The sequence below is a fragment of the Okeania sp. KiyG1 genome (genome assembly GCF_014132355.1).
Classification (GTDB): Bacteria; Cyanobacteriota; Cyanobacteriia; order Cyanobacteriales; family Microcoleaceae; genus Okeania.
In genome coordinates, this window is the sequence record NZ_BLZO01000107.1 from 1 (window position 1) to 49404 (window position 49404).

Sequence of the window (49404 nt, forward strand, 5' to 3'; positions counted from 1 at the left end):
GGGTTCTATATTTAATATCATGTCCGTTGGTATCGTTTGTGTATAAAGTTAGCGAAATATCTACCGTCATATAGAACCCCTAACCGTATCTTCATAAATATGCGCTTTAGCTAGAGACAGGAGACAGGGAGGTAACCCACCCTAACCCTCCCAGGAGGGGGAGACAGGAGACAGGAGGGAAGATGTGGGGAGAAATAATACAAAAAATTCAACACTCCTTGCTGATGATTTTTCCTCACTCATTGATGCGCGAAAAGGCTTAATTACCATAATTATATAGACCTCAAATGGGTTCTATAAGGTTTTTCCTTGCCTTGTAGGGGCAAACGGCCGAAAGCTTGCGCATAACTATCGTTAACGCCCCTACTTCTTCCTTGCCTTCTCTATACAATACCGATGCTACCGGACATGATATAAATTCAGGCTAAGAAGTGTGCTGGTACAGCTACAAGATATGTAAGCATTTCCTGCGGAATTCTGCTCAAACAAAAGCTGAGAGCTGACAGCTAATAGCTGAATGCTTATGTATTTTTTCCTATCTTTATTATTGCTTTACATAACTAAACCGTAGACTAACCGATGGCTCTAATATTTGTCAGATGATTTAATTAAAATAGTGAGATAATCTCACAACTCATTCAAATTCTACCTTGAGAATTGGAATGAAAGAAAATGATAAAAACTATTTTAATGAACTGGCCATGAACTTCACTATAACACCATTGAGCAATTATGAAATTGGCGACTTAATACATGAGAGCAAGCGTACTGTCGTCTATCGCGGAGTAGCTAAAGCAGATGCTCAACCAGTGGCGATTAAACTAATGCGCAATCAGTTTCCGGCCTTTAATGAATTAGTCCAGTTTCGCAACCAATACACCATTGCTAGTAATCTGTCCATTGAAGGTATTGTCAAGCCATTAGCTCTGTTAAGTTATCAGAATGGCTATGCTCTAATCATGCCAGATATTGGTGGCATTTCTTTGGGTGAATATTATCAAAATTTGTCACCTCATACAAAATATATATCCCAATTTTTAGATATAGCCATTGAGATAGCAGAAATTATCTATCAATTACACCAAAACAGAATTATTCATAAAGATATTAAACCCGCAAATATACTAATTAATCCTGAAACTAAACAAATAAAAATTATTGACTTTAGTATTTCTACTCTACTGCCAAAGGAAACTCAAACCATTCAAACACCCAATGTGTTAGAAGGAACTTTAGCTTATATTTCCCCAGAGCAAACAGGCAGGATGAACCGAGGAATAGACTATCGCAGCGACTTTTATTCGTTGGGGGTAACATTTTATGAGATATTAAATGGAACATTACCATTTGAGACGACTGACCTCATGGAATTGGTACATTGTCATTTGGCGAAAATGCCAGTATTAGGGAATAGGGAACAGCGGTGCGACCCCGCGTCGGCGACAGACGCAAGCGGTCAGACCCCGCGACGACGCCAGTCGCAAGCGGTCGGACCCCGCGACGACGCCAGTCGCAAGCGGTCGGACCCCGCGACGACGCCAGTCGCAAGCGGTCGGACCCCGCGACGACGCCAGTCGCAAGGGAACGCCGACCAAGAGAGGGAACGCCGACCAAGAGAGGGAACGCCGACCAAGAGAGGGAATGCTGACCAAGAGAGGGAATGCGCACCAAGAGAGGGAGTAGGGAGTAGGGAAGGAAGAACAGGGAATAGTGAAGAAAGCAAGGGGGTTTGTGAAACACAAATACCTCAAATGCTAATCGACATTGTTATGAAGTTGATGGCGAAAAATGCGGAAGATAGGTATCAGAGTGCTTTGGGTTTAAAATATGATTTGGAAAAATGCCGACAGGAATGGGAAGAGAAGGGAGAAATAGAGTCTTTTGAGTTAGGAAGTAGGGATATTAGCGATCGCTTCCTCATCCCGGAAAAACTCTATGGACGAGAAGCAGAAGTACAAACTTTACTAGATGCTTTCGAGCGGGTAGCTCATCCCCCTGTTAGTAAGGAGGGGGGAGGTAGAGCAGAAATGATGCTAGTGGCAGGATTTTCTGGTATTGGTAAAACTGTTGTTGTCAATGAAGTGCATAAACCCATTGTCCGGCAGCGCGGGTATTTTATTAAAGGTAAATTTGACCAGTTTAATCGGAATATTCCTTTCTCTGCTTTTGTGCAAGGGTTTCGAGACTTGATGGGGCAACTGTTGAGTGAGAGTGATGCTCAACTGGAGGAGTGGAAAAACAAAATACTTGATGCTGTAGGGGAGAATGGGCAAGTTATTATTGAGGTGATTCCGGAGTTAGAAAAAATTATTGGCAAGCAACCTTCTGTGGCAGATTTATCAGGAAGTGCGGCTCAAAATCGTTTTAACTTACTATTTGGCAAGTTTATTCAAGTTTTCACCACCAAGGAACATCCTTTAGTCATTTTCCTGGATGATTTGCAGTGGGCAGACTCCGCTTCTCTAAATTTGATGAAACTGTTGATGAGTGAGGCTTCTAACTCCTATTTGTTGACGATTGGGGCATATCGGGATAATGAAGTATTTCCTACCCATCCGTTGATGTTAACCCTGGATGAGATGGTGCAAGCAGAGGCAACAATTAACACCATTACCTTAGCACCTTTGTCTCAGGATAATATTAATCATTTGGTGGCAGATACCTTGAGTTGCGATCTAGAGGTAGCTAAACCTTTAACAGATTTGGTGTATCAGAAGACGAAAGGAAATCCGTTTTTTACGACTCAGTTTCTGTTGGGTTTGTATGGGGATGAATTAATTAGTTTTAATTTTGAACTTAGGCATTGGGAATGTGACATTGCTCGGGTAAAACAAAGGGCGCTTACTGATGATGTGGTGGAGTTTATGGCCGAGCGGTTACAGAAACTGCCATCAGAAACAATTGAAGTGTTGAAGTTAGCTGCTTGCATTGGAAATCAGTTTGATTTGGCTACTTTGGCTATTGTTTGCGAACAATCGGAAATGGAAACTTCTACAGCTTTGTGGAGAGCATTGCAAGAGGGATTTATATTACCTCAAAGTGAAGTTTATAAGTTTTATTTTGGTCAGGAGCAACAGCAAAAGTTTAGTCCAGCAGGAATTTCGGAGCTGGTTAACTATAAGTTTTTGCATGACCGAGTTCAACAAGCTGCTTACTCGCTAATTCCTCAAGAGCGTCAACATTATACTCATCTGCAAATTGGTCGCTTGTTGGCCAGTCATACAAAGCCTACAGAAATTGAAGGGAATATCTTCAATATTGTTTCTCAATTCAATGCTGGAATAGAATTTGTGACCCAGCAAAAAGAGAAAAATGAAATCGCTCGCTACAACCTTATTGCCAGTTGTAGAGCAAAAAATTCTGCTGCTTATCAACCTGCTTGGAATTATGCAAAAATTGGGATCGGTTTGCTCGGTCCGCAATGTTGGCAAAATTGCTATCAACTGACTCTACAACTTTACGAAGAATCAGTTGAATTAGCCTACCTCAATGGCGATTTTGAGACGATGGAAAAGCTCTCAGAGATTTTCTTTAACAAGGCTAACACATTTCTCGAAAGAATCAAAATTTATCAAGTCAAAATACAAGCTTGCGTCGCCCAAGACAGATTGTTAGACGGGGTAGCAATTGGTTTGAATGCCCTCAAATCTTTGGGAGTAAACTTGCCGGAAGAACCCACTGAAGAAGATTTGCAACAAGGTAGGTCTGAAATTGCTTTCCTCACTAAAGATCGAGAAATTCCAGATTTAGCTAATCTGCCACAAATGACTAACCCTAAGATCCTAGCAAAAGTGCAAATTTTATCGAGTCTATTTGCTCTAACTTTTTTCACGAATCCAAATCTTTGTTGGCTCACAGTAATTAAACAAATTATTCTCTCTCTCAAACATGGTAACGCCCCAGTATCTGCTTTTGCCTATGCTAATTACGGTATGATGAAATGTGGCATTTTACAAGACATCGAAATTGGCTATCAATTTGGACAGCTTGCTCTTTCAGTTTTATCTCAACTGAATGTTAGAAGTCTGGAAGCAAAAACACTCTATATTATTAATACTGGTATCTCCCATTGGAAAGAAAGCCTGCACGACACCGTACCTAATTTTAAAGAAGTTTATCTCAAAGGATTAGAGACAGGCGATTTCGAGTTTTCAGGTTATGGCGGTATCAGCTACTGCTACTTTTCCTATATCCCTGGTAAAGAACTGAAAGAACTCAGTCGAGACATGGAAATTTATGGTTTAAAGATGCAAGAAATTCAGCAACAATCTTCTTTAAACCTTTTGAATATCTTTTGGCAAGCTGTGATGAATTTGCAACAAGAATCTCAAGCACCTTGGAATTTAGATGGAGAAATATATAACGAACACCAATTTCTGCCAATTTATCTTCAAAGTAACAACTATCTAGCTTTAGGATATTTGTATTTTAATAAGCTGATTTTAGCTTACTTATTTAGCAATTACCCTGAAGCAGGAATCATTTGCGCGGAATCTGAAAAGTATTTATCGGTTTTAACTGGAACCCCGGTATTGCCTCCCTACTTTCTCTATAATTCCCTAACTAAACTAGCGTTGTACTCAGAGTCTACCGAGGAAGCACGAGAGCAAATATGGCTACAATTAGCAAAAAATCAAGAAAAGTTGAAAGACTGGGCACATCATGCACCAATGAATTGCCAGCATAAATACGATTTAGTAGAAGCAGAAAAAGCACGAGTGTTAGGAGAAAAATGGCAGGCGGGCGAACTATATGACAAAGCTATTTCTGGAGCAAAAGAAAACGAATACATCCAAGAAGAAGCCCTCGCTAACGAACTAGCTGCAAAATTTTATCTGGAATTGGGGAAAGACAAAATAGCTGCAGGCTATATGCAAGATGCCTATTACTGCTATGCTCGTTGGGGAGCAAAAGCCAAGGTGGAAGATTTAGAAAAACGCTATCCTTTCCTCCTGAAACCAATTATCGAAAGACAACTCTATAGCTCGACCTCTAGTGCTACTTCGATCGATTTAACTCAAGGCACAATTTCCAAAACAACCACAGGGTCGGGAGAAATGTTAGACTTAGCCACCCTAATGAAAGCATCGCGTACTCTCTCAGAAGATATCTCCTTAGAAGGAGCAATAACTAATTTAATGCAAGTAGTCAGAGAAAATGCTGGTGCTGAAACCGTGGCATTGATGCTGTTTACTGACCAAGTATTAATGCTGACAGCTCTGGTTACTGGCCCAGAAAATTCCACCCTGACCCCTCTTCCTGTGGTAATCACTCATGCAGTACCTTTGAGTATTGTCAACCAAGTCAAGCACAGCCAAAAGCCTTTAGTTCTGGATAACGCTAGTAACAACAATGCTTATGCTGGCGATGCTTATATTCAAAAATATCAACCTCAATCAATTTTCTGCCTACCCTTAATAGCTCGGGGTAAACTCATTGGCATTCTCTACCTAGAAAATAATCAAGTAGCTGGAGCATTTACCCAAAAACGGGTGGAAGTGCTAAATTTGCTTTGTTCTCAGGCAGCAATTTCTCTGGAAAATGCCCAATTGTACCAACAAGCACAACAAGCACTGACCGACTTGCAAAAAGCACAGTTGCAACTGGTACAAACAGAAAAAATGGCAACATTAGGAAATCTGATGGCGGGAGTCGCTCATGAAATTAATAACCCCCTGGGTTTTATGGGTGGCAATATCAATATTATCCAAGAGTATCTTGCCGATCTGTTTACCATTATTGAGCGATATCAGGAAGAGCTACCGAACCCTAGTCCTGGACTGACTGATGAAATAGAGGAACTGGAACTTGATTTTCTGATGGAAGACTTACCCAAAACCATTGCATCTATGGAAACAGGAATTAGGCGCATTGGTGAAATTAGCGTCTCCTTGCGTACTTTTTCTCGCACCGATACGGAGAATAAAAGCGAGTTTAACTTGCATGATGGTCTTGATAGCACCCTGTTAATCTTGAAATATCGCCTCAAAGCTAACGATCGTCGTCCGGGGGTTAAAGTAATTAAAGATTATGGAGATTTACCGAATATCCAGTGTTATCCAGGACAATTAAATCAAGTATTTATGAATATTATTGCCAATGCCATTGATGCATTAGATGAAGCAAATGAAGGCCAAACTTTCCGTGAAATTGAAGCCAATAATAATTGCGTTACTATTAGTACGAAATTAAGTACGGACAAAAACATGGCGGTAGTAGAAATTGCTGATAATGGTCCAGGAATGAGCGAACAAGTGCGCTCCAGAATATTTGAGCAGGGATTTACAACTAAGGGGGTGGGCAAAGGAACGGGGTTAGGGATGGCAATATCCCAGCAAATTATTCAAGCAAAACATGGAGGAACAATTGATTGTATCTCAGCATTAGGTAAAGGCACAAAATTCATCATTACTTTACCTTTAAGTTAAAGCGAGGTACTGATAACTGATAACTGATAACTGATACAGCGGATTCCACTTTGGTGAGGTACACTCCGAAGCGGGCAAGATGCCCGCACTGAGAACGTTTAATTGTTACAGGACTTACGCAAATTGACTTTTCAACCACCATTTGTAGGGGCGTTAGCGGAGCTTTGCGCTAGCAAATGGCATTCGCCCTCCCTATATGTAGAGTCTCTGCGTAAGTCCTGTGTTAATATCTGTACTTCATATACTTGGAATATGCCGTAATATCATGTCCGGATAATTAGTTATAAAAAAACTTTCTCCTTCAACTCCAGTTCTTCTTCTTTCTTCCCTCTTTCCTCCTGACTTCTGACTTCCCCTCCACCGGAGGGGTTAGGGGTGGGTTGACTCCTGACTCCTCCGTAGTTATTTATTTATCACTGTTCAAGCGGACATGATATAACTGATAACTGATAACTGATAACTGATAACTGAAATGATCTGGCCATGAACTTAACTATAACAAACTTAACTGATTACGACATCGGCGACTTAATACATGAGAGCGAGCGTACTGTCGTCTATCGCGCAGTGGCTAAAGCAAATGCTCAACCAGTGGCGATCAAACTGATGGGCAATCAGTTTCCTTCCTTTTATGAATTAGTCCAGTTTCGCAACCAATACACCATTGCTAGCAATCTGTCTTTTGAGGGTATTGTCAAACCATTAGCTCTCTTTAGTTATCAGAATGGCTATGCCTTAATTATGCCAGATTTTGGTGGCATTTCTTTAGGTGAATATTATCAAAATTTACCACCCCGCGAAGCCAAAGACATATCTCTATTTTTAAACATCGCTATTGAGATAGCAGAAATTATCTATCAATTGCACCAAAATCGCATTATTCATAAAGATATTAAACCCGCAAATATACTCATTAATCCCGAAACTAAACAAGTTAAAATTATTGACTTTAGTATTTCTACCTTACTGCCAAAAGAAACTCAAACCATTCAAACACCCAATGTGTTAGAAGGAACTTTAGCCTACATCTCACCAGAGCAAACCGGAAGGATGAATCGAGGAATAGACTATCGTAGCGACTTCTATTGTCTAGGGGTAAGTTTATATCAGTTATTAAGTGGAGAATTACCATTTACCAGTGGCGACGCAATGGAATTAGTACATTGTCATATATCCAAACAACCTCCACCATTAAAGGCAGAAATACCGGAAGTGTTGTCAGATATAGTGATGAAATTAATGGCCAAAAATGCCGAAGACCGCTATCAGAGTGCTTTGGGGTTAAAGTTTGACTTGGAAAAATGTCTGTCTCAATGGGAGGAGGCAGGGAAAATTGAGACTTTTGAGTTGGGAGAGCGGGATGTGAGCGATCGCTTCCTCATTCCCGAAAAGCTCTATGGAAGGGAAACAGAAGTTCAGGCTTTGCTTGATGCCTTTGAACGAGTGGCCAATCCCCCCCTAACCCCCCTTAGTAAGGGGGAGAAGAATCCCCTAACCCCCTTAGTAAGGGGGAGAAGAGTCCCCCCTAACCCCCTTTAGTAAGGGGGGAGAAGAATCCCCCCTAACCCCCCTTAGTAAGGGGGGGACAGAAATGATGCTCGTAGCTGGCTTTTCCGGCATCGGGAAAACCGCCGTCGTCAACGAGATACACAAACCCATTACCCGGCAGCACGGCTACTTCATCAAAGGCAAATTCGACCAATTCAACCGTAATGTTCCCTTCTCCGCATTCGCCCAAGCCTTTCGTCAACTGATAGGACAACTACTCGGTGAATCTGACAACAAATTAGAAATATGGAAAGAGAAGCTATTAGAAGCTCTAGGAGAAAATGGACAAGTCATCATTAGTCTAATCCCAGAAGTTGCCAACATTATTGGTAAACAACCTCCAGTCGCCGAACTATCAGGCAGCGAGAATCAGAATCGTTTTAACCTACTATTTAAAAAATTCGTCCAAGTCTTTACCAGCGCGCAACACCCCCTAACGATTTTTCTAGACGACTTGCAGTGGGCTGATTCTGCCTCATTAAACCTGTTAAAGCACCTGATGGAACCATCAGAAGTCGAAACAGAGTCTGGATACCTACTGATTTTAGGAGCTTATCGCGACAACGAAGTCTCCCCTGCTCACTTGCTCATCCAGACATTAAACGACATTGCCAAACAAAGCACCCCCATCAACACCTTAACCCTCCAGCCCCTCGGTGAAGGGGACATCACGCGCTTGACCGCCGAGACTCTGTTGTGTTCCGAGGATATTGCTGCGCCACTAGCCAAGCTAGTGTATCAAAAAACTCAGGGAAATCCATTCTTCACCACACAGTTTTTGCTGGGACTGCACCAGGACCACCACATCACCCTGAACGCAGAAGCCGGTTATTGGCAATGCGACCTAACCCAAGTGAAAAAACTGTCACTGACTGATGATGTGGTAACATTTATGGTCAGTCGTTTGCAGAAATTGCCAGGCAGCACCCAAGACCTTTTGAAGCTGGCGGCCTTCATTGGCAACCGCTTTGACTTGGAAACGTTATGCATTGCCTGTCAACAAGGGAGGGAAGATGTCGCGACGAACTTGTGGTCAGCCCTGCAAGAGGGGTTAATTGTTCCAGAAAGCGAAACCTACAAGTTTTTCCAGGGCGAATCTGAATCGGCTAAATCAGCCAAAAATATTACGGTTGAGTATCGTTTTCTCCATGATCGTGTTCAACAGGCTGCTTACTCATTAATTCCTGACGAGGAAAAACCGGCTGTTCACTATCGAATTGGATTATATTTCCTCGAGAACTTCTCGGAGGAAGAACAAGAGGAGGCACTGTTTGCCATTGTTAATCATTTAAACTTTGGTCAAAGCTTACTCACGGAGAAAAGCGAGCAGAAGAGACTGGCAGAACTTAACCTCAGAGTCGGCAAAAAGGCTCTGTCTTCAGTGGCCTACAAAGCGGCGATCGAGTACCTGGAAACTGGTATTAAATTGCTGGAGTCAGAGACTTGGAGCAGTGAATACAATCTGTTTTTCGAGCTGTACAAAGGTTTGTGCGAAGCTTATTTGGCAGATGCTGAGTATGGCAAGCTGGAAGATGCTATTGCCATAGCTCTGAATAATATTAGCGACTCCGTAGACCGCATCGAATTTTACATCCTTGAAATCGTCAAGTTTGTACTAGAAGGTAATTGTGAAAAGTCTATAGAAGTAGGATTAACTGGGCTGAATGAGCTGGGAATTGATGTTGACACGGAAAACTTGCCCGAGTTAATCAATTCTGAGTTTTCTATGATTGAGCAACAGATGGAGAATCGTTCTATATCGTCGCTTTTAGAGTTGCCCACTCAAGTGGATAGAATAACTGCGGCCAAAATAAAGCTACTGGTTACTTTAAATTCACCAACATACATACTTGGTAATTTCGACCTTTCTAATTTTGTCTCTTTAAAAGCTACTTCACTATCTGTAAAATATGGCAATATTGATGAGTCGATCAAAGCTTATGCCAGTTATGGACTGTTCTTAAATGTAATCAAAGCCGAGTACCAGCGTGCGTATGAGTTTGGCAAGCTGGCGTTAGACTTGAGCTACACACTCAACAGTAAGGTGGAGCGATGCAAAGCTGGGCTGTTTCTGGGTGCTGCGCTTCATGTGTGGGCAAAGCCAATTCAAGGCGCCGCACAGGTGAACTACGACTGTTTTCTGGCGGGTACTGAAGCGGGCGAAGTTCAGTTCAGCGGTTACAATTTGTACTGCAATATATTAAACCGCCTGTTTCAGGGAGAATATCTGAGTAGCGTTGCTGAGGATATTAATAACTACTGGTTAGTCGCAGAGAAAAGCAAAGACGTTCTTTTGCTGTGTGCTTTGGCTGCCACCAGAATTTTTGTCCAAAAACTTTGTTTGTCTGCCGATGAATATGAGCAGTCAGCATCACGACTTGAAGCAGAAGCGATTATTCATGAGAATAAAGAATTAGCCTGGACCTCAGTCTGCTTCCATTATTGTCTCAATATCCATTCTTGCTATGTGTTGGAATCGTTTGAGGAGAGTTTTGAATATTTTAAAAAGGCAGGGACTATTCTGGATGCTGCCGCAGGATATACAACAATTAGTAACTATTACTACTATGCTTCTTTAGTTTTACTCCAGTTATATTCCAGGCGATCGCCACAAGAGGAAGTAGAGCTATTAGAACAGGTGAAAACGAAGCAAAAACAGCTAAAAGCATGGACTGAAAGTTGTCCGGAAAACTTTTTGCACAAATACTTGCTCGTCGAAGCAGAACGCCACCGTGTTTTAGACGATAAAGGTTCAGCGATCGAAATATACGATCGCGCTATTTCTGGAGCCAAAGAAAATGGATTCACTCAAGAAGAAGCTCTCGCCAACGAACTCGCAGCAAAATTCTACCTTGAATGGGGCAAAGAAAAAATTGCCCAAACCTACATGGTAGAAGCTTACTACTGTTATGCCCGGTGGGGTGCAAAAGCCAAAACCGACCACCTCGAAGCCACCTATCCCCAACTCCTCACTCCCATCCTCCAACAACCAAAATCGACTCTAACTCTCAAGACTAAAACCACCCTCACCTCTGATCGAACCCTTCGCACCACCAGTAATGCCAATACCTCCATTCTCGATATTTCTAGTGCCATTAAAGCCTCTCAAGCGCTCTCTGGAGAAATCGAACTGGAAGTCTTGCTCTCCCAACTGATGAAAATTGTCCTCGAAAATGCAGGAGCTGACAAAGCTGCATTAATCTTGAATAATGACGGAACTTGGGAAATTGTTTCTCAGTGCATAGAAGAAACCTGTCAGTTATGCCTAACCTCCCTCGACAATAGCGATCGTCTCCCTGCCAGCATTGTTCGTACCGTCCAACGCACTAAAAAACCTATTATTCTCAACCACGGGGTTCAAGACACCCACTTGGCATCGGATACTTATCTCATACAACAGCAACCCAAAAGCTTATTCTGTAACCCTATTCTCAATCAAGGTCAGCTCATTGGTATTTTGTACCTCGAAAATAATCTCAGTGCGGGAGCTTTTAGCAGCGAACGGGTGGAACTGCTGAATTTAGTCTGTTCCCAGGCAGCGATTTCTATTGAAAATGCCCGCTTATACCAACAATCTCAAAATTATGCTAAAAAACTTGAAGGTACAGTGCAAGAGCTTCAGCAGACACAGCAGCAATTGCAGAAATCTTTTGAGGAGTTGAAACAAGCACAACTGCAACTTGTGCAAAGTGAAAAAATGGCTTCTATTGGTCAGTTAACTGCCGGAATTGCTCACGAAATCAACAATCCATTAGGTTTTATTTCTGGGAATTTCACTTTTACTGACTATTATATTCAAGACCTAATTGAACTGTTGAAACTTTATCAAGCAGAATTGCCTTCTCCTAGTGAAAAAATTCTGAATAAAGTTAAGGAGATGGAGTTAGATTATCTCATAGAAGACTTACCCAAAAATATTGATTCGATCAAACAAGGTATCAAGCGGATTACTGAAATTAGCACATCAATGAGAATCTTTTCTCGTGCCGATACTGTAGCTAAAGTTCCTTTTAATCTCCACGAAGGAATAGATAGCACTTTATTAATTCTCAAACACCGACTCAAAGCTGATGAAAAACGCCCAGAAATAGAAGTGGTGAAAAACTATGGTAATTTATCGGAAGTTAATTGCTATCCAGGACAATTAAATCAAGTATTTATGAATCTAATTGCTAATGCTATTGATGCTTTAGAAGAAAATAATCTAGGTAAGACTTTTGAGGAGATTGAAACTGCACCAAATCAGATTATTCTGACTACAGAAATTGACAGAGAAAAACAACAGATAATCATCCGCATTCGAGATAATGGCATGGGCATGAGTAAGGAAGTCAAAGAAAAAGTTTTTGAACATTTATTTACGACTAAAGGAGTAGGAAAAGGTACGGGTTTAGGTTTATCAATTTCCCGGCAAATTGTAGAAGAAAAACATGGAGGTCAAATTGTTTTGACTTCAGAATTAGGAGAAGGCACAGAATTTGCTATTGTTCTGCCTCTTTAGTAAACTTTTATTTTTTGCTCTACTAATATAATGTCCGGATGATTAGATATCTCCAGAAAAGAGGGAACAGGGAACAGGGAACAGGGAACCCACCCTCGCCCCTCCCCTCCCAGGAGGGGAATAATTGATAATTTATGGATAAGAATTGATTTGATTTTTAATTTTTGGAGATGTCTATTAGTTATAATAAAATTTTTGTTTGTAGTTGGGCTTTAGCCCGAACTCTAGATAGGGCTAAAGCCCAACTACAAGCTTTAATTATTAATTATTAATTGTTAAATACTACCATTTTTTATAATCTGGTGATTTGTATCTAATTTATAAGCTTTACCTGATTTAGCATCAAATGCCCAAGCTGCAATTTTCAACTTACCTTTTGGTAATAATTTACCAGAAATTGTTTGTTCCCAACCTGCATTAAGGTATGCTGGATTATTGAATAGTTGAACTAAATTTTCTCTTGGAGTTTGAGCAGACATCAAAACATCAAAAATAATCCAATCATCTTTTTCTTTTGAGTTTAATACCCCGTCATCTACAGGGTGTTTATAATTAGTTGGGGTTTGAGTCCCCATCCACTTTTTCCTTATTCCTTCTTCCTTCTTCTTTCCTCCTTCTTCCTTATTCCTTCTTCCTTCTTCATTAGTTGGAGTTTGAGTCCCCATACGCTTATTCCTTATTCCTTCTTCCTTCTTCCTTCTTCCTTCTTTTTTATAGGTTAAAATAATTGCATCCGCAGGTTCATTACGGTCTGGTAAAAATGCCCAACCATTGACAAAATACCAACTATTTAAAGGTATAATTCCATCTAATGAACCATAATTTTTATCTTTCTGTTTTTTATTAGCTATCGCTTTGATATTATTGCTGGTAACTAAATTAGGTTTTAACATACCTAAGTAGTTAAGTTTATTGACTAAATCTTTAACATAATCATAACTTGCTAAAATATTTTCTTCAACACAAGATTTATTTTCAATGATATTAATGAATGACAAACAAGTTTTTCCTTCCATACGCAATTGATAGCTGGATTTAATTTCTTTCACGCTATAAGTAAATGATTGATAGTGTAAAATCATCGCTCCAGTTATGGCGATCGCTACTTTCAAGAATTTAGAATTTAGAATTAAGAATTTAGAATTACCTCTTCTTATAAATAAGAGGATTGGATCAAAGAATTTTTTTTCTTCTCTTGGTCGATTGGATATGGCGAGGGAAGCTCCGTTAACTACCGCTTTTTTATCCATGAATGGAGAGGCTTTATACCTAAATTTTTCGGTGATTTTATGGAGCCATACTTGCGATTTCCTCGGATTTATCTGACTAGAAATATGACTAAAAACTATTGGTAATAAATGTATAATCGCGATTATTAAATAAAGAGAAAATGTTGTATACTTTGAAGATAAAGCACTTTCTAGTCCAAAACCAACTCTACCAACGGCAGTAATTAAAGCACTAATGATTGAATAGAAAGCAATCATTATCCAACCAATTGTTCTCTGGAAAAGATGCAGATTTTTAATATGTTTGAGTAGGTAAATAAATAAACAGCTAAATATTCCTATTTCTACTCCACCAATAAATATCGAAGAAGTAAGAGGAGATATTTCAAAACCAGAACCTAAAGGAGAACCCAAAAAGGCTAGGAAAAAATGTAAAGTCTGCTCTGGATGCCGAAATGCTGGTATGAGACTAGGGCTAAGTTTAGGCTTTTGATAATCATAAAAATAGATAATTATATTGCTGATAGAAACTGCTATCCAGCTTAAGAATAACCATTTTTGTTTCAGTAAATCTGACGTTGATTTTGCCGTAACTAATGTGAGTACAGGTAAGACAATTACCCAAGCTATCATCCCATTAGAATAGGAAAAAGTACTAATGATGCAAAGCATCATACAAATTAAAAATTTATATCTAGTATTAAAGTAGGAATAGATAACTGAAATTGCTGTAGTAATACAAGCGATCGGCATCATAACTACTAATTGGATTCCCCAAAACCAGTTATCATATTGAATTGGAGAAAATATCAGTAGATTTGCTAATAAAGCTATGACTGAAGTTGTCAATAAATTAGCGTTTACAGTTAATCTATTGAGGCGATAAATATTAACAGAAACTAGACAAGCTAACATAAATATTACTAACATTTCATATCTCACATCCCAGTTAGTTAAATATGCCAGTCCGAGAAATATTAGTCGTGGAAATAGTTTTCTACTTTCATTATGTTGAGCAATCAAGTCTTGCCAGGACAAGGAATTTTGGGAAATTTTTATGAATAATTGAGGCATGAGATTCCATTGGTCCCAATAAGGCATATTAACGCTGTAAGTCAGAATTAATATTCCCATTGCGACTGCTGGAAGTATTACTAAAAATATGCTGATCCAATATAGAATTTGGAAATTATACTTGAATATTTTTTGTTAATTAGGGATTTTTTTCTGTTGTCATTATCCTCATTACGTTCCAAAGTTGAAGTTTTCAACTTTCATCTGAACTGATTTTTTCAAAGCCAATTTTTTCTCTAATAATATAGTATGGTCTTTGTCTAACCTCATCATAAATACGACCAATATATTCTCCAATAATTCCTAGAGACAGCAGTTGTACTCCCCCCATAAAAAATGTTGTAGTTAAACCATAAGCCCAGGATAAAAATTCTTGCCCTAAAACAAATTTAACGTAAAGACCAATTGTTCCGATAATAAAAGAGAAAATTGCAGATACTAACCCTAAAATAGTTGCTATTTTCAAGGGAATAGTTGAAAAAGAAAATATGCCATCAAAAGCAAGCTTAAATAACTTAGCAACTGAAACTTTAGGCTCACCTCGATATCGAGGACCACGTTCTACATAAACTCCTATTTGTTTAAATCCAGCATAAGCTCTTAAACCACTTAAATATTTGTTGCGTTCTGGCATTTGCCGTAGAGTTAATATGACTTTTCTATCCATTAATGAAAAGATACCTGCATCCATGGGAGTGATAATTCCTGACAACTTCCTTTGAATGTAATAAAAACTTTTAAATGCTAATCGTTTCAACAACTTTTCTTTACGATTCTTTCTAATAGCATAAACCACATCATATCCCTCTTGCCAAAGTCTTGAAAAACTAATAATTGCTTCAGGAGAATCTTGCAAATCTCCATCCATTAAAATAACAGCTTTTCCATCAGCATGATCGATTCCTGCAGACAAAGCACATTGATGCCCAAAATTTCTAGAAAAGTTAATAATTTTTACTTCTAAGTGTTGCTGACTTATTTTTTTTAACAGTTCAAAGGAAGAATCTACACTACCATCATTGATAAAAATTACTTCACTATTACCATCAAGTCGCTGTAAAACATCTAATAACTGTCGCCATAGTTCAGGGATAATTTCTTCTTCGTTGAAGATGGGAATAATTATAGAATAATCTATATTTTTCATAGTTTTTACCGAAAAATTGTGGTTTAAAGCCTCCCATTTTAAGGGGATAATAAAGAAAAATTTTCCTGTTCGTCAATCCTATCCGTTTTAAAGGAAAGGTAATAATTAATAATTAATAATTAATAATTAATAATTAATAATTAATTGTTGAATCACTTCTCGCCCAAATGATACATATCTAGTTTATAATTGTCAACCCAGGAGATAATATCATGTCCGGTTGAATAGTTATTGTATAGTTGGGTGTGGGGAACCCACCCCTAACCCCGACCGTGGAGGGGAAAAGGGGAGTGGGTGAGTAGGGGAGATTGAAGTATTTATAGAATTATAAACATATACTATATAACCGGATTTTATATAAGAAATTATTTACAGCACTTTTGAGGAAGTGTGAGGTACAGTTGTAAGACTATTCTTATATTCCCTGTTCCCTATTCCCTGTTCCCTGTTCCCTATTCCCTAGAGCAATAAAACTTTGTACCTCCAAGACTAGAAAACTACTGTAATAAAAAGGAATCAAAATGACAGAAAAAATCTCAAAAGTTACTATCTATACTGATGGTGCTTGTAGTGGCAATCCTGGCCCTGGAGGGTATGGAGTTGTTATTATTACCGATAAACACCGCCAAGAATTATCTGGAGGTTATAATTTAACTACTAATAACCGCATGGAATTAATGGCAGCAATACTAGGACTTCAAACTCTAGAATCTACTTGTGATGTGACTCTTTATACTGACTCTAAATATATCGTTGATGCCATTACTAAAGGTTGGGCAAAACGCTGGCGAGCTAATGGTTGGAAACGGAATAAAAAAGATAAAGCAATGAACCCCGATCTATGGGAACAATTATTAGATTTATGTAACCAACATCAAGTGGAATTTTCTTGGGTGCGTGGTCATTCTGGCAATCTAGAAAATGAGCGATGCGATCGCTTGGCAGTGCAAGCATCACAACAACCAAATTTACCACCAGACTCCGGTTACTAAGGGGGAGTGTGAGGAGTGTGGGAAGTGTGGGGAGTGTGGGGAGTATGGGAAGAAATTAAAAAATTAGGACTTAGGCAGTAGAACGTATTTCCGTCATTGCGACCGATAGGGTTTGCGGAGCAGTCCGGAACGGAAAGCAATCTCAAACGCTACTTTTTCCTGCCTCGTGGGTAATATCATGTCCGCATAAGAGCGTGATAAAAAAAACGGCGTTGCTGAATTGAAGTATGAATGCGCGATTGTTTGGTTCTCGCCTTCGCCCCCGCGCATCCCCCGTTCAACAAAAAGCGCAGCAACATCTGGCTTCCCCCTTTTCAAGGGGGACAGGAGGGGGATCAAGGGGGACTTTTAGAGTTTTATTCCCCCCAATTTTGGCTTGCTCGGGGGGCAAAATCATACCCAAAATCAGCAACACCAAAAAAACTTTCTCCTCTCCTCCTCTTTCTTCTTCTTTATTTTCTCCTGATATAGAATCCGGTTATACAGTATATGTTTATAATTCTATCCACACTTTCTCGCCTTCAATCTCTTGACTTCCCCTTCTTCCCACACGAACCAACTTCCCACACTCCCCACCCCCAAATATACGATAAGTATTCAACCGGATTTGATATGACTCCTGACTCCTGACTCCTCCGTCGTTTATTTATAACTGTTCAACCGGACATGATATAAGTCCAGATATCTTTAACATTACTATGCAGGACAACCATTATTTGAAGTCTTTCAAAAAGTGCATTTAGCCTCTAAACTAGATTCAGCAATCTATAATATTAGGAGGGTTAGCTTTGACTGAAGATAATAACTATTCATCCCCTTCCATAGCCACTATTTCTCGTCAAGAATTACGGGAGTTAGTTCGATCGCAACTTCAAGCTCTGCTAGAACAAGATAACTTATCTGGAGCTAAAGCAATGTTAGTTCCCGTACAACCCGCTGATATTGCCGAAGCGATCGAAGGTTTACCAGAAACAATGCAAGTCATAGCATTTCGCTTACTTTCTAAAGGTGAGGCGATCGAAGTCTATGAACAACTAGACTCCAGCGTACAACAGTCTCTTTGTGAAAAATTCAAACGTCAAGAAGTTATAGATATCGTTGATAAAATGTCACCTGATGACCGTGCTAAACTATTTGAAGAATTACCCGCAACCGTTGTCAGGCGTTTATTAGGTCAACTTAGTCCTGCCGAACGCCAAGCTACAGCGCAACTTCTGGGTTACAACTCTGGAACAGCAGGACGAATAATGACTCCGGAATACATCTCCCTCAAAGAAGAATATACAGTTTCTCAAAGTTTAGAACGTATTCGCTCATTAGCTCACGTTACTGAAACAGTTTATTCTCTATATGTCACTGACACTAACCGTCATCTCACAGGTATTCTGTCGTTGCGAGATTTAGTCACTTCTCAACTCAACCAAACCATCAGCGAAATTATGAGTCGTGATTTTGTCTGCGTGCAAACTGGTACTGACCAAGAAGAAGTTGCTCGTATTATTCAGCGTTACGACTTTCTGGCAATACCAGTAGTAGATAGTGAACAACGACTGGTGGGTATCATTACCATTGATGATGTGCTAGATATTTTGGAACAAGAAACTACTGAAGATATTTATGCTTTAGGTGGGGTGCAGTCTGAAGGTGATAACTATTTCCAGATAAATCTATTTACTGCTGCTCGTAGAAGAGTGGTCTGGTTATTTGTGTTACTACTGACAAATAGTGTTACGGGTGGAATTATTACAGCACAAGAAGATATTCTGCAAAAAGTAGTTGCCTTAGCAGCATTTATTCCATTGTTGACTGGTACTGGAGGGAATGTGGGGGCGCAATCTTCTACTGTTGTGATTAGAGGTATGAATACCGATGAAATCTGGAAAATTGGGCCGTTTAAAGTGATTCTGCGTGAAGCTGCTGCTGGTGCAATACTTGGGAGTGTTCTCGGTTTGTTAGCAACAGTTTGGGCTTTCCTGTTTATTGTCAATGGTAATTTAGAAGTGTCAGTGACAGTGGGTGTAAGTTTGCTAGCAATCTCAATTTTGGCTTCTGTTGCTGGTTCGTCTTTGCCATTCCTATTTCGCTCATTTGGGTTAGACCCCGCCTTAATGTCAGCACCTTTTATTACTACTGCGGTGGATGTTCTCGGTGTTCTGATTTATTTCAACTTGGCACGAGTAATTTTACAAATATGAAAGAATTTGTGGAGGAGTCATTTCAGTTATCAGTTATCAGTTATCAGTACCTCTACTTTAAAAGGGGAGACTTGAGACCTTATTTTTTGGTCAGACAGATTTATAATGCCCAAATTACCTATAAATTGTGGTTTAAAGCCTCCCCTTTTAAGGGGAAAAAAGCGGTCGTTTGCGGAGCATTCCGTAGGATGGGATGGCGAGGTCTCCTCGCCATATCCAATCGACCAAGAGAAGAAAAAAATTTTCCTGTTCGTCAATCCTCTTCTTTTCAAGGAGAGGTAATTATTAATTATTAATTATTAATTATTAATTGTTGAAATTATCTTTAACTTCTTAACTCTAAAATGGGAGTAGTTTATATAGGCGATCGCGCCGTCGGCAAAACTCATTTAGCCTTAGAATTGGCCAATCCCCAAGGAAATTATGTCCAGGTTTCTTTGGTCAATCAAAATTATCAAAATCTCCAGGCAAATTTACTTAATTTAGATGGCACTGCTAAACCTACTCAAAGTATTGAAAAACGTTCTTTGGATGTGAAAGTTAGACTTTCTACTGGTATTAGCAAAATTCCTGTAGATTGGATAGATTCTCCTGGGGAATTATTTCGTAGGTCATGGCAATCTGAGCATATTAATGAATGGCAAGATTTTAAAGAAACGGTGGGTAAAAGTGAAGGGATTTTTTTAATTGTTCCTCCCTATCGAGAAATTTTACAGCCTCATATTAACCCAGAAAATTATATTACTCAGCAACAATGGTGCAATAGATTTAATCGTTGGACTGACTTTTTTATTTATGATTGTCCTCAAGCTCGACGTATTGTAATATGTCTGAATAAAGCCGATCTAATTAATTGTAATCTTGAGCAAGAAATTGCTAAATTGGCTTATTTACCTCATGGTTCTACTATGAATTGGCTGCAACGTCATAATTATGTGGTTAATAGTTATTTTTTACCACTAAAATCACAGTTAGAACAAATAAATAGCAGTCGTTCAGGTTTGTCTGTCCGGTGTTTTATTACCAGTATTTATCACCGTAGTTTATTAGAATTACCTTGGATTTATTTAGCTAGTTATTTAGCTTGAAAGAACGAATAAGGAAGAGAGAAGAAGGAAGAGGGAAGGAAGAAGAAAGTTGGGTAGTTATTTGATATTTCTCATACTCATACTCAATTTGTTGAGATTTTTATTATCAAGTTGGTGAGTAATCTCAAAGTATAAAATACGGTTAGTCATGGCAGTGTAATATAACAGCTAAATAATCTGGGAAATCCGATTTTATTTGCCGAACTTTCTCTCTCCAATTTATCTCATCCTCACTCATCACTTCTATTCCCTTTATTTCTTTGTTAACAAAAGCTTCCAGTCCAGCCTCTTCTCCAAGTTCGTGCCACTTACCATCTGGAGTAACTACAGCATAAGGTATAAATTCAATTTCCTTAACTGCAAACGTATGAATATCGGGAACAAAAAAACGCGATGTCATACCTTCCATATCTGCAAATTTGTACCAGTCCCATTTGCCATCTGGATTAAGAGTTGTCATTTTGTATTCTCCGTTTTCATCTACTCCATCTATTAGCTCATCAAACCAATCTAATTCAAACTTAGCTAATACTTCTAAATTGTTGGCTTCTACCTCCCAACCTTTTGCTATTTTATTAATTTCTTCTTCAGACATACTCTTAAGCTCATTGATTTTTTTAACTAATTCTTCTCGATCTAGATACTCCTTGTATGGTTCTACTTCTATATAATAATCGTAAGGTAGTAGGAGTTTTTCTACCTTGCTTTTTACATTGACAGTAGATGGGTGAATTATAATTAAAGCTGTCAAAAAAGTCATTTTACCATCAAAATTTATAGTGTTTTTGGTCTAAATTTTTATTAAACTGCTCTCCTAATAATAAATAATCATTCTTTATACTACCACTCTCATAAATCAATTCTCCAAACACACCTTATAAGTATAACTAGCAACAACTTTCCCAGTCTCGTCCTCATTCTCCTCAAGAACTTGAGTATAAGAACGATTAGCATCTACCAAATTAAGTAGTCTTCGTCCCATTAATACTCGAACTAACCCGAATATTCCTTTTATCAAACAAGCAAGTTAAATTAATCAATAGTAATAGTAAAGATATAAGTCAAAAAAATGGGGAATATTTGTATTATTGGACCTACGGGTGCGGGAAAGACTACTTATCTAGCAGGATTAGCTTATTGGCCAGAAAAAAGTCACCCAAATTTTCAAATTACAGCCATTACTAATGATGCTCAAAATTTAGCTAATAAAGCTGAAACAATTATTCTCAATGGTGCTTCTTTAGAACCCACTATTATTGATGGAATAAAAATCAAAAGTTTCTATGATTTACCTTTGTATTCTTTTCACATAGAAATCAAACGTTGGTGGCAACAAAAACCAGAAGAAATTAATCTAGTAGTGCGAGATTATCCAGGAGAGATTTTTAATGAATTACAAGGAGGTATTTCTAATCCTTTACATCAAGAATTTATCGATGAATGCCTAATCAAAGATAATGTCGGCTGTCTAATTTTACTCCACAAATGGGAGCCAGGAAGCGACATATTTTATAGTAATGTGATGGAGAGATTTATTAATTTAATAGATGAGCGCGACCGCTCCCAAGATTTACGTCTAGCTATAGCAATGAGTAAATGTGAAAGAGGAGAAATTTGGCCTGGTCGTCTTGACCCAGAATTAGACATATTTAAAGTACATTTACCAAGAACAACCAGTATTTTACAAAAGCGTATTCCTCAACAAAATTTACGGTTTTATGCTATATCTACTTTTGGCGTTCTACAACGAAATGACCCCCGTCCAAATCGTACTGATGAATTAGGAAGTCCCCACTCAATATTACGGGAACCTTTGAAATGGAAACCTTATGGTATAGTTTCACCCCTGTATTGGTTAAGTCAAGGCAAAACAATTAATAATTAATAATTAATAATTAATAATTACCTCTCCTTGAAAATAAGAGGATTGACTCAAAGGAAAATTTTTATTTATTGTCCCCTTAAAAGGGGAGGCTTTAAGAGGTTGTCTGAGAACCCATTTGCTACATCCAAGCCCCCTAAATCCCCCAAGTTTGGGGGACTTTTAGAAGCAAATTGACTCTTTTTCCCCCCAAAGTTGGGGGGCTAGGGAGCAAAATTCAGTATCAAAAAACTTTTCAGATATTCTCTAAACCACAATTTTTCGGTAAAAAAAATGTTTAACTCCCTATTAAAACCCCGAATTAATGAGAATTTAAAAGAGGAAAATTGTTCTGGCATTTTACGAGTAATAGGCGATCGTGCTGCTGGTAAAACTACTTATATGGCAGCTTTGGCTAGGTGGCCAAATGCTGATTTTTCTAGTCCTGTTGAATTAGTTACTCCAGCAAATAAAGATGGAGAATTTTTGATTAAGCAGGCACAAAATTTTATAGAGTCAGGGCTACAAATTGAACAAACTCGTCTAGCTAATGATGTGTTAGAAATTAAGGATTATAGTTTAAGAATTACTCTCAAACCAGAAGATAATTTTAGGCGTTCTAATACTGTTTTGAATTTAGATATTAGTTGCAAAGATTATTCTGGAGAATTTTTTAGCGATGTACTTCAGCAAACAGATTCTCAATTACTTCGAGACTATTTAAATGATTGTTTTCCAGCCACGGGAATTATGTTAATGATTGATGGTACAACTCATCGTAAAGACCTAGAATATGCTAGAGGAGTAGATCAACTTTTAGTAGCATTAGCAGGCCGGGATTTGTTTAGTGAAAAACGGCGTATTGCTTTGGTTTTAACTAAGTGTGAATTAGCTGATTTATGGGTAAATAGAAATAGACCAAAATTTTTAGCCGAGGCACGGTTTCCTACTATTTTTGAAAGATTAGAATCTTGGCAAAATTTGGGAATGGGTAGTGTGGAATATTTTACAACTTCTGCTTTTGGTGTGACAGGAAATAAATATTCTAAACCAAATTCTCAGCAAATTTATCGGGGTCGTGGTGGGGTAGCATCAGTATTAGAAGACTCGAAAAAATGGCGACCTTTTGGCTTAGTTTCTCCTATATATTGGATTTGTACAGGTAAACGTAATTCACAGTTAGATAATGATTAAGGAGTCAGGAGGGGAAGAAGGAAGAAGGAAGAAGGAAGAAGGAAGAAGGAAGAAGGAAGAAGGAAGAGGAGGAAAAGAAGAAAATTTTTTGTTCGTAGTAGGGCTTTAGCCCATGAAATATCTATCTTATAATTGATAAATGTTTGCTACAAATAGCTAGGGTATTTCTTAGAAGTAAGGAGTGAGAACTCAGAAGTCAGAATGAATAGCTTCAATGCCAGTTTTTAGACCGGAAATTCTCTTTTTTGTCAAATAATAGGTTTCCTGTAAAGTCTTTTAGTCATACTTATTATTCGTAAAATTCTTTTTGAAATTGGTATTAGGGCTAAAGCCCTACTACAAGCTTTAATTATAACTATTCAACCGGACATAATATAAGACCTAAAACCTTCCCCAAATCAGCAAATGGAAACTATTGAAATTCACGAGTTCAGCACAGGTATAATTCCCGAAATATTACCCGATGGTAAATGGATTTCTCGGGGATTTAAAGTAGGGGAATATATGAACTTAACCTTGCCTCAAGTTCCCCATTCTGTAGGAAGAGCAATTGCTAATAAAGGCTTTGAAGTAGCCAAAGACCGTAATAGTCAAGAACCTACTTTTGTCGGGCGAGTTGTCTTAAGTATAAGTAATGAAGAACCAGATTATTCAGTAGTTGCTGTAGTAACTACTGGGCAAGACGAGTATGGGCGTTCTACTTCTTTTTATCGTTATTTTCTCTGTTCCGGTAAAGATAATATTTGGCAAATATTAGACTGGATAAATACTCAACAACAACAAGGTATTAATCCAGTATTTAATCCATCTGAAACTAAAGAAGTTGGGAAACCAAATCAACATAAAATTACTAAAAATTAGAAATAAATTTACCCACAGAATGGCAAAAATGGCTGAGTAGTCAAGTTATACCTGTAATAATCCCCACTGAATTATCTGACTTACAAATTATTAATAAAATGGCTGAAATTAAAGCCAACGATCTACCTATATCATGGGCTTATAATGTCGAAGCAATTGAACGACCAGAACAATTTATTATTATTCATCCTGCTAATACTGAAGTAGAAGCAAGTCTGTCACAAACACAGACAAAGATGATGAAAAATCCCAGGGAAAATATCTCAACAAATATAGATGAAGCAGCTATAGAAACAGCAATTAAAGGATTAATTAGTGGTTCTCAAATCAAACAAGAATGGGTAGAAAATTTAATTTTAAAATTACAGAATGGTCAAGTTACATCAAAATATTTAAACAACCTATTTGATAATCTGGGAGCAGGCAATGCTGTTAAACAAGGAAATGCTAATGCTCAAATGGTTAGGTTATTAACTTTAAGAGCAATTTTTATTCCCGAAACTTTACCAGAATATCTAAATTGGTTAAATATTACTGGAGATGGAAAAAGAAGATGAGAAACAAAAATATCTCTAAAATTACAATCTCAACTGAAAAATTATCAAAAATCATTAGATCCATTAATTGTACTAGGAATGAATTACGCCTTCTATCAAATATTAGGAGGAAAAATATCTGTTCCTGCTTTCTGTTGGCTATTAAAAACTAAAAATAGTTTATGGTCAACCTATTCTACTATAATCAAACAACAAGTTAGCCACGATTTAGAATATTTGGGTAACAATTTATTAAACACAAGTATTGACCAAGAAATAGAGCAATTAATTTATGGAGATACTATTTGGAAGAAACTCATTTCCCACTTAAAATCTAGTCGCGAACGCTGCAATTATTATCAACCTTTTGCTGAGTTATTTTCTCAACTACCCGATTATGAGTTAGCAGCTTATTTTCATCAACTCAGTCATGGAAAAGTACCAAGATCGATATTTACATCAGCATTTCCGAGATTAAAGTCAATTTATGAAATCAGAATTTTTGGGTTAAATGTTCAGCAAGAATTAACTGTTTCCGACCGAATAGTTATCCTCATAAAAAAGTATGGCTTGCCAGTAGCAACAACTTGTTTATTAATACTTTCTCATGGTTTATTTTTTGCTTTAGGATATCAGATAAGTAAGTTTAATACTGGCACTATTGCTGAACCGAAAAAAAATGAACATTCCCCTTTTTCAGAAGAACAATTAACTGATAGTTCAACAAAAAATGTTAGCGTAATTTCCTCAGTCAAAATGGAAAAAGCACTAGACAATTTTCCCACTACTAGCAGTGTAATTCGAGAAATAGTCCGGGAACTAGAGACAGAAATATTATCTCAAAATTCAACAGTAGTTACATCAGAAGAAGCACGCTTAAAAATTATTCAAGCAATTAAGCAAATTCTAGAAAATGATATAAAACTTCAGTATTCTGGGGCGATAGAAGATGAACTTTTAGGAGAACCAGAGAAATATTTAGAAGCACAAAAACAATGGATAGAAGCAATTTATTCTTATCAGCAAAAGTTTTTTAGTAGTGGTTTTGGCTACATAGAACCAGGTAAACAAACAGCAGGTAGATTGAAGTGTAATGTGGCTGATTTATTAGGTATTCAATTACAACAAAGACCTCAATATTGTGGAAGAAAATTAGATAAGGAGTCAGGAGTCAGGAGTCAGTAGTCAGTAGTAGGGGCGTTTTGTTCCGCATTTTTCCTACCTTATATCTAAGTCCTGATTTTATGAAATTGATATTAAATGGAGGCAATATCTGCTCTTGAAAAATTATAGCAGTGGAAATAAAGGGCGCGGACAAATCAAAAGCTTCAAACTCAGACAGTGCCAGATTTTTCCTTCTTCCTTCTTCCTTCTTACTTCTTACAGAATTATTAATTATTAATTATTAATTATTAAATAATTATGGTTTAAAGCCTCCCCTTTTAAGGGGAAAAAAAAGCGGTCGTTGCGTAGCTTCCCGAAGGGTGGGATGGCTCCGAAACCTGCGCCATATCCAATCGACCAAGAGAAGAAATAATATCTCCTTATATTCAATTCCGTAACGGTTTTAACCAGAGGTAATTATCAATTATCCATTATCAATTATCCATTAATGAATTCCCTCCTGACTCCTGACTTCTGACTCCTGACTCCTAAGAAATACCCTAGTGCAGGATTGTGGAAATAACTGATCGGTTACAAAATCCTAAAACAATTACAAATCAATACTTTTGACTTTTGACTTTTGACTTTTGACTTCCGCATAGCGGCCCTAGCTCATCAATGGACTACCATGATGATGAATCAAATACCAATTTCCACCCATCCGCTCAAAAATATTCGTTGCGATACACTGAGCTTTAGTTCTCCTACCTCCAATCACTTGCATCAAATTTTCGACTAAAACAACATAACCAATATCCCCATTAACTTCTGTTGTCACAATATCAAGATCTATTTCAATATAATTAGTATTCTTAAATATTAAATCCCAGGAATTCCGAATATTTTCAAAACCACGAATGGCATTACGACCTGGATGAATACAAACTGTGTCAATACCCTTGGACAAAATAGAACTAATAGTTTCGATGTCCCGTTTTTCAAAAGCTCGATAAAAAGCTTGATTTGCTGTTAACATTGCTTGCTTTTCGTCAGTCATAAAATTTTGGGTTTAGATATAGAATAATTGTTATTATATTAGCCAGTTCAATCAAATTATTCTCCGATAGACTATGGAAACAACAGAAAAAAAATCTCCTAATATATTTTTGAAAATGTTATACATTACCCTCTTTTTGTTAGTAACAGTTGCCATTGTTGTCGGAGTTAATGCCACCTCTGACAAACTAAGCTTATTTGCTGGCACCAGACCCGATAATCTCGGCGTATATTCTGGACGACTAGCGCCTTGTCCCAATAGTCCAAACTGTGTCAGTAGTTACAGTCAGGATGCAGAACATGGTATAGTCTCTCTTAGCTATGACTCTAATAATCCAGAAACAGCGATCGCTAACCTCAAACAAATAATTGCATCTATGTCTCGGACAAATATTGTCAAGGAAGATAAAAATTATTTGTATGCTGAGTTTACAAGTAAAATCATGGGATTTGTAGATGATGTAGAATTTTATGTAGACGAAGATGGTAACGCTATTCAAGTACGTTCAGCTTCCCGTCTTGGAGAATCAGATTTAGGTGTTAACCGCGAACGAGTCGAAACTATTCGGACAAAATGGAACGAACTAAAAACAAGTTAAGTAATATCATGTCCGGTTGAATAGTTATAGATAACAAAGGAGGAGTCAGGAGGAAGAAAGAGTAGTAGAAGGAGAAAGTTTTTTGTTCGCGCTCTGCTCCGGACATGATACCATAGCTCAAATCACCAATGCCAAATTCTCCTACTCTCCCCCCACTCCCCCACTCCCTTCCGTATCCGTGTATCCTTCCATGATAGTCACTCCCCTACTCTGTTCCCTCTCACTAAAAGAATATAAACCATGACCGATAAATTTTGGGTATGCGTCTCCGGATAGAAAAAAAGAGAATATTCCTGATTTCAAACCTCCTTATTGCAGAGGTACTGATAACTGATAACTGATAACTGATAACTGATAACTGAAATGGCAACAACCTCAAACTATACAAACACCATAAACCAAACTGAAACAACCGTCCCCCAATTAGGTGCATTTTTACAAGCACATAATGAAATTGAATACATTCTACCTCCCTTAGTCGGAATCATGATTACCACTAGATTTAAACTACGGGGTGCTACTGCACTTCTAGTGAACCTAACAGTTGCAGGTTTTGTACGCCAAATAATTGAACAACTAAAAGAACAAACAGAAACTATACCTGTAATTGATACTGAGCAAACAAATATTTCTCAACCAGTGACAACTGTTGCTAGTGATGACTCACCAACATACACAATAGTGCATTCAGTTCCCGGTCGCATCCGACTGCGAATCCCAAAAGTAGCATCTGACCCAAATTACGTCAGACGTTTAGAACAACTTTTAACAGCAGACTCCCATGTATTAGGAGTACGGATAAATACAGCAGCAGCTTCCATCGCCATCCAGTATCAAGCTGATGGAATGTCAGACTGGGAACTAGGAATGTTATTGATGAATATTATTCAAGAAGCTGATTGTGATGAAGAGGAAATACCCGAAGCATAGGTAATTTCAGTTATCAGTTATCAGTTATCAGTTATCAGTAATATCAAATCCATTTAATTAGGTATAAAGCAAAATTTTTCGGTCTCCATAATTACTAAATTTTGTCTCATTCCTATTTATTCGGTACTGTCAGTTCTTATTTAGTAGGTTGGGTTGAGGAACGAAACCCAAAAACTGTGAGGAACGAAACCCAAAAACTGTGAGGAACGAAACCCAAAAACTGTGAGGAACGAAACCAAACAACTGTGAGGAACGAAACCCAAAAACTGTGAGGAACGAAACCCAAAAACTGTGAGGAACGAAACCAAACAACTGTGAGGAACGAAACCCAAAAACTATGAGGAACGAAACCCAAAAACTATGAGGAACGAAACCAAAAACTATGAGGAACGAAACCAAACAACTGTGAGGAACGAAACCAAAAACTATGAGGAACGAAACCCAAAAACTATGAGGAACGAAACCCAAAAACTATGAGGAACGAAACCCAAAAACTGTGAGGAACGAAACCAAAAACTGTGAGGAACGAAACCCAAAAACTGTGAGGAACGAAACCCAAAAACTGTGAGGAACGAAACCCAAAAACTGTGAGGAACGAAACCCAAAAACTATGAGGAACGAAACCCAAAAACTGTGAGGAACGAAACCAAACAACTGTGAGGAACGAAACCCAAAAACTGTGAGGAACGAAACCCAAAAACTGTGAGGAACGAAACCAAAAACTGTGAGGAACGAAACCCAAAAACTATGAGGAACGAAACCAAAAACTGTGAGGAACGAAACCCAAAAACTATGAGGAACGAAACCCAAAAACTGTGAGGAACGAAACCAAACAACTGTGAGGAACGAAACCCAAAAACTGTGAGGAACGAAACCAAAAACTGTGAGGAACGAAACCAAAAACTGTGAGGAACGAAACCAAAAACTGTGAGGAACGAAACCCAAAAACTGTGAGGAACGAAACCAAAAACTGTGAGGAACGAAACCAAAAACTGTGAGGAACGAAACCAAACAACTGTGAGGAACGAAACCAAACAACTGTGAGGAACGAAACCAAACAACTGTGAGGAACGAAACCAAACAACTGTGAGGAACGAAACCAAACAACTGTGAGGAACGAAACCAAACAACTGTGAGGAACGAAACCAAACAACTGTGAGGAACGAAACCAAACAACTGTGAGGAACGAAACCAAACAACTGTGAGGAACGAAACCCAAAAACTATGAGGAACGAAACCCAAAAACTATGAGGAACGAAACCAAACAACTATGAGGAACGAAACCAAAAACTATGAGGAACGAAACCCAAAAACTGTGAGGAACGAAACCAAACAACTATGAGGAACGAAACCCAAAAACTGTGAGGAACGAAACCCAAAAACTGTGAGGAACGAAACCCAAAAACTGTGAGGAACGAAACCAAACAACTCTATGTATCTGTTGGGTTGCGCTACCGCTTAACCCAACCTACTGTATAACCACCTGCTCCCTGCTCTGTCTTTTGGAGGAGATGTCTATTAGAGTTGTTGGGTTGCACTACCGCTTAACCCAACCTACCGTATAACTACCGTATAACTATATCCATTACCAATTACTCAACAATGCAAACTATCAAATCACAACAATCAGGGTCAACATCAACACTAACAGTCAAAACTCCCACAATATCATTAGTGCATGGCATTCCCGGAAGAGTCAGACTTCGCGTCATGCACTTGAGTCTAGACAAAAACTATACTGACAATGTACAAACATTATTAGAATCAGATATCCACGTCAAACAAACTCGCATTAACCAAGCAGCAAGTTCGATCGCCATTAATTATCAGACCAAAGGCAAATCAGAAACAGAAATACTAGACCATCTTATATCTCTAATAGAAAACGTCGATCGCTCTACCGTAACAATTGCCAAAAACAAAGTTAAATCCCAAACACCACCAGAAACAGAAGACCAAAATGAAGGAGAATGGTCAAGTTTAGTAATACCAAGTCTAGCAACCCTTTTAGCTTTCCTCAGCGGACCATTAAAATTACCAATTTCTCCACAACTGAGTTTTAGCGCCTTGGCCATTGCAGCATTTCCAGTTGTCAAACGCGCTTTCCAGAGCTTATTAATCGAACATTGCCTGAATATAGACTGTCTCGACTTCCTCTCCCTAACCCTCGGTGCCATCCAAGGCAAAGTATTAACCCCTGCATTAGTATTAACTCTCCACGAACTGGGAGATGTAATCCGCGAACAAACAGCCAGATCCACCGAACATCAAACTTCAGACCTGTTAGACGCCATCGGACGTTTTGCCTGGGTAGAAAAAGATGGAGAAAAACAACAAATACCAAGCGACCAAGTCAAACGAGGCGATACAGTTATAGTCTACCCAGGAGAACAAATACCAGTAGATGGAGAAGTATTACAAGGTGAGGCAGTCATTGACCAACAGCAACTCACCGGAGAGTCAATGCCAGTTGTCGGCAAACCAGGTACATTAGTCTATGCTTCGACCTTAGTACGTTCCGGTCAAATTTATATTCGGGCAGAAAGGATAGGCAAACAAACTCGTGCTGCTGCTAGTATCGAACTATTACAAAAAGCTCCAGTACATGACACCAGAATGGCAAATTATGCCTCTCAAATGGCAGACAAATTAATTTTGCCATCCTTGATATTAGCTGGCATTGTCTTAGCCACAACTCGCGACCCCAGTAGAGCTGCATCTATTCTCACCCTAGACTTTGTCACAGGAATTCGAGTATCAGTTCCCACCGCATTTTTGGGAGCGCTAAACCATACTACCAGACACGGTATTTTGGTTAGGAGTGGTCGTACTCTGGAAATGTTAGCCGAAATTGATACTATTGTTTTTGATAAGACTGGTACTTTGACTCAAGGTAATATTGCTGTGGTGGGAGTAGAAACAGTATCAGGACGAATGAGTGCCACAGAAGTTTTGGCTTTAGCAGCTTCTGCGGAACAACGTATTACTCATCCAGTGGCAGAGGCGATCGCTCGTTATGCTCAGGAACAAGGTGTGAATATTTATCCACGGGGTGAGTGGGAGTATAAAGTAGGATTGGGTATTCAGGTAGATATTAATGGTCAGGATGTTTTGGTCGGCAGTGCTAAGTTTTTGACTCAAGCAGGAGTAGATTTAGATTGCTTCTATGAAAATCATCCTTGTTTTCAGGAAAGTTGTGCCCATACTGACCAAGAATGCCCAGTTTCTGAGTGGTTATCTTTGATTTATGTGGCCTGCAATGGCGAGTTTCAAGGGGCAATTCAATATAAAGACCCAGTGCGTCCGGAAAGTATGCCTCTGATTATGAGATTGCAACAAGAATATGATATGGAAGTGCATTTACTGACTGGGGATAACGAGGTCAGGGCGAAGATGGTGGCCACAGAGTTGAAAATTCCAGAGTCTCAAGTTCATGCTGAGGCTTTTCCTGACCAAAAAGCTGCTATTGTTCGAGATTTACGCCGCACCGGAAAAACTGTGGCTTTTGTGGGAGATGGGTTAAATGATTCTGTGGCTTTAGCTTATGCAGATGTGTCTGTTTCTTTTGAAAATGGTTCGGATGTAGCGAGGGAAACAGCAGATGTGGTTTTGATGAATAATAATTTATCTAGTTTGTTGGAGGCGATCGCTATTGCCAAGGAGACTAAACATCTCATCGAACAAAATACTGTTATGGTAGTAGGGCCAAATTTGGTAGCTTTAGGGTTGGCCTCTACAGTGGGACTACATCCTCTCATTGCTACGGTGGTCCACAATGGCAGTGCGATCGCTGCTGGTTTAAATAGTTTACGTCCTCTGGTGCAGCATCAGTTAGAAAGTAGTACATAATAGAAGGGTAGGGGAATAGTTTTTGTAGATATTTGTATATATATTTTGGTTAATTCCAAAAGTTTATTTACCCCACCGAGGAGCTAAGGCTCGGTAGGAATCCCCGTGCCTTTAGGCCGGGGAGGATGTCAACAAACAAACCCCCCACAAAAAAACTAATCTTATCTTCTTCCTTTTTCCTTCTTCCTTCTTCCTTCCTAATTAAAATTAATTATGTCACTTGTTCATTTAAAAAAATCTGTAGTCACTCTTCACCTCCGAGAAATGGTTGAAGATGGTCAAACAAACGATCGCTTTGCCTTATTCGGATTAGGTGCCTTTTTGCTCAGTCCATTAGTTGCTCCTACTGTCACAAAAGTTGCGAGAAAAGTAGTTAAGGATGCGATTAAAAGTGGTCTTTCTATGTATGAACAAAGTCAGGCGACTTTTGCCGGAATTAGTGAAGAGTTTGCCGATAATTTGGCAGAATCTCAAACTAATCGTGGAAATTAAAATTATTAAGTTAGGGGTGAGTTGAATAATTAGATAAAACTTCACCTCTATAGAACCAAAATTGCTTCTATAGAAGTCTAAGAACGACTCAAAATTATAGAAATTTATCGCTTTAGCAAAAAAAATGATTCTGTGTAGACAAAAATCATTTTTTACTCCTAATATCAAATCCGGTTAAATACCCTCATAATCAATGTAAGCATTTCCTGCGGAATGCTGCGCAAACAGCTATTAGCGGTCAGCTGTCAGCTTTTTAAAGAATGAAGTAAAAATTCGTTTAACTTATACTATATTTTCGTAAGTATTTCCTGCGGAATGCTTACTAATCAATAGCTTAAAACCCTGATTATTACGTTATTGGATCTATGTGCAATTAGGCGGATTTGATATAATTTATTGTGAGCTGAATAAAATGTTGAGCAGGTAATTATATCATGTCCGGATAATTAGTGATCAAAAAAACTTTCTCCTTCTTTTCTTCTTTCTTCCCTCCTGAATTCTAAATTCTGTTTGCGGAGCATTCCGTAGGAAATTCAGAATTCTGAGTAGTTTATTTATAACTGTTCAACCGGACATAATATTATTGCTCCATCCAGCTATTTTTCGTTTGTTTTTTATTCCAGTTTTTACAGTTTTTCTTGATTTAACAAATTTAAAGCTATTTGTCTAATTAGGGTTTGCTGATTAAATCTCAAAGTACTGATAAATAAAGGTATTGGCCTTTTTATAATCGAAAAAAGTGTGCCTGTTTCAATTCACTTACCCTCAAAAAGTGAGTATGCGTGGGGTGAGTATGGCAGAAAAATCACTCTAACAATTATTCCTCCTACTTTCTCTGTCTTCCCACCCTCCCCACACTTCCCACACTTCCCACACTCCCCACACTCCCCACCCCCCACACTTTGCTTTTTTCAGCAAACCCTAATTACTGCCAAATTTTCTGGAGCATGAGTTTTCTGATTCTAGATTCATCTTCCTGAAATTGAACATCTAAAAACCAATTTAATTTAAAATCAATTAAAATAAAGCTAAATTTAAGATTGGATTGGAGGATTGAAAATGACCAATATACCTGAATGGGTAAAAACAGAATGGGTGGAAAGACGGCAAAAACAAATAACTGATTTTAAGAGAAATGAATCTCCATTTGAATCAATCTTAAAAATACGCGGAGAAATCGCAGCTTATAGTAGAGCTTTATTACTAAAACATCAAATATTTGAAAAAAAATTTGTGATTTTTGGACAGCCGAGAACAGGAAGTACATTATTGGTTCAATTACTCAATAATCAACCGAAAATTTATTGTGAAAAGGAAATATTAAGTGCTAAAGATTATAGAAAAATGTTATTCCCAAATCTATATATCCAAGGCAGGCGTGTAAAGTTTTCTGGTAAAGTTTATGGCTTTAAGCTGATGATATCTCAATTGCCAGAAGAGCAATATGTAGATCCAGAAAAATTTATGTTTAATTTGTATTACCAGGGTTGGGCAATAATTCATTTAATCCGTAATAATTACTTACGAAGCATTATTTCTAGTATGTTGGCTAGTTCAAGAAACCAATGGGAAGCCAAATCAAAAAGCTCACTAAATTATCAGACAATAAAGATAGATTGCAACAAATTAATTGAGCTTTTGAAACGGAGAGAAATATATCGAGTTAAAGAGAAAGAAATATTAGAAAAACTTGACCACATAAAAGTAATTTATGAAGAAGATTTACTACTAGAAGAAAACCATCAAAATACCTGCGATCGCATTTTTAATTATTTAGGACTGGAGTCAATACCAATAAAAACAAAGTTAGTAAAAACTACATCCAATCAGCTTTCAGATGTTATTGAAAATTATGAAGAATTTGTGGAAAAAATTAGCCAAACTAAATATGCAAAATTTTTGAGCAATTGACTAAGAAGTAAATCAAAGAAAAACTTAACTACAGTGGTTTAGACAAAACTTGAGCGGAAAATAGTCTCAAATTTAGACAGGGAGAGGTTTTTAGTTCAGACAGATCTAAATCTAGCAATGACAAAGGTTTCCAGTATTTTTTAGGTCTTCGACTTTTTTCTCTTGCCTACAACATAAATTAAATTAGATAGAGAATTTAAAAATAGAAAAGTTTATCCTTATAAAAAAGCATAATTATCTACCAATTATGATGTTTGACTAAATTATCCACTTTGACAAAGATACCAAACAGCTTTTATAACAGTAAAAAAAGAAAGCGTTAAATTAATTATGTTTAAATGTATTACAGTTAAAAATTTTAGATGTTTTGAAGAAATTACTATTGATAATATCGAACGAGTTAATTTAATTGGAGGTATCAATAATGTTGGCAAAACAGCTCTACTAGAAGCAATTTTTTTGTTAACAAGTTTAAATTCTATAGAAATTCCGTTTCAATTAAATTTTGATAGAGGAGTATTCCAGCAACAAACTTTTGATGTAGAAGAAGTTTGTGAATGGTTATTCTATAATAAACAAGTAAGTAAAGCCATTGAAATTAAAATAGTAAACGAAAATGATGAAGATAACGAATTAAAATTGAGTTTAGATAAAGCATCAAGCCCAAGATTGTTCCCTTTGCATTTAAGGTCAAATAGTATAAAAACTCTCAAGGATTTAAAACTAGAATTTAAAAAAATGATCAAAAAATCTTGGGATTTACAACATTTTTAATACCAGATCAAGAACAAAAAAAAATAAAGATAGAAATTCAAGAAGACGAAGAACAGAAAGCTAGAGAAATAGAAGTTTTTCCTCCTAGTGTTTTTCTCAGTAGCCGTTTAAGAGTCTCACCAACCGAAGATGCAGAAATATTCAGTAATTTTGAAGCCATAAATCAACAAAATGAAATTATAGAAATCTTAAAAATAATAGAACCAAGATTAAAACGTTTAGCAGTTTTAGTCACCGGAGGAATTCCAATGATTCATGGAGATATTGGAGGAGATTATTTAATTCCTGTTTCATTAATGGGAGAAGGAATGGAAAGATTATTATCTATTATTTTATCGATTATGAATGCACCAGAAGGAACTGTATTAATTGATGAAATTGAAAATGGCATACATCACTCAATTATGGAAAAAGTTTGGCAGTCTATAGCTGTAGCAACTAGAATATCTAACACTCAACTTTTTGCTACTACTCATAGTTATGAATGTATTAATGCTGCTCATCAAGCATTTTCTAACTCCGAATTATATGACTTTCGTTATTTCAGACTAGAGAGAGAAAAAGAGACTAATATTATCAAGAGTTTAGTTTATGACAAAGATAATATTGAGACTTCTTTAGAACTTAACCTGGAGATGCGTTAATGAGCCAAATTCAAACAACAATTGAAAAGTCAAAGTTGATTCTTGGTGAAGGAAAAGAAGATGTAATGTTTTTATCTCAATTAATTGAATATTTAGAAATTAATAATATCCAAGTTAATTCTTATGGAGGGAAAGATAACCTTAATAATTACTTGAAAACCTTGCCTTTAATACCAGGCTTTTCTAATTTGCGTTCTTTAGGAATTACTAGAGATGCTGATAAGTCATTCGATGATGCCTCTAAAAGTATTGAATATTCTCTCAAGCAACATAAATTGAATAAAATAGAGAACTTAAAAATAGAAAAATTTATCCTTCCAGACAACAGTTCTTCAGGAATGCTAGAAGACTTATGTTTAAAATCAATACATACTGATGAAATTAGTTGTATTGAAGATTTCTTTCAGTGCATTGAGACAAAAGCAAGAAGAAAATTTAATAAGACTTCTAAAGCTAAAATACACGCCTGGTTATCTACTCAAGAACATCCCAATAAACGTCTAGGTGCAGCAGCTCAAGCAGGTTATATTAACTGGGATAACGAAGCTTTTGAAAAACTGATTTTTTTTATAGAAAATCTTTAAATAGAGTGTAGCCATTCAGCTATTAGCATTTCCGTTTGTCATGCTCCGCAAACAGCATTCAGCTTTTGAGCGTAATGTAATATAGTAAAGTTAGCTTGTTACCTTTTTCTTTCCTAGTGAATGCTGCATAAACATCATTTTGAATTCTCCTTCTAAGATAATAAGTTAATAGCTGATAGCTGACTGCTGAATTCTTACAATAGAGTTTCCCCTACTACAGTTTTTTTCACTTCTTTTTGACAGTATTAATTAAATTAATTGATTTTAATTTTTTAACTAAACTATCTAACTCAACTCATGTCTGTTTAATTAGCGAACGAAAACTACTTTCTCCTCTTTCTTACTTTTCTCTCCTCATTCCTGATATTAAATCCGTTGGCTTCGGAGTAATATAATTCCGTCGATTTTCATACAATGCGTAAGAGCGTTAGCGGCAGCTTTGCATTAGCAAATGGCCATTCGCCCCTACAATATAGGGCGAATGCCATTCGCTCCTACAATATAGGGCGAATGCCATTCGCCCCTACTCTTATCTTTAAATACTGAATAACACCCATGCTACAGGATTTGATATGACTCCTGACTCCTCCATAAATAATTTTCCATTCTAACTCTCTCGAAATAAAGCAATGAGAGAGTATAAATTACCAAATAATTAAGGTATAAAGGCTCTCCATTCATGGAGAAAAAAGCGGTCGTTTTGCTTCGCATAACTACGTTAACGCTGCGCGACATGTTTGCGCAGCATGACAAACAGAAAAAGCGCAGCGCACCCGTTGGGTGGGATGCTGAGGAAACCTAGCCATATCCAATCGACCAAGAGAAGAAAAAATCTTTTTAACCAATCATCTTATTTATAAGAAGAGGTAATTCTCAATTCTAAATTCTCAATTCTAAATTCTAAATTATTGAACAGTAATCTATGGAGTTGCCGACTTATTTGCATTCAATTCTTGTTGAGAATATACACCTGCTTTTAAGTTAGATTTATGTTGTGCTTCTGCCGCTACTTCCGCCTTAGCCTCCGCCACAATATCCCCGAATACTTCTACTGTTTCTGCTAGAGCACCTTTAGTTTTTTCCAAGAAAGAAACACCCGTTTTAATAGTTGCTTTAGCGACAGGTTTTAACAAAGGCAAAAGAACTGGAGTTAATACAATTGCACCTACACCTACTGCAATCGGAACTCTATTTTGAATAACAGTTTGTTTAACTTGTTGAGGAAAGTTTTGAGTTGCTTGTTGCCAGGTTTGATTAGCTACCACAGGTAAATTTTGTACCACTGATTCTGGTAGATTTTGATTAGTTTGTTCTACCATATTAATGCTCTCCTGATTTTAGTATTCTTAGTCTTAAAAAATAATTATAACAAAAAACACGAACGAGGGTAATTAATTTTTTATTAAATTTTTGTTGCTATTTATTTTCAACAATAAAATATAGCAGAAGGAAGAAGGAAGAGGGAAGAGGGAAGAAGGAAGAGGGAAGAGGGAAGAGGGAAGAGGGAAGAGGGAAGAGGGAAGAGGGAAGAAGAAAAAATATTGCTTTGTCTGAGTTTTAAGCTATGGATATGTCCACGGCCTTTCCTTCGAGCTATATTATAATAACTCAGAATAAACTACAATAATTAAGATTAAACTTATATCCCATATATTTTAAAAATACTAAAATTTTACACCGAGTTCACTTAAATATTTAATAAATAATTTTAAGAGTGAAGAATGTGGCAAAGTAGATGAACTTTTGCTATAAAGCCTTTATTATATCAACTTGATATGAAATTAATTTACCAAAAAATTAAGGTATAAAGCCTCTCCTTTCAAGGAGAAACAAGAAAAAAAATTCATAATTAGTCAATCCTCTTCTTTTCAAGGAGAGGTAATTGTTAATTATTAATTATTAATTATTAATTATTAGAGCTGATTTATAAAGTCAATATTAAGAAGCTGAACTCCTGACTATACTTAGGTTTAGCAAGTTATCGTCCACTAACCCCTAAATTACTAAAAGCTATGTATTATAGGACTTTCAGCTAAGTTTACAAATCAGCTCTTAATTATTAATTATTAATTATTAATTATTAATTATTGAACGGAGCTTCCCTCCAAACTCTAGTTTAACAACTTAAAAATAACCTCAATAAACCCGATCTATTTTATGAAAAATAAAATTTTAGCCCTTGATTTTGGTGGCACAAAGTTAGCAGCAGCAGTATTAAATGCTGGCGAAAGAGAATGGCAAAACTATCAAAAAACTTTTTCCCCTCCCCATGCTTGTGCTCAAACAGATATTGAAATAATGCAAACTATTTCTCACAACCTCCTCAAAGGCGAAAAACCTTCTGCTATAGGAGTCAGTTTTGGCGGTCCCGTAGACGCAACAACAGGTACAGTTCGTCTATCCCATCATGTAAAAGGTTGGGAAAATATTCCCCTCAAACAAATCTTAGAAACCGAATTTAACTCACCCGCAATAGTTGATAATGACGCCAACGTAGCAGCATTAGGAGAACATCGTTTTGGCGCTGGTCAAGGATATGACAACTTACTCTATATTACTGTAAGCACTGGTGTCGGTGGAGGTTGGATTCTCAATGGCAAACCATGGCGGGGTGTTCAGAGTATGGCAGGAGAAATAGGTCATGTCACAGTCGATCCAGAAGGTCCAATTTGTCTTTGTGGTAAACGTGGTTGTGTGGAAAGATTAGCATCAGGTCCTTATATTGCCCAACAGGTAAGAGAACAGTTGCAATATCAACCTCAAGAAGGGCAAATTTTGCGGAGTTTAGTAAATAATGATTTAGAAGCAATAACTGCTCAGGAAGTTAGTCAAGCAGCTATTCAAGGAGACAAAATTGCCATTAAGGCGATCGAGTTAGCTGGTTGGGGTTTAGGAGTAGGTATTGGGAATGTAGCTAATTTAATTAATCCCGAACGGTTTATTTTAGGGGGTGGGGTGATGAAAGCAGGTGAATTATTGTGGGAAACCCTACAACGAGTAGCAAGAGAAACAGCTTTACCAGAAGTCAATTTTGAGATTTTACCAGCAGCATTAGGTGATGAAGCACCTTTGTGGGGAGCAGTAGCATTAGCTGAGGATCTGTTCAACAATTAATAATTAATCAGGACTTAGGCAAAGGCACTATTTATAGAGTGCAAGTACTATTGGACAATAGTTTTGAACACTATATATGGCGTATCTGCGTAAGTCCTATGAATTATTGTGGGAAACCCTACAACGAGTAGCAAGAGAAACAGCTTTACCAGAAGTCAATTTTGAGATTTTACCAGCAGCATTAGGTGATGAAGCACCTTTGTGGGGAGCAGTAGCATTAGCTGAGGATCTGTTCAACAATTAATAATTAATCAGGACTTAGGCAAAGGCACTATTTATAGAGTGCAAGTACTATTGGACAATAGTTTTGAGCGCTATATATGGCGTATCTGCGTAAGTCCTATGAATTATTGTGGGAAACCTGACAAAGAGTAGCAAGAGAAACAGCTTTACCAGAAGTCAATTTTGAGATTTTACCAGCAGCATTAGGTGATGAAGCACCTTTGTGGGGAGCAGTAGCATTAGCTGAGGATCTGTTCAACAATTAATAATTAATCAGGACTTAGGCAAAAGCACTATTTATAGAGTGCAAGTACTATTGGACAATAGTTTTGAGCGCTATATATGGCGTATCTGCGTAAGTCCTATGAATTATTGTGGGAAACCTGACAAAGAGTAGCAAGAGAAACAGCTTTACCAGAAGTCAATTTTGAGATTTTACCAGCAGCATTAGGTGATGAAGCACCTTTGTGGGGAGCAGTAGCATTAGCTGAGGATCTGTTCAACAATTAATAATTAATCAGGACTTAGGCAAAAGCACTATTTATAGAGTGCAAGTACTATTGGACAATAGTTTTGAGCGCTATATATGGCGTATCTGCGTAAGTCCTATGAATTATTGTGGGAAACCTGACAAAGAGTAGCAAGAGAAACAGCTTTACCAGAAGTCAATTTTGAGATTTTACCAGCAGCATTAGGTGATGAAGCACCTTTGTGGGGAGCAGTACAGGGCCAACGCATCTAATTTTTTTGACAAATGACCAAGAAGATAATTTCAAATGGAGACTATGCGATATAGCTGCCGCTAGGCTCCGCCAACGCGTTTGCGTAGCATTCCGTAGGAAAGCGGACTGGAAGTCTATCGCTTCTCATATCACCATCAAAAAATACCCAAACTTTCAACTGTCAAAACTATCAAATAAATTTCATAATTAATACTTAAAAAAAACACTCTTAAGCTGAATATTAGAGTTTCCGTATTGGATAATTATCCTAGTAATAATAGAAATTTTCAACAATGAAACTCCAACCCAAAAAGAGTATTTATGAGTATTTTAGTGAACTAGAAGACCCGAGGGTAGATAGAACTAAACGTCATCAATTAATTGATATTATTATAATTACTATTTGTGCTGTAATTTGTGGTGCGGATACATGGGTGGATATAGAAGCTTATGGTGAGTCTAAATATGAATGGCTAAAAAGTTTTTAGAACTGCCTAATGGTATTCCATCTCATGATACATTTGCGCGAGTTTTTGCACGTCTAGACCCCGAACAATTACAGAGTCTGTTTTTGTCATGGATTAAGTCAGTAAGTCAAATAACTGAAGGAGAAATAATAGCAATAGATGGTAAAACTCTCAGAGGTTCTTTAGACCCGAAAAAATCAAGGGAAACCTATTCACATGGTCAGTGCCTGGGCAACGGCAAATCGCCTGGTTTTAGGTCAAGTAAAAGTAGATAATAAATCAAACGAAATTACTGCAATTCCTAAACTTCTCAAGGTTTTATCTATTTCTGGTTGCGCGCGTGACCATTGATGCGATGGGATGTCAAAAAGAAATTGTTAAACAAATTACAGCACAACAAGCTGACTATGTAATTACTTTGAAAAAATCAAGGTTATTTTTATCTGCATAGTAGAAAAATTGCTAAATAAATTATCTAACAATGTTGGAGAAAAAAGCCCGCGTAATGTGATTACTGTCAATCTGATTTAACTCATGGTCGTATCGAAGGTCGATACTATTATATGGTGAGTAATATTTCTGAAGAAGTAGACCCTTTTGGGGAATGGAAAAATCTCAAATCAATTGGCGCTCCTCGATTACTTTCGCTCTGAAAAAGATGGAAAAATCACTTGTGAACGAAGATACTACATCAGTAGTTTATCAAATAATGCACAAATTTTAGCTGAAGCTATACGAGGCCATTGGGGAATTGAAAATCAATTAAATTGGGTTCTGGATGTTCAATTCCAGGAAGATGATTCTAGAATCAGAAAGGATAATGCTCCTGAAAATTTAGCAGTAATTAGACAAATAGCATGAAATTTATTAACAAGCGAAAAAACTGTAAAAACTGGAATAAAAAATAAACGAAAAAGAGCCGGATGGAACAATAATTACCTCCTCAAAATTTTGTTCAGCTCATAATAAATTCTGATGGCAAATAAGTGAAAACATTCGGTATGATGATTTTGTTTGAGTAATAGCAGAATTAGAATTATTATTGATTGTGCTTTGATTACTTAAGCGTGATTGCAGACTGTAATATCTGGAATAAAATTCAAGGCTATTTCTATTTTATAGGTGTTTTTTACCCTTGTTTTAACAATGGCCAAAATATTTAGGTGTTAGCGGAGCTTTGCGGAGCGCAATCGCTTAAAAAACTATAGCGTTAGCGGAGCTTTGCGGAGCGCAATCGCTCTATTTAACATACGCTATACATAGTGTCTTTGCGTAAGTCCTGCTATAAATACTCCCGTATCAGTTATCGATCAAGGTTGGACGCGATCGCTTACTCGAAAATAGCGTTTGTGGAGCGTGAGCTAAGATGTCTCACAGTATCCATTCTCGGAATGTACCTCTTGGTCTTTTGTCAAAAAAATTAGATGCGTTGGCCCTGGGGAGCAGTAGCATTAGCTGAGGATATGTTCAACAATTAATAATTAATCAGGACTTAGGCAAAAGCACTATTTATAGAGTGCAAGTACTATTGGACAATAGTTTTGAGCGCTATATATGGCGTATCTGCGTAAGTCCTATTAATAATTAATAATTAATAATTACCTCAACAGATGTCTAATGGTAAAGTTTTGTAAAATAGAGTAATTTATATTTATGAAACGACAACTAACAGAAGGCAGAGTCGGCCCACTATTAATAAAACTAACACTGCCTATGGTTTGGGGAGTATTTGCTGTAATAGGATTCAATATAGTTGATACCTACTTTGTGGGTCAACTGGGAACAAATGAACTAGCAGCAATGAGTTTTACATTCCCAGTCGTAATGGTATTAGGTAGCGTATCAATGGGTTTAGGAACAGGTGCTTCTTCCATAATTGCTAGAGCTATTGGAGAAGGCGATCGCCACAAAGTAAAACGACTTACCACTGACAGTCTAACTTTATCCCTACTGATAGTCGGAATATTGGTAATTTTAGGCTTAACAACTATCGACCCCCTATTCACAGCTTTAGGTGCAAAAGCAGAAATTCTCCCTCTAATTCGAGAATATATGCAGACTTGGTATTTGGGAGTAATTTTTATAGTAGTGCCAATGGTCGGTAACAATGCTATTCGTGCCGCTGGTAATACATTTATTCCTAGCGTAATTATGATTTTAGCAGGTGTTGTCAACGCTGCGCTAGACCCGATATTAATCTTCGGAGTGGGCAAAATTCCGGCGATGGGTTTACAAGGAGCAGCATTAGCAACAGTTATCGGAAGAGCAACAACTTTGATTGCCTCTTTACTCTTTCTGCATTACCGCGAACGCATGATATCTTGGAGTTTTCCAAATTTTAATCTCCTGCTCAGAAATTGGCAAAGTATCCTTTATATTGGTATACCTGCTGCTGCCACAAATATGATTACACCAATTTCGATTACTTTTATTACTAGCTTGATAGCTAGTTATGGTGTCGCAACAGTAGCTGGTTTTGGTATTGCTTCTAAGGTAGAGTCGTTTTCTATAATTGTCCCAATAGCATTATCTGCCAGTTTCAGCCCATTTGTCGGTCAAAACTGGGGGGCAAAAAAGTACGACCGCGTATATTTAGGTTTGCGTTTAGGATTTCAATTTTGTCTGCTGTGGGGAATTTTGCTGGCGATCGCTCTTGGTGTAGGAGGAAGTTTAATTGCTTCTATATTCGACCCAAACCCAGAAGTTATAGAAATTGCTGCGAAATACTTGTTGATAGTACCTATTAGTTATGGTGCTTCTGGGATGATTTTAATTTCTAGTGCTACTTTTAATGCTCTGGGTAAACCTTTGCCTTCTGTAGTGATGACGATGACAAGAATGTTATTTTTGTATGTACCTTTAGCATATTTAGGAAGTTGGTTATTTGGAGTAGATGGTATTTTTGCTGCTGCTTGTTTTGCTAATTTAGCTGTTGGTATTGGAGCTTATATTTGGAGTCAGAAAACTTGTACCTTGAAAATGACAGCTCAACAGGAAAGAGTAGAAAATATTCCAGAAGTTGTTACATCCTTTCACAGAAGTCAAAAATAGTTATTTATTTGAGAGGATTTGAGAAATCGTATTGTATCATGTCTCTTGTAAGCATTCAGCTATTAGCTGTCAGCTCTCAGCTCTCATAACGGAGTTGTAATGAATAATGAGACTTAATTAGGACTTACACAGTAGAACCTATTTTCGTCATTGCGACCGAGAGCTGATTTATAAACCACATCGTCACAATCAAAACCTTGTAGGGACCTTGCATGCAATGTCCTTACAGTGGTTTACCCAAATCAAAACTGCTGTAATATTAGAAATATGTAGTATTAAAAACCCAAAAATCTTTAATTTCATGTCTGGTTAAATACTTACAAACAATTAGGGAGAGGTCAATACCTAAATCCTCAACTTTTACACTACATTGTGAAACACAGAATTTAAGTTGCATAAAATCAGTAATTCTATCTGATGTAGTAGTAGGTGGAGTGAAAAACTCAGCCTACCAACAAAAGGTTGGGAATTTTGGACAAAACCGAAATTGTAAATCTACTCTATAGCCAACTGATTATGAATCAAATTCATTCATACACACTACCTAAATTGAAAGTCCCTGAGAAAACTCCAGAAGGATTCAAACTAATCCCTGAGAATAGCCAGAAACCATATCTATTTCCCCACTTTATTGTGAATTGTTTTGCTTCTGCAGTTATTTTCTCTTTTATTGGTGGGTTTATATATGATTTTTCTAATAATCTCAACATAGCTGTTGCTATTTGTGGAGCTGGATTCATCTTAACGTTTTTAGCAAACGTTTGGAGTTTACGTCTGTACAACAAAAGAACATTTGAACATTCTGGAAAACTGCTTGTTTCTGAGTATCCTTTAAAATTAGGGGGTAGCTATCAAATTCGGTATCGCCGTCCCTTGCGTTTGGGTGCTACTTTGAATCAAAATGCTTGCTTGAAAGCAGTGTTAAGGTGTTCAGAAGTAGTAACTTATTATATTGGAACCGATCCAGAAACCGTTCGACAAATTATTCTAGAAAAGCCTTTAATTAACCAAACTGTACTCGCAGATACTCAAGGCATTGAATTTAAAGCATCAATTGAAATTCCCAACAATAGTACCCCATCATTCCGGGCAGATCATAATAGTATTTTGTGGACAATTGAAGTAGACCTGAATCAAGAAGAACTGGTTTCTACAGAGAAAACAAACAGAGCAGTTTACGGACCTGATTGGGATTACATTTCATTGAGTTTCCCCTTTACTGTAGACCCCATATTAGCAAGTTAATTACCTCAAATTACCGAAAATCCTATTAAGCATTAACAGACAAAAACTATGATAACTATTCAACTCCAAAATGATGTGATTGAAGTGGGTAAACAGCTCTCCGGAAAATTCTCTTGGGACAGAATTTAAGTTGCATAAAATCAGTAATTCTATCTGATGTAGTAGTAGGTGAAGTAAAAAACTCAGCCTACCAACAAAAGGTTGGGAATTTTGGACAAAACCGACATTGTAAATCTACTCTATAACCAACTGATTATGAATCAAATGAATTCATACACACTCCCTAAATTGAAAGCCTCTAAAAATACTCCAGAAGGATTCAAAATGATCCCTGAGGATAACCCGAAAATACTTCTAGTTAGCTGCTTTATTCTAAATTGTATTTTTTCTGCAATTGGTTTCTTTGGTCTTGGTGCACTTATATATTATTTCTCTAATAATCTCCAGATAGCAAAAGTTACCTGTTTAGTTGGATTCATCTTAAAGTTTTTATATTCAGCAGTTTGGAGTTTACGTCTGTACAACAGAAGAAAATTTGAAAATCCTGGAGAACTGCTTGTTTCTGAGCATCCTTTAAAATTAGGCGGTAGCTATCAAATTCACTATCGTCGTCCGTTGCGTTCGGGCGCTACTTTGAATCAAAATGTTTACTTGAAAGCAGTGTTAAGGTGTTCAGAAGTCGTAACTTATTATGTTGGAACCGATCGAGAAACCGTTCGACAAATTATTTTAGAGGAACCTTTAATTAACCAAACGGTACTAGCAGATACTCAAGAGATTGAATTTAAAACATCAATTGAAATTCCCAACAATAGCGCCCCATCATTGCAGACATATAATAATTGTATTTTGTGGACAATTGAAGTAGAGCTGAATAAAGAAAAATTGGTTTTTATAAAAAAACAAACGTAGAAGTTTCTAGGAGGGAATTGGATTACGTTTTATGTACTTTCCCCTTTGCTGTAGATCCCATATTAGCAAGTTAATTACCTCAAATTACTGAAAATCCTATTAAGCATTAAGAGACAAAAACCATGATAACTATTGAACTCCAAGATGATGTAATTGAAGTAGGCAAACAACTCTCCGGAAAATTCTCTTGGGCAGGAAACATAACTCCACACGAGATCAACCTCAAAGTAGGTTGGCGTACTGAGGGGCGAGGTAATGTTGATACTAAAACAGTTTATTCTAATTCTTTTGTAGGAACAACACATTCCACTTTTAGCTGCAAAATTCCTGCTTTGGGTCCTGTATCCTATGATGGAGAAATTATCCGAGTGATTTGGGAGGTAATTATTGCAACGAAATTTTCCAGAAAATTAAATAGCAAAGAAAAAGGAAAAAAAGTGAAACTGTTTCGAGTTATTCCCAGAGGAGCATAAATTGTGTGGATTAACCCTTACGAAAGACTAGGATTACGTTGTAACCCTTTTACTGCCGAACAAACTCCTGGTGTTACAGAAGATTTGTGGCTAGACCGGGGTTTTTCCCAGCCTCCTCAACCTAAAGGACGGGTTCTTTTTCAATTCATTGGAGAAAAAGGAGCTGGAAAAACCTCTCATTTACTCCACTGGCGCAAAACAGACTGGAGGATCTTACACTTATTATCCCCCTGGGTGGGGAAGGTGGCAAATTCCTCCTGTCGAACCCATTACCTATTGGGATGAAGCAGACCGCATTCCCATACCTTTACTGTTAGCTGCACTAGCTCAAGCTTCTTACCAAGGGGCAACTATTGTAGCTGGAACCCATGAAGATTTGTCTTGGGTAGGGCGTTTTGTGCGGCTCAAAGTTAGGACAATTAGATTTCATCGCCTTACTCCAGAGACTATTCTTGCTTGGGCTGAGAAACGCATTCAAGCAGTTACACTACCAGAAGTGAAACAGGTAGGATTAAAATTAGACCGAGCAGATATTGAGCCAATAGTAGCGAATGCTGGTGCTTCTTGGCGCGAAGTGGCAACTTACTTGCACATTTGGGCTGCTAGAATAGCTATAGCAGGGAACAGGCAACAGGGAACAGGCAACAGGGAAGAAAGATAAAAGTACCTCACGCTTACTGAGAAACACTATAAAATAAAGTCGTAAGGAGCCATGTAAGAATAAGTTGTACAAATTTTAATTGATGAACCACATCTTCACAAGCAAAAATCGTGTAGGGGCGCCATTAGGAGCTTTGTGGAACGCAAATTCCATTCGCCCCTACAAATGGTGCTTTAAAAGTCAATTTGCGTAAGTCCTGACTATGATAATTCTGAACTTAAAATATGGTCAGCTTTTAACGTTACAACAGTTGGTAGATTTATACTAAAAGTAGAGCCAAAACCAACAGAGCTTTCTACCGTAATTTTTCCACCCATCATTTCACAAAATTTTTGACAGATAGAAAGCCCCAAACCAGTTCCACCATACTTACGAGTCGTAGAGTTATCAGCTTGTACAAAAGGCTGAAACACTTTTTCAATCTGCTCTGGAGTCATACCTATACCAGTATCAGTTACACTAAAAATTATCCGATCTAATACCCGATCGCTTGAAAGATGACCTGACCCTATTTCCAATGTGCTACTACCATTTCCATTTTGCTCTATGTTGTCCTCCCGAACTACTTTTAAAGTGATGATACCTTCGTGAGTAAACTTGCTAGCGTTGCTCAATAGGTTAATCACAACTTGCTTAATTTTCGTTCGGTCAGCAACCATAGTTCCAATTTCGCTACTACAATGCATCTCAAAAGAATTACCATTTTTCTTCATCAGTGGTTGTACAATGCATTGAACTTCTTTTATTAAAGTCAAGATATCAAATTCTTCTTCATATATAGTCATCTCGCCTGATTCTACCTTAGAAATATCTAAGATATCTTGAATAATTGTTAGCAGATGTAAACCAGAGCTTTTAATTTGCTCCAGGTCTGGAATAAATTCTTCATAGCCTAAATCTTCAGCATCTTCTCGCAGTAGATCGCTATAGCCAATAATAGCGTTAAGAGGTGTTCTCAGCTCATGGCTCATACTAGCAAGAAACATACTTTTAGCTTTATTAGCACCTTCTGCAGCTTCTTTTGCTTGCTTCAACTCTATATTAGCTAACTTACTTTCTGTAATATCTCTAACAATAGCTAAAACTTCATTTTGACCACTTGCCAATATTCTTGCTTCAAAATGATGACGTTTTCCATAGACAAACCACTCATATTCAAATATTTGAATATCTCCTGTTTGCAGCGCTTCCTCAAGATATTGTAAATATTGTTTTGCAACATTTTCTGGCAAAACTTCGGAAACTTTTTTACCTATTAATTCATCCCTAGACCAGGGTAAATTATTTTTTCTAGAAGGTTTATAGTAGAGAAAAACCCCATTCTTGCTGAATCCGAAAATTACATCTGGGATAGCATCAAGCAGTGCTCTATTTTTAGCCTCGCTTTGCCGTAAATCTTCTGCTCTTTGTTTTAGATCGCGAATTAGCTCCTCTTTGCTATGAATTAGTTCTCTAAGTTGATAAGTCATACTATTAAAAGACTTTGCCAATATAGCTAATTCATCTCCAGTACAAATCTCCATCTTCTGAGTTAGGTCTCCAGAAGCAAAAAGTTTAGTAACTACAGTCATTTCCTGTAGAGGTTCAGTAATAGAGCGACTAATTAACAATGCCAGAAAAGTTCCTGCAGTAGCAGCGATGGCTGCTACTATCAGACCTTGATTACGCACAGCAGCAATTTTTTGATTTAAAGGAGTTGTAGATAAACCTACACTCACAGCTCCCAGTCTTTTCCGCCCAATAACTACTGCCTTACCAGCAAGCAGTTTAGTAGAACCCCACTCAAAAATTGTTTCATCGCTCTCTAGTAAACGTTGGCCAAAAGGATCGGGTTTAATATTGTAAACCAAAACATCTTCACCATAAGCATCAGCAACTATTCTTCCATCTTTCTCGTAAATACGGCCTGCCGCTAGTACTTGATCTTCTCCAAGCTGCTC

At 37.4% G+C, this 49404-nt stretch carries 36 protein-coding genes and 1 pseudogene; 27 read left to right on the top strand and 10 right to left on the bottom strand.

The window, feature by feature from the left end; genetic code table 11:
• Nucleotides 1-662: 662 nt before the first annotated feature.
• From SAGCYANO_RS25075 to SAGCYANO_RS25085, 3 genes are all read left to right on the top strand, one after another.
• On the top strand, nt 663-6428 hold the full coding sequence (locus SAGCYANO_RS25075) for an AAA family ATPase (RefSeq protein WP_375339987.1): 5766 nt from the start codon (nt 663-665) through the stop codon (nt 6426-6428).
• Nucleotides 6429-6911: 483 nt separating this feature from the next.
• Nucleotides 6912-7967, top strand: a complete 1056-nt coding sequence (locus SAGCYANO_RS50630; RefSeq protein ID WP_202222580.1) for a serine/threonine-protein kinase — start codon at nt 6912-6914, stop codon at nt 7965-7967.
• A gap of 52 nt (nt 7968-8019) precedes the next feature.
• Nucleotides 8020-12477 carry an AAA family ATPase gene (locus tag SAGCYANO_RS25085; RefSeq protein ID WP_202222581.1) on the top strand — a complete coding sequence of 1486 codons (4458 nt, stop codon included), beginning with the start codon at nt 8020-8022 and terminating at the stop codon, nt 12475-12477.
• A 275-nt stretch (nt 12478-12752) separates the two neighbouring features.
• Here SAGCYANO_RS25085 and SAGCYANO_RS25090 read toward each other — a convergent pair whose 3' ends face one another.
• Together SAGCYANO_RS25090 and SAGCYANO_RS25095 are read right to left on the bottom strand one after the other, a co-directional pair.
• Nucleotides 12753-14807, bottom strand: a complete 2055-nt coding sequence (locus tag SAGCYANO_RS25090; RefSeq protein ID WP_237396664.1) for a chloride channel protein — start codon at nt 14805-14807, stop codon at nt 12753-12755.
• A 166-nt stretch (nt 14808-14973) separates the two neighbouring features.
• Entirely contained in the window at nt 14974-15927 is a 954-nt protein-coding gene (locus SAGCYANO_RS25095) for a glycosyltransferase family 2 protein (protein WP_202222583.1), read from the bottom strand.
• Between the two features lie 521 nt (nt 15928-16448).
• On the opposite strand from SAGCYANO_RS25095, the gene rnhA reads away from it, so the two are divergent.
• The 3 genes from rnhA to SAGCYANO_RS25115 all read left to right on the top strand — a co-directional run bounded on the left by rnhA (nt 16449) and on the right by SAGCYANO_RS25115 (nt 20202).
• Nucleotides 16449-16919, top strand: coding sequence for a ribonuclease HI (gene rnhA, locus SAGCYANO_RS25100; RefSeq protein ID WP_202222584.1), 471 nt, complete (start codon nt 16449-16451; stop codon nt 16917-16919).
• A 788-nt stretch (nt 16920-17707) separates the two neighbouring features.
• On the top strand, nt 17708-19114 hold the full coding sequence (mgtE, locus tag SAGCYANO_RS25105; RefSeq protein WP_202222585.1) for a magnesium transporter: 1407 nt from the start codon (nt 17708-17710) through the stop codon (nt 19112-19114).
• A gap of 344 nt (nt 19115-19458) precedes the next feature.
• Nucleotides 19459-20202, top strand: a complete 744-nt coding sequence (locus tag SAGCYANO_RS25115) for a hypothetical protein (RefSeq protein WP_202222587.1) — start codon at nt 19459-19461, stop codon at nt 20200-20202.
• Nucleotides 20203-20344: 142 nt separating this feature from the next.
• On the opposite strand, the gene SAGCYANO_RS25120 is transcribed toward SAGCYANO_RS25115, so the two are convergent.
• Both SAGCYANO_RS25120 and SAGCYANO_RS48025 read right to left on the bottom strand, forming a co-directional pair.
• Entirely contained in the window at nt 20345-20953 is a 609-nt protein-coding gene (locus SAGCYANO_RS25120; protein WP_237396665.1) for a hypothetical protein, read from the bottom strand.
• Nucleotides 20954-21058: 105 nt separating this feature from the next.
• Entirely contained in the window at nt 21059-21184 is a 126-nt protein-coding gene (locus tag SAGCYANO_RS48025) for a hypothetical protein (protein ID WP_255502697.1), read from the bottom strand.
• A gap of 87 nt (nt 21185-21271) precedes the next feature.
• Between SAGCYANO_RS48025 and SAGCYANO_RS25125 the strand changes: the two genes are divergently transcribed.
• From SAGCYANO_RS25125 to SAGCYANO_RS25145, 5 genes are all read left to right on the top strand, one after another.
• Nucleotides 21272-22087, top strand: coding sequence for a hypothetical protein (locus tag SAGCYANO_RS25125; protein WP_202222589.1), 816 nt, complete (start codon nt 21272-21274; stop codon nt 22085-22087).
• A gap of 270 nt (nt 22088-22357) precedes the next feature.
• Complete coding sequence (locus SAGCYANO_RS25130) at nt 22358-23257, top strand: hypothetical protein (protein ID WP_202222590.1); 900 nt, start codon at nt 22358-22360, stop codon at nt 23255-23257.
• 405 nt (nt 23258-23662) lie between these two features.
• Nucleotides 23663-24118, top strand: coding sequence for a hypothetical protein (locus tag SAGCYANO_RS25135; RefSeq protein WP_202222591.1), 456 nt, complete (start codon nt 23663-23665; stop codon nt 24116-24118).
• A gap of 98 nt (nt 24119-24216) precedes the next feature.
• Nucleotides 24217-24675, top strand: coding sequence for a hypothetical protein (locus SAGCYANO_RS25140; protein WP_202222592.1), 459 nt, complete (start codon nt 24217-24219; stop codon nt 24673-24675).
• Nucleotides 24676-24753: 78 nt separating this feature from the next.
• Nucleotides 24754-25839 (top strand): hypothetical protein, encoded by a 1086-nt coding sequence (locus tag SAGCYANO_RS25145; RefSeq protein ID WP_202222593.1) that lies wholly within the window; start codon nt 24754-24756, stop codon nt 25837-25839.
• Nucleotides 25840-26425: 586 nt separating this feature from the next.
• Here SAGCYANO_RS25145 and SAGCYANO_RS25150 read toward each other — a convergent pair.
• Nucleotides 26426-26815, bottom strand: coding sequence for a nuclear transport factor 2 family protein (locus tag SAGCYANO_RS25150; protein ID WP_202222594.1), 390 nt, complete (start codon nt 26813-26815; stop codon nt 26426-26428).
• 73 nt (nt 26816-26888) lie between these two features.
• Between SAGCYANO_RS25150 and SAGCYANO_RS25155 the strand changes: the two genes are divergently transcribed.
• The 8 genes from SAGCYANO_RS25155 to SAGCYANO_RS25185 all read left to right on the top strand — a co-directional run bounded on the left by SAGCYANO_RS25155 (nt 26889) and on the right by SAGCYANO_RS25185 (nt 36597).
• Nucleotides 26889-27413, top strand: a complete 525-nt coding sequence (locus SAGCYANO_RS25155; protein WP_202222595.1) for a DUF1499 domain-containing protein — start codon at nt 26889-26891, stop codon at nt 27411-27413.
• Nucleotides 27414-27776: 363 nt separating this feature from the next.
• Nucleotides 27777-28343: an HMA2 domain-containing protein gene (locus SAGCYANO_RS25160; RefSeq protein WP_202222596.1), complete on the top strand. Its 567-nt coding sequence runs from the start codon at nt 27777-27779 to the stop codon at nt 28341-28343.
• 1602 nt (nt 28344-29945) lie between these two features.
• Nucleotides 29946-32192, top strand: a complete 2247-nt coding sequence (locus tag SAGCYANO_RS25165; protein WP_202222597.1) for a heavy metal translocating P-type ATPase — start codon at nt 29946-29948, stop codon at nt 32190-32192.
• A 213-nt stretch (nt 32193-32405) separates the two neighbouring features.
• Nucleotides 32406-32684 carry a hypothetical protein gene (locus tag SAGCYANO_RS25170; protein WP_202222598.1) on the top strand — a complete coding sequence of 93 codons (279 nt, stop codon included), beginning with the start codon at nt 32406-32408 and terminating at the stop codon, nt 32682-32684.
• Nucleotides 32685-33743: 1059 nt separating this feature from the next.
• The gene (locus tag SAGCYANO_RS25175; protein WP_202222599.1) at nt 33744-34595 is read left to right on the top strand and encodes a hypothetical protein; all 852 of its coding nucleotides are present in this window, start codon (nt 33744-33746) and stop codon (nt 34593-34595) included.
• Between the two features lie 330 nt (nt 34596-34925).
• Entirely contained in the window at nt 34926-35369 is a 444-nt protein-coding gene (locus tag SAGCYANO_RS45595; protein WP_237396666.1) for an ATP/GTP-binding protein, read from the top strand.
• Nucleotides 35348-36013: an ATP/GTP-binding protein gene (locus SAGCYANO_RS45600; protein WP_237396667.1), complete on the top strand. Its 666-nt coding sequence runs from the start codon at nt 35348-35350 to the stop codon at nt 36011-36013. Before SAGCYANO_RS45595 ends, SAGCYANO_RS45600 begins: the two co-directional genes overlap by 22 nt.
• Nucleotides 36013-36597 (top strand): DUF3226 domain-containing protein, encoded by a 585-nt coding sequence (locus SAGCYANO_RS25185; protein ID WP_202222600.1) that lies wholly within the window; start codon nt 36013-36015, stop codon nt 36595-36597. Before SAGCYANO_RS45600 ends, SAGCYANO_RS25185 begins: the two co-directional genes overlap by 1 nt.
• A 920-nt stretch (nt 36598-37517) precedes the next feature.
• Here the strand turns inward: SAGCYANO_RS25185 and SAGCYANO_RS25190 are convergent.
• Nucleotides 37518-37916: a DUF5132 domain-containing protein gene (locus SAGCYANO_RS25190; protein WP_202222601.1), complete on the bottom strand. Its 399-nt coding sequence runs from the start codon at nt 37914-37916 to the stop codon at nt 37518-37520.
• Between the two features lie 838 nt (nt 37917-38754).
• Here SAGCYANO_RS25190 and SAGCYANO_RS25195 point away from each other — a divergent pair.
• The gene (locus SAGCYANO_RS25195) at nt 38755-39711 is read left to right on the top strand and encodes an ROK family protein (protein WP_202222602.1); all 957 of its coding nucleotides are present in this window, start codon (nt 38755-38757) and stop codon (nt 39709-39711) included.
• 76 nt (nt 39712-39787) lie between these two features.
• Complete coding sequence (locus SAGCYANO_RS25200; protein ID WP_202222603.1) at nt 39788-39955, top strand: hypothetical protein; 168 nt, start codon at nt 39788-39790, stop codon at nt 39953-39955.
• Between the two features lie 96 nt (nt 39956-40051).
• Here the strand turns inward: SAGCYANO_RS25200 and SAGCYANO_RS25205 are convergent, their stop codons facing one another.
• From SAGCYANO_RS25205 to SAGCYANO_RS48030, 3 genes are all read right to left on the bottom strand, one after another.
• Complete coding sequence (locus SAGCYANO_RS25205; RefSeq protein WP_237396668.1) at nt 40052-40195, bottom strand: hypothetical protein; 144 nt, start codon at nt 40193-40195, stop codon at nt 40052-40054.
• A 100-nt stretch (nt 40196-40295) separates the two neighbouring features.
• A complete protein-coding gene (locus tag SAGCYANO_RS25210) occupies nt 40296-40439 on the bottom strand; it encodes a hypothetical protein (RefSeq protein WP_237396668.1) in 144 nt (47 codons plus the stop codon).
• 100 nt (nt 40440-40539) lie between these two features.
• Nucleotides 40540-40671 (bottom strand): hypothetical protein, encoded by a 132-nt coding sequence (locus SAGCYANO_RS48030; RefSeq protein ID WP_255502699.1) that lies wholly within the window; start codon nt 40669-40671, stop codon nt 40540-40542.
• A 277-nt stretch (nt 40672-40948) separates the two neighbouring features.
• Between SAGCYANO_RS48030 and SAGCYANO_RS25215 the strand changes: the two are divergent.
• The 6 genes and pseudogenes from SAGCYANO_RS25215 (at nt 40949) to SAGCYANO_RS25240 (ending at nt 47464) form a co-directional block, all read left to right on the top strand.
• Nucleotides 40949-42088: pseudogene (locus SAGCYANO_RS25215) on the top strand (ISAs1 family transposase).
• Between the two features lie 687 nt (nt 42089-42775).
• A complete protein-coding gene (locus tag SAGCYANO_RS25220; RefSeq protein ID WP_202222605.1) occupies nt 42776-44173 on the top strand; it encodes an MATE family efflux transporter in 1398 nt (465 codons plus the stop codon).
• A gap of 516 nt (nt 44174-44689) precedes the next feature.
• Nucleotides 44690-45418, top strand: coding sequence for a hypothetical protein (locus tag SAGCYANO_RS25225; RefSeq protein ID WP_202222606.1), 729 nt, complete (start codon nt 44690-44692; stop codon nt 45416-45418).
• A gap of 210 nt (nt 45419-45628) precedes the next feature.
• Nucleotides 45629-46330 (top strand): hypothetical protein, encoded by a 702-nt coding sequence (locus SAGCYANO_RS25230; protein ID WP_202222607.1) that lies wholly within the window; start codon nt 45629-45631, stop codon nt 46328-46330.
• Between the two features lie 122 nt (nt 46331-46452).
• Nucleotides 46453-46803, top strand: coding sequence for a hypothetical protein (locus tag SAGCYANO_RS25235; RefSeq protein WP_202222608.1), 351 nt, complete (start codon nt 46453-46455; stop codon nt 46801-46803).
• Between the two features lie 148 nt (nt 46804-46951).
• Nucleotides 46952-47464 carry a hypothetical protein gene (locus SAGCYANO_RS25240; RefSeq protein WP_202222609.1) on the top strand — a complete coding sequence of 171 codons (513 nt, stop codon included), beginning with the start codon at nt 46952-46954 and terminating at the stop codon, nt 47462-47464.
• Between the two features lie 200 nt (nt 47465-47664).
• Here the strand turns inward: SAGCYANO_RS25240 and SAGCYANO_RS25245 are convergent.
• Nucleotides 47665-49404, bottom strand: a 1740-nt coding sequence (locus SAGCYANO_RS25245) for an ATP-binding protein (protein ID WP_202222610.1), incomplete at its 5' end; no start/stop codon positions are given.

What these genes read in the sequence shown, in the direction of transcription:
- SAGCYANO_RS25075 (WP_375339987.1), top strand. Translation starts at nt 663, where the DNA reads ATGAAAGAAAATGATAAAAACTATTTTAATGAACTGGCCATGAACTTC.
- SAGCYANO_RS50630 (WP_202222580.1), top strand. Translation starts at nt 6,912, where the DNA reads ATGAACTTAACTATAACAAACTTAACTGATTACGACATCGGCGACTTA.
- SAGCYANO_RS25085 (WP_202222581.1), top strand. Translation starts at nt 8,020, where the DNA reads ATGATGCTCGTAGCTGGCTTTTCCGGCATCGGGAAAACCGCCGTCGTC.
- SAGCYANO_RS25090 (WP_237396664.1), bottom strand. Translation starts at nt 14,807, where the DNA reads ATGCCTTATTGGGACCAATGGAATCTCATGCCTCAATTATTCATAAAA.
- SAGCYANO_RS25095 (WP_202222583.1), bottom strand. Translation starts at nt 15,927, where the DNA reads ATGAAAAATATAGATTATTCTATAATTATTCCCATCTTCAACGAAGAA.
- rnhA (WP_202222584.1), top strand. Translation starts at nt 16,449, where the DNA reads ATGACAGAAAAAATCTCAAAAGTTACTATCTATACTGATGGTGCTTGT.
- SAGCYANO_RS25115 (WP_202222587.1), top strand. Translation starts at nt 19,459, where the DNA reads ATGGGAGTAGTTTATATAGGCGATCGCGCCGTCGGCAAAACTCATTTA.
- SAGCYANO_RS48025 (WP_255502697.1), bottom strand. Translation starts at nt 21,184, where the DNA reads ATGGGACGAAGACTACTTAATTTGGTAGATGCTAATCGTTCTTATACT.
- SAGCYANO_RS25125 (WP_202222589.1), top strand. Translation starts at nt 21,272, where the DNA reads ATGGGGAATATTTGTATTATTGGACCTACGGGTGCGGGAAAGACTACT.
- SAGCYANO_RS25130 (WP_202222590.1), top strand. Translation starts at nt 22,358, where the DNA reads ATGTTTAACTCCCTATTAAAACCCCGAATTAATGAGAATTTAAAAGAG.
- SAGCYANO_RS25135 (WP_202222591.1), top strand. Translation starts at nt 23,663, where the DNA reads ATGGAAACTATTGAAATTCACGAGTTCAGCACAGGTATAATTCCCGAA.
- SAGCYANO_RS25140 (WP_202222592.1), top strand. Translation starts at nt 24,217, where the DNA reads ATGGCTGAAATTAAAGCCAACGATCTACCTATATCATGGGCTTATAAT.
- SAGCYANO_RS25145 (WP_202222593.1), top strand. Translation starts at nt 24,754, where the DNA reads ATGAATTACGCCTTCTATCAAATATTAGGAGGAAAAATATCTGTTCCT.
- SAGCYANO_RS25150 (WP_202222594.1), bottom strand. Translation starts at nt 26,815, where the DNA reads ATGACTGACGAAAAGCAAGCAATGTTAACAGCAAATCAAGCTTTTTAT.
- SAGCYANO_RS25155 (WP_202222595.1), top strand. Translation starts at nt 26,889, where the DNA reads ATGGAAACAACAGAAAAAAAATCTCCTAATATATTTTTGAAAATGTTA.
- SAGCYANO_RS25160 (WP_202222596.1), top strand. Translation starts at nt 27,777, where the DNA reads ATGGCAACAACCTCAAACTATACAAACACCATAAACCAAACTGAAACA.
- SAGCYANO_RS25165 (WP_202222597.1), top strand. Translation starts at nt 29,946, where the DNA reads ATGCAAACTATCAAATCACAACAATCAGGGTCAACATCAACACTAACA.
- SAGCYANO_RS25170 (WP_202222598.1), top strand. Translation starts at nt 32,406, where the DNA reads ATGTCACTTGTTCATTTAAAAAAATCTGTAGTCACTCTTCACCTCCGA.
- SAGCYANO_RS25175 (WP_202222599.1), top strand. Translation starts at nt 33,744, where the DNA reads ATGACCAATATACCTGAATGGGTAAAAACAGAATGGGTGGAAAGACGG.
- SAGCYANO_RS45595 (WP_237396666.1), top strand. Translation starts at nt 34,926, where the DNA reads ATGTTTAAATGTATTACAGTTAAAAATTTTAGATGTTTTGAAGAAATT.
- SAGCYANO_RS25185 (WP_202222600.1), top strand. Translation starts at nt 36,013, where the DNA reads ATGAGCCAAATTCAAACAACAATTGAAAAGTCAAAGTTGATTCTTGGT.
- SAGCYANO_RS25190 (WP_202222601.1), bottom strand. Translation starts at nt 37,916, where the DNA reads ATGGTAGAACAAACTAATCAAAATCTACCAGAATCAGTGGTACAAAAT.
- SAGCYANO_RS25195 (WP_202222602.1), top strand. Translation starts at nt 38,755, where the DNA reads ATGAAAAATAAAATTTTAGCCCTTGATTTTGGTGGCACAAAGTTAGCA.
- SAGCYANO_RS25200 (WP_202222603.1), top strand. Translation starts at nt 39,788, where the DNA reads ATGGCGTATCTGCGTAAGTCCTATGAATTATTGTGGGAAACCCTACAA.
- SAGCYANO_RS48030 (WP_255502699.1), bottom strand. Translation starts at nt 40,671, where the DNA reads ATGCGTTGGCCCTGTACTGCTCCCCACAAAGGTGCTTCATCACCTAAT.
- SAGCYANO_RS25220 (WP_202222605.1), top strand. Translation starts at nt 42,776, where the DNA reads ATGAAACGACAACTAACAGAAGGCAGAGTCGGCCCACTATTAATAAAA.
- SAGCYANO_RS25225 (WP_202222606.1), top strand. Translation starts at nt 44,690, where the DNA reads ATGAATCAAATTCATTCATACACACTACCTAAATTGAAAGTCCCTGAG.
- SAGCYANO_RS25235 (WP_202222608.1), top strand. Translation starts at nt 46,453, where the DNA reads ATGATAACTATTGAACTCCAAGATGATGTAATTGAAGTAGGCAAACAA.